This is a genomic window from Bacillus sp. ISL-39, assembly GCF_018613295.1.
In the GTDB taxonomy this organism is placed as follows: Bacteria; Bacillota; Bacilli; order Bacillales; family Cytobacillaceae; genus Mesobacillus.
This window is the reverse complement of the sequence record NZ_JAGGQM010000002.1, coordinates 514,327-571,997: the sequence shown is the minus strand read 5'-3', so window position 1 is coordinate 571,997 and position 57,671 is coordinate 514,327. Positions and strand designations below refer to the sequence as shown.

The following is a 57,671-nucleotide window of genomic DNA, read 5'->3' as shown; positions in this document are numbered from 1 at the left end:
CTGTTAAAAGCAGGCGTGGAAGACGGGAATATACAGGTTACCGATTATTGCACAAGCTGCCACAGTGAGCATTTCTATTCGCATAGACGGGATAACGGCAGTGCTGGGCGAATGTTGGCTTATATCGGCTGGAAGGAGGATAGCCATCCATAATGAATGTCAGAGAAAATCTGGAGGTTATCCAGAGTCAAATAGCAGATGCCTGTAAAAAAGGCGGGCGCAATCCAGAAGAGGTCAAGATCATTGCGGTTACTAAATATGTTTCACCAGAAAGGACCCAGGAAGCAATTGATGCAGGTGTCACCCATCTTGGTGAAAACCGGGATGAAGGACTGCTTCACAAAATTGGCCACTTAGAGGACAAGCCTGTATGGCATTTTATCGGGACACTGCAAACGAGAAAAGTGAAAAACATAATTGAACATGTTACATATATTCATTCATTGGACAGGCTTTCGCTTGCGAAGGAAATAAACAAGCGGTCCGATTCAAAAGTGAATTGTCTTATTCAGGTCAACGCATCCGGTGAAGAGAGCAAGCATGGGTTGGGACCGGATGAAGTCATTGGTTTTGTACAAGACCTGAAGCAGTTTGATAACATCCAGATCAGCGGATTGATGACGATGGCTCCCCTCACTGAGGACCAGCAAGTGATCAGGGATTGTTTCAGGACACTGAAGAGTCTCCAGGCTGAAATACAGTCGCTTCAACTTGAAAATGCACCATGTGATGAATTGTCAATGGGAATGTCAAATGATTTTCAAATAGCTGTTGAAGAGGGATCCACAATGGTGCGCATTGGCACTGCATTGGTAGGGAACGAATCGGAGGTGCAATAATATGAGCTTAAAATCAAAAATTAAGACATTTTTTTTCCTGGAAGATGAATATGACTATAATGATGAGGAAATGCTCGAGGAAGAAGCGGAGCCTTTCAAGCCCAATAAACAGCCTGTCCAGCAAAAGCAGAATGTGGTAAGCCTGCAAAGTGTGCAAAAATCCTCCAAGGTTATCCTCATGGAACCGAGGATGTACGCTGAAGCCCAGGAAATCGCTGACCATTTAAAAAATCGCCGGGCGGTCGTTGTGAACCTGCAGCGTATCGAACAGGATCAGGCAAGGCGCATAGTGGACTTCCTTAGCGGAACAGTTTATGCAATCAGCGGTGATATCCAGCGGATCGGCATGAATATATTTTTATGTACCCCGGATAATGTGGAAGTCACAGGAAATATTTCTGAGCTGATGCAGGAGCGGGATTACCAAGAGTCGAGGTGGTAGATTAAATGGATTTAGTAATAAGTATAATAGCTCAGTTAGTTAGTCTTTATCAGTGGGCCCTGATTATTTATATTTTCATGTCATGGTTCCCTAACGCAAGAGAAACGGCAATCGGACAATTTTTGGCGCGTATTTGCGAACCATTCCTGGAGCCTTTCCGCCGGATTGTTCCTTCAATTGGCATGATTGATATATCACCAATCGTCGCTTTCCTTGTATTGCGTTTTGCTGTCAGCGGCTTGTATCAGCTGGCTGCATGGTTTTAATAAGGATATTCTTGTCTTGCAGGGTCTGAATCAGGCCCTGCTTATTTTCTATCAAGGTAATAAAAGGAGTACATAAATGTCTATTTACCAGCATTTTCGTCCTGAGGAAAGGGAATTTATCGATCAGGTCATTAACTGGAAAGAATATGTTGAGCAAAATTATGCTCCGAAACTGACTGATTTTTTGGATCCAAGAGAGCAGCAGATACTTTCAACGGTCATAGGCAAGCATCCTGATGTAAAATGGGAGCTATTTGGCGGTGCTCCTGGGACTGAAAGAAAACGTGCATATCTATTTCCTGAGTACTTGGAAGCTAAAGAAGAGGATTTCCAGGTGAAGCTTTTCCGAATTGATTATGCAAAAAAGTTTGTGAATATCGAACACCGGCAAGTTTTGGGCAGCTTGATGTCCCTCGGCTTGAAGCGAGGGAAATTTGGAGATATCCTGATTGATGGAGATGACGTGCAATTTTTTGCGGCTGAGGAAATCGCCGATTACATCCGGCTGCAATTAGAATCGATTGGCAGGGCATCGATTGGGTTGTCAGAGCTTCCGCTTGAAAAGGCTGCGGCTATTGCTGAGGAATGGAATGAAATAAGCACGACCGTTTCATCATTGCGTCTGGACACCGTCATGTCGGCTTTATTCAATCTCTCTAGGCAGAAATCCCAGCTGCTTATCCAGCATGGACAAGCAAAGGTTAATTGGACAGGTATTGAAAATACAGCATTTGAATGCGGCGAGGGGGATGTTATATCTGCACGAGGATACGGGCGTGCGAAAATCATCACAATCGAAGGAAAAACAAAAAAAGATAAATATCGAGTTATTGCCGGAAGAAAAAAATAATTATATAGTTATAGAAGAAGGATTTTTAGTGTTTTTGTCGAATCATTGCTTTAAGTACATATAGGATCATAACTTTATGGGAGGTGGCGTAATGCCTTTAACGCCGTTAGATATACACAACAAAGAATTCAATAAGGGATTTCGCGGGTATGATGAAGATGAAGTGAATGAGTTCCTTGATCAAGTTATCAAGGACTACGAACTAATAATCCGAGAGAAAAAAGAGCTGGAAGAAAAATTGAATGAAATGAATTCAAGGCTTGGACACTTTACCAACATTGAAGAAACATTGAATAAATCAATCGTGATCGCCCAGGAAGCGGGAGAAGAAGTTCGCCGCAACGCACAAAAAGAAGCGAAGCTGATCATTAAGGAAGCTGAAAAGAACGCTGACAGAATCATCAACGAATCCTTATCCAAGGCACGTAAAATCGCTTTGGAAATCGAAGAGTTAAAAAAGCAGTCTAAAGTGTTCAGGACAAGATTCAAGATGCTGATCGAAGCGCAGCTTGATATGCTGAACACAGATGACTGGGATCACCTGCTCGAATATGAATTGGATTCAACAGAATTAAAGTCAACTGCGCGGGAAGAAGAAGATTCACTGGCTTGACGCGGGGGAGTTATTTCGCATATAATTTCATAACAAAGTGCAATTACATGACAGAAACGATGACAGGGACAGTATGGCGTTCCAGTTGCTTGCTTTTCAGCGAAATGGGGAAGGTGGGAGCCCATTGCAAGCGGATAGCCAGAAAATCACCCGATAGTTCCGAGCTGAACATCCTATTAGGACCAGTAAGCACAGGCGTGACATTCGCGTTAAGAATGCTAAGAGGACAGTATGATGAATACTTGTCTATTTAGGGTGGTACCGCGGGAATAAAACCTTCTCGTCCCTTTTCAGGGATGAGGGGTTTTTTTTATTTTCCAAAAATCGTTTTCTTTCATGATTGCAACGGAAAAATAGGAGGAACAATTAATGGAGTACAAAGATACTTTACTCATGCCGAAGACCGAGTTTCCAATGCGCGGAAACCTTCCGAACAGGGAACCAGAAATCCAGGCAAAATGGGAAGAAATGAATATCTATGAAAAGGTTCAAAAACACACCGAAGGGCGTCCGCTGTTTATCCTGCATGATGGACCTCCCTATGCCAATGGAGATATCCATATGGGGCACGCACTAAATAAGATCCTCAAGGATTTTATCGTCCGCTATAAATCAATGAGCGGTTTCAGCTCGCCTTATGTACCAGGCTGGGATACTCACGGCTTGCCAATCGAGCAGGCGCTGACGAATAAGGGCGTAAAACGCAAGGAAATGACGGTTGCCGAGTTCAGGAAGCTGTGTGAAGAATATGCTTACCAGCAGATTGAAAATCAGCGTGAACAGTTCAAACGTCTGGGAGTTAGAGGCGACTGGGAAAACCCTTATATCACTTTGAAGCCTGAATATGAAGCACAGCAAATTAAAGTATTCGGCGAAATGGCAAAAAAAGGTTACATCTACAAAGGCAAAAAGCCTGTCTACTGGTCACCGTCAAGTGAATCTGCACTTGCAGAAGCCGAGATTGAATACCAGGATAAGCGTTCTGCATCCATCTATGTTGGCTTCCGGGTAAAAGACGGCAAAGGCGTACTGGACCAGGATGTTGAAATCATCATCTGGACAACAACTCCATGGACGATCCCTGCTAACCTTGGAATTTCCGTACATCCTGATTTGACATACGTTGTGGTAAAAGCTGACGGCAGGAAATTCCTTGTAGCTGAAGATCTTCTTGAAGCAGTAACGAATGAAATTGGTTGGGAAGATGCTGCAACAGTTAAGAAGGTTGCTGGAAAAGAGCTTGAAGGCGTTCTTGCACAGCATCCATTATACGGCCGAGATTCACTTGTCATGCTAGGCGAGCACGTTACAACAGATGCCGGTACTGGATGTGTCCACACTGCACCTGGACACGGGGAGGATGACTTCCATGTTGGCCAGAAGTACGGCCTTGAAGTTTTATGCCCTGTAGATGATAAGGGTGTAATGACAGCTGAAGCAGAAGGCTTTGAAGGTCTATTCTATGATCAGGCAAACAAGCCAATCACAGAAAAACTTGAAGAAGCTGGTGCTTTGCTGAAGCTAAGCTTTATCACACACTCATACCCGCATGACTGGAGAACGAAAAAACCTGTTATCTTCCGTGCTACGGCACAGTGGTTTGCGTCCATCAAAGACTTCCGTGGTGAATTGCTAAAAGCTGTAGAAGAAACAAAATGGGTTCCGGCATGGGGCGAGACAAGATTATTCAATATGGTCCGTGACCGGGGTGACTGGTGTATTTCCCGTCAGCGTGCATGGGGCGTACCAATTCCGGTATTCTATGCAGAAAACGGCCAGGAAATCATCACGGATGAAACGATCGAACATGTTTCAAACCTGTTCCGTAAGCATGGTTCTAATATCTGGTTTGAAAAAGAAGCGAAGGAATTGCTCCCTGAGGGATTCAGCCACCCTGGCAGCCCTAATGGCCAATTTACAAAAGAAACGGACATCATGGATGTTTGGTTCGATTCAGGTTCATCCCATCAGGCAGTTCTTGTAGAGCGTGATGATCTCCAGCGCCCGGCGGATCTTTATTTGGAAGGATCTGATCAATACCGAGGCTGGTTCAACTCATCATTATCAACAGCAGTTGCCGTAACAGGAAAAGCACCTTACAAGGGTGTCCTAAGCCACGGTTTCGCCCTTGATGGTGAAGGCCGCAAGATGAGTAAATCTATTGGTAATGTAGTCGTGCCTGCGAAGGTTATGAACCAGTTGGGTGCCGATATCCTGCGTCTCTGGGTTGCATCCGTCGATTATCAATCCGACGTCCGTGTTTCTGACGCGATCCTGAAGCAGGTTGCTGAAGTGTACCGTAAAATCCGTAATACATTCAGATTCTTGCTTGGCAACCTTTCGGATTTCAACCCTGAAACAGATGCTGTGCCATTCGAGCAGCTGCGCGAGGTTGACCAGTTCATGCTCGTGAAGTTGAACAAATTGATCAAGTATGTGCGCAATGCATATGACAATTATGAATTTGCAGGCGTCTACCATGCGGTCAACAACTTCTGTACGCTTGATTTGAGTGCATTCTACCTTGATTTTGCCAAGGATGTTCTTTACATTGAAGCTTCAGGCAACGCTGAGCGCCGCGCAATCCAGACGGTGTTGCACGAGAGTCTGATTGCATTGGTTAAGCTTACTGCACCGATTCTTTCCCACACAGCAGATGAGGTATGGGGATTCATCCCAACAGCGAAGGCAGACAGCGTCCAGCTGACAGATATGCCGGAAGCGAAGGAAATCGCAGATGCGGAAGCGCTTGAAAAAAAATGGAATGCATTTATGAAACTTCGTGACGATGTTCTAAAGGCACTTGAAGAAGCAAGGAACTCAAAAGTGATCGGTAAATCGCTGACAGCAAAGGTTTCTTTATACGTAAACGACAGCACAAGAGAGCTTCTGGATTCAATCTCTGAAAACTTAAGCCAGCTGTTCATTGTTTCAGGATTCGAGGTACCCGGAAGCTACGATCAGGCGCCTGACAATGCGATCAAGCTAGAAAATGCAGCGATTGTGGTTACAAAGGCTGAAGGTGAAACTTGCGAAAGATGCTGGGTTGTCACACCAGATGTCGGCAAAGTCGAAGAACATCCAACACTATGTGAACGATGTGCAACGGTTGTAAAAGAAAATTACTAATTGATTTGTGGACTCCGGATATTTATCCGGAGTTTTTTTTTGCCAAATATCTTCCTGCTTGGGAAATCCTGCAGTACATGTAAAAAGTTAAGTTGAGTCAGCATGACGCCTGTGGAAATAATAGCTGTAAACAGGAACGGGGGCAGATACATGGAAGGTAATCTCGATTACATTTACAAAGAGCTCCGCGAAACGAGAACAGAATTGTTAGCGTACCTGAATGACGGCCAGAAAGACGAAAGGATTTTGCATTATATAAATGATGAACTTCACGATATCGAAGCAGCGCTGGAAAAAATGGAAAATGGCGAATATGGGAAATGTGAAGTATCTGGAGAATACCTGCCATACGAAGTTTTGCAGACCATTCCAACAGCTAAATCAGCTGTGGAGTTAGACCAAATTGAACAATACTACCGTAAGCCGATCTATTCGTGAGATTCATTCTTGATATGGCATTTAAAATGTGATTGAATTTTCGGAATGAGAAGAGTGGATTAAAAAATTAGTTGTCACTGGAAAAATCTTTAAAAAATTTCCAAGTCGCCAATAAAAATGGATTTTCGCCAATAACCAGTTCGTTATCGCCAATAAAATGAGTTTTTCGCCAATATAAATCGGAAATCGCCAATAAAAAGTTAAAATCGCCAATAAAACAAGACCAGTACAATCACTGTAAAAATACTAGCCAAAATCACCAGTTTAAATTTAAATTTCTCGGTTATAAGCTGATTTACCACTTTTTAAAAGTCAGGAACATAACTAAAACTTATAAAATCTGTCGTTTTTTAAAAAATAGAAGCATATTCATCAATTTGAGAACTGTCCAGCTCCAGCTCCTACCCCCTCGAGACGCTTCGAGGCCCTCCAGCGCTTGTCGGGGGTGACCAGGCGCTTGCGCTTTTCTTAATATGTGCTAAAATGCAAAGGTAATGAATTGCTGTGAATGTGGAGGTTACCTTTGTGTTTTATTACATAATTGCACTGTTTATTATTTTGCTTGACCAGGTTTCTAAATGGTTTATTGTCAAAAACATGGAGCTTGGGGAAAGCATAAAGGTCATAGAGAATTTCTTGTACATCACTTCACACCGCAACCGTGGTGCTGCATGGGGAATCCTGCAGGGGCAAATGTGGTTCTTTTATGTCATTACCATCATTGTGGTGATTGGCCTTGTCGTCTATATTCAAAAAGCAGCTAAAGGCAAACTTCTGCTGGGTGTTTCGCTTGGTTTTATGCTGGGCGGGGCAATTGGGAACTTTATCGACAGGGTATACCGAAAGGAAGTTGTTGATTTCATCAACACCTATATTTTTGGATACGATTTCCCTATCTTCAATATTGCTGATTCTGCGCTGGTGATCGGTGTAGGATTGTTGATGATTGACATGATCAGGGAAGAGAGAGAGGCGAAAAGAAAAGCTTATGGAGAAAATGGAACACATCATCAGTGAGGAACAGGCTGGTGACAGAATAGATAAAGTGGTATCTACACTTGATCCGGAATGGTCGAGGAGCCAGGTACAGCAATGGATCAAGGACGGGAACGTTCTTGTCAATGGAGCTCAAATCAAAACAAATTATAAATGCAGCTTGAATGATCAGCTGGAAATCAACATCCCGGAGCCTGAAGCGTTGGATGTAATCGCAGAGGAAATGGACCTTGAGATTTATTATGAGGATGCAGATGTCCTTGTTGTGAACAAGCCCAAAGGAATGGTCGTCCATCCAGCGCCTGGACATATGACTGGAACTCTTGTAAATGGGCTCATGGCGCACTGTAAGGATTTATCTGGTATCAATGGCGTGCTCCGACCGGGAATCGTCCACCGGATTGATAAGGATACCTCCGGACTTTTGATGGTGGCAAAAAATGATATGGCACACGAAAGCCTGGTGAACCAGCTGGTGGCCAAATCTGTTACTCGCAAATACAAGGCGCTCGTACATGGAACTATCCAGCATGATCATGGTACAATTGACGCTCCGCTTGGGCGCGATCAAAGGGACCGCCAGAGCATGACAGTTGTCGATAATGGCAAAAATGCGGTCACCCATTTTAATGTTCTCGAACGCTTCAAGGACTTTACTTATGTGGAATGCCAGCTTGAAACAGGCAGGACGCACCAGATTCGTGTCCATATGAAATACATCGGTTATCCGCTGGCCGGAGACCCTAAATACGGACCGAAAAAGACGCTTGATATTGGCGGACAGGCTTTGCATGCTGGCCTGCTTGGATTTGACCACCCAAGGACGGGGGAGTATCTGGAATTTGAAGCTCAGCTCCCTGAGTATTTCGTAAACCTCTTAATTGATTTAAGAGAAAATCGTTGACAAAGTTCAACATCTATTTTAAGATGACTATAGTTTAATAAGTCCTTTAAAGACAGTCCCGTGAGGCTGAGAAGGAAACGGATTTGCAATAGGCATATGATGTATGCTCTGCTGCATGCTAACACCACACGTTTACCCTCTTGCCGAAACAGGCAAGAGGGTTTTTTACTTGTCCGTTTTCAAACCATAGAAAGAGAAGGAGTGAAAACAAATGACTGAAAAAGCGGTTGTGCTCGATAACCAGGGAATCCGCAGGGCACTGACGAGGATTGCTCATGAAATCATCGAAAGAAACAAAGGAATCGAAGACAGCGTCATTGTCGGGATCCGTACCAGAGGAATTTATATCGCCAAAAGGCTGGCGGAAAGAATCCGTGAGATCGAAGGAGCAGATATCCCGGTGGGTGAGCTTGATATCACCCTGTATCGCGATGACTTGACGAAGAAGACGGATGATCAGGAGCCTGAGGTTAAAGGATCGGATATCCCAGTCGACATCTCGAATAAAAAAGTGATTCTGGTTGATGATGTTCTTTATACAGGCAGGACAGTCCGAGCGGCGATGGATGCATTGATTGACATTGGCCGGCCGGCGACCATTCAGCTTGCTGTGCTGGTCGACAGAGGACACAGGGAGCTGCCGATCAGGGCAGACTTTGTAGGCAAGAACATCCCGACCTCAAGTGCGGAAAGAATCGTCGTTGAGCTGCAGGAAGTAGATGAAGAAGAACGCGTAAGCATTTTTGAAAAATAAATAATGCCCTTTTAAATGCAGTCCAGAGAGGCTGAAAAGGGGGAACGCATGGCTGATGGCTTTGTGCGGGTTTTTTTAGACCCATACCCTCTTTGTATCTACTGGCAAAGAGGGTTTTTTTGTACAAAAGAGAGGAGATAAAAAAATGAATAAACCAATCTTAGACATTAAAGATGTACCATCACCATTTCAATGGTTCACACTTAGCCTTCAGCACTTATTCGCCATGTTTGGCGCGACAATTCTTGTACCTTACCTTGTCGGCTTAAGTCCGGCCATCGCCTTGATTTCAAGCGGCCTTGGAACGATCGCTTTCCTGATTATCACTAAATTCCAGGTTCCGGCTTACCTTGGATCATCCTTCGCGTTCATCGCTCCGGTCATCGCTGCTAAAGCAGGCGGAGGACCTGGTGCAGCGATGATTGGAACATTCCTTGCCGGTCTGGTATACGGAATCGTAGCCCTGATCATCAAGAAGGCAGGCTACCGCTGGATCATGCGTCTGCTGCCACCGGTCGTCGTGGGCCCAGTCATCATTGTCATTGGACTCTCACTGGCAGGAACAGCGGTCAGCATGGCAATGAATGTCCCTGGGACTACGGAGTACAGCTTGATTCATTTCTCTGCAGCTTTAGTAACTCTTGCAGCAACAATCGTCTTCTCAATTTACGGAAAGGGAATGCTCAGCATGGTCCCCATTCTTGCCGGAATCATAGTGGGGTATTTATACTCCATGGCAATAGGAATTGTGGATTTCAGCGGAGTTAAAGAAGCGGACTTTTTCGAGATGCCAGACTTTATCTTCCCATTCGTTCATTACAATGTAAGTATCAGCTGGGAGATCGTCATGCTGATGGTTCCAGTTGCAATCGTCACTTTGTCAGAGCATATCGGCCACCAGCTAGTACTGAGCAAGGTTGTCGGCAGAGACTATATCAAAGAACCAGGTCTTCACCGCTCCATTATGGGTGATGGTATGGCGACGATGATTTCCGGTTTGATCGGCGGACCGCCAAAGACGACTTACGGCGAAAACATCGGTGTCCTTGCGATTACTAGAGTGTACAGCGTATATGTCCTGCTTGGCGCAGCTATTATTGCGACAGTATTCGGATTCATCGGCAAAATTACGGCATTGATCAGCTCAATTCCAACACCGGTTATGGGCGGCGTCTCAATCCTGCTGTTCGGGATCATCGCTTCATCAGGTTTGAGAATGCTTGTGGACAGCAAAATAGACTTTGGCAACACAAGAAACCTGGTCGTCTCATCAGTCATCCTCGTAATCGGGATTGGCGGAGCATTCATTAAGCTGAATGAAAACTTCGAAATACATGGCATGGCTTTAGCGGCCCTGATTGGTGTCATCCTTAACCTGGTCCTGCCTGGACGCCCGGAACTAGAAGAAGATATGTTTGATATGGAAACTGAAAAAAAAACTGAGGAAAAGAACGATGTAGCATAGTTCCACCTTTTAAAGAAGTCCAGAGAGGCTTAGAAGGGTGTTATGAGCGAACCGGCTTATTCAAGATGCACGCAAACCCGAAAATTCGGGGTTTATGCCGGCAAGCTCATAGTCAAGCACCCTGTTGAACAGAAAACAGGGTGTTTTTTTCTTGCAAAAAAAGAAGGGGGGATCAGCGGTGAAATGGGATTTACTGACGACATCACAGCTTAGTGAACAAGAAATACAGGAAATTATTCTGTCTGCGGGTGAATTTGCCAGCGGGAAGACATGGCAGCCAAAAGAAAAACTGTACATCAGCAATTTATTCTACGAGCCAAGCACAAGGACAAAGTCCAGCTTTGAAATGGCTGAACGCAAGCTTGGACTCGAGGTGATTCCGTTTGAGGTCCAGACATCCAGTGTACTAAAAGGCGAAACTTTGTATGACACCGTTAAAACACTAGAAGCGATTGGCACCGACGCACTTGTAATCAGGCATAGTGCAGATAATTATTTTTCTGAACTCGAAAATGGGATATCGATTCCGATCATCAATGCCGGTGACGGAAAAGGGCATCATCCTACACAGTCATTGCTGGACCTAATGACCATCCAGCAAGAGTTCGGCAGTTTTAAGGACCTTACAGTTACAATCATCGGTGATATTCTCCATAGCCGTGTAGCGAGGTCAAATGCAGACGCACTAGTCAGACTTGGAGCAAAAGTTATTTTTTCGGGTCCTGAAGATTGGGTGGATCAAAACAACCTTCCCGCAGGCTGCTGCTATATGTCAGTAGAAGAGGCCATTAAGTGGGCAGATGTGGTGATGCTCCTTCGTGTCCAGCATGAACGGCATGATGGCAAACTTCTGTTTGATAAGAATGAGTACCACCGAAACTATGGTTTAACGATTGAGAGAGAAAGGCTTATGAAAAAGGGAAGCATCATCCTCCATCCTGCACCAATCAATCGGGGCGTCGAAATCGCAGATGAATTGGTTGAAAGTCCAAAGTCACGGATTTTTAAGCAAATGGAAAATGGCGTGTACATCAGAATGGCAGTGTTAAAGAGAGCACTTGAGAATAGGAATGGGGGAATGAAAAATGACAATGTTGATCAAAAATGGCAGATTGCTTACTGAAACAGGAACTGAGTTAACAGATATTTTGATAGAGGACGGAAAAATTGCTGCAATCGGATCTGGAATCTCTACGGATGCTGAGCAAATTATTGATGCTAAAGGAAAGCTGGTTGCACCAGGATTTGTAGACCTGCATGTGCATCTGCGCGAACCGGGAGGGGAGAAAAAAGAAACGATTGCTACGGGTACACTGGCTGCTGCAAAAGGTGGATTTACCACTGTTGCTGCAATGCCGAACACTAGGCCGGTGCCCGATTCAAAAGAGCGGATGGAGTGGCTTCAGAAGAGAATCCAGGAAACAGCTTCCGTAAGAGTCTTGCCATATGCGTCCATTACTGTGCGCGAGCTTGGCCAGGAACTGACCGATTTTGAAGGTTTAAAAGAAGCAGGTGCATTCGCATTAACGGATGATGGCGTTGGTGTCCAGTCAGCAGGAATGATGCTTGAAGCAATGAGAAGAGCTGCAAAGCTTGATATGGCAATAGTCGCACATTGCGAAGACAATACTTTGATCAATAAGGGTTCTCTCCATGAGGGCAGGAAAGCCGCTGAGCTGGGAATCAACGGAATCCCGTCAGTATGTGAATCTGTACATATAGCAAGAGACATTCTGCTCGCGGAAGAGGCAGGATGCCATTACCATGTTTGCCACATCAGCACGAAAGAATCAGTCAGAGCAGTCCGGGACGCGAAGCGATATGGCATAAAGGTTACAGCAGAGGTAACGCCGCACCATTTGCTTTTGAATGAAGATGATATAACCGGAAATGATGCCAACTATAAAATGAATCCACCGCTAAGAAGCCAGGCAGACCACGAGGCATTGGTCGCAGGACTGCTGGACGGGACGATCGATTTTATCGCGACTGACCATGCACCGCATACAAGTGAGGAAAAAGCAGAGGGAATTGAAATGGCGCCATTTGGGATTGTCGGCCTTGAGACAGCATTCCCACTCTTATATACACATATGGTCAAAACAAACATTATTAGCTTAAAGCAGTTGATAGAGTTTTTGACTGTCAAACCTGCAAATACATTCGGACTGCCTTATGGAGAACTGAAGGCTGGTGCACCAGCAGATGTTGTATTGATTGATCTTGATGAAGAAAAAGAAATCAATCCAGAAGAATTTTTATCCAAAGGCATAAATACACCATTCGCAGGCTGGAAGTGCAAGGGATGGCCAGTACTGACGATTGCTGAAGGAAAAATTGTCTGGGAAAAGGGAGTTGTGAGGGTATGAAAAAGCAATTGATCTTGGAAGATGGCACGGTATTTGTTGGTGAAGGCTTTGGCAGTGAAACGGAGACGATGGGTGAGGTTGTTTTCAATACAGGTATGACCGGCTATCAGGAAATCCTGTCCGATCCATCATACTGCGGACAAATTGTGACGCTGACATACCCGCTAATCGGTAATTATGGAATCAATCGGGATGATTTCGAATCAATCAACCCAGCTGTCCAAGGTCTTGTCGTGAAGGAGAATGCTGAATTTCCTTCCAACTGGCGCTCTGAACTGTCTTTGGACGCTTATCTAAAAATGAAAAACATACCTGGCATAGCCGGAATCGATACAAGGAAGCTGACAAAAATCATTCGTCAGCATGGAACATTAAAAGGATCAATCTGCGGGATGGAAGAAAATCCGGATGAAGTCATTGCGGCATTAAAAGGCAGAATCCTGCCGAACGACCAGGTCAAGCAAGTTTCAACAAAAACACCTTATCCTAGCCCAGGACGCGGCCATAGAGTCGTGCTGGTTGACTTCGGCTTAAAGCACGGAATCCTACGGGAACTGAATGACCGAAACTGTGATGTAATCGTAGTACCTTACAATACAACTGCCGAAGAAATTCTCAGCTTGAGTCCGGATGGCATCATGCTTTCAAATGGACCTGGGGATCCAAAGGATGTTCCGGAGGCAATCGAAATGATTAAGGGTCTGCTAGGCAAGGTACCGCTATTTGGGATATGTCTTGGCCACCAGTTGTTTGCGCTTGCCTGCGGTGCAAATACGGAAAAAATGAAATTCGGTCATCGGGGGTCCAATCATCCTGTGAAGGATTTACGGACTGGGAAAGTAGCGCTGACCTCGCAAAACCATGGGTATACAGTTACTGAAGATTCTGTCACAGGGACAGAGCTTGAGGTTACACATATAGCATTAAATGATGGAACGGTTGAGGGTCTGGCCCATAGAAATGCCGCAGCATTCACTGTCCAATATCACCCTGAAGCTTCACCAGGACCGGAGGATGCGAACGGATTATTCAACCAATTCATCGAGTTAGTAGAAGCAGAAAAAAAGGAGGCAGTCACAAATGCCAAAGCGTAAAGATGTTAACAGTATATTAGTCATTGGGTCAGGCCCAATCATCATCGGCCAGGCAGCGGAATTCGATTATGCAGGCACACAGGCATGCATCGCACTCCGTGAAGAAGGCTATAAGGTCATCCTCGTCAATTCGAATCCTGCAACCATCATGACTGACACGGAAATTGCGGACGTCGTATACATAGAGCCGCTTACTCTTGAGTTTGTGGCAAGGATCATCCGAAAGGAGCGTCCGGATGCCATCCTGCCGACACTCGGGGGGCAGACAGGACTTAACCTCGCAGTTGAGCTGGCTAAATCAGGTGTTTTGGATGAATGTGGCGTGAAGATCCTCGGAACAAAGCTAGAAGCGATCAACCAGGCGGAGGACAGGGAGTTATTCAGGGACTTGATGAACGAGCTCGGACAACCGGTCCCTGACAGCGACATCATTCACAATCTAGAAGAGGCTTATACCTTTGTGGAGAGAGTCGGGTATCCAGTGATTGTCCGCCCTGCTTTTACAATGGGAGGCACTGGGGGCGGCATCTGCAGCAACGAAAAAGAATTGATTGAGATCGTGACGAGCGGCATAAAAAACAGTCCTGTAGGACAATGCTTGCTTGAAAAGAGCATAGCCGGGTTCAAGGAAATTGAATATGAAGTGATGCGTGACAGCAATGATAATGCCATAGTTGTCTGCAACATGGAAAACTTTGATCCTGTAGGAGTCCATACAGGGGATTCCATCGTCGTGGCGCCAAGCCAGACTTTGAGTGACCGTGAATACCAGCTGCTGAGGAATGCCAGCCTGAAAATCATCAGGGCCCTGAAGATCGAAGGCGGTTGCAATGTCCAGCTCGCACTTGACCCTGATAGCTTTAACTACTATGTAATCGAAGTGAATCCGCGAGTCAGCCGATCCTCTGCCCTGGCATCAAAAGCGACGGGCTATCCAATTGCCAAGCTTGCAGCGAAAATCGCTGTTGGTTTGACACTCGATGAAATGCTGAATCCGGTTACGGGAAAAACATATGCCTGCTTTGAACCTGCGCTTGATTATGTTGTAACAAAAATCCCGCGCTGGCCATTCGATAAGTTCGAATCAGCGAACCGGACACTTGGAACCCAAATGAAAGCAACTGGTGAAGTCATGGCAATCGGCCGTACTTTCGAAGAGTCGCTGCTTAAAGCGATTCGTTCTCTTGAAGCTGATGTAATTCACCTTTCTTTGAATAATCAAAGCGAAATCAACGATGAATTGCTTGAGAAGAGAATTCGCAAGGCCGGTGACGAGAGATTATTTTACCTTGCAGAGGCTATCAGAAGAGGCATTTCAATTGAAACTTTACACAGCTGGAGCAAGATCGATTTATTCTTCCTTCATAAATTAGAGAGATTAATAGCTTTTGAGCAAGAGCTTGCAAAAAAGAAGTTTGACCCGGAAACAGCCAGATCAGCAAAACGCAAAGGCTTTTCAGATAAGGTAATTGCTGAACTGTGGAACGTGGAAGAACAGGAAGTATACCAGTGGCGGATTGAGAACAGCCTGACCCCTGTATTTAAAACGGTCGATACTTGTGCCGCTGAGTTCGAATCAGAAACTCCATACTTCTATAGCACATATGAGGAAGAAAATGAATCAGTGGTGACAGAAAGGGAAAGCGTCATTGTACTGGGGTCCGGGCCGATCAGGATCGGACAGGGAATCGAATTCGATTACGCGACTGTCCATTCCGTTAAGGCCATCAAAGAAGCTGGGTACGAGGCCATCATCGTCAATAACAATCCAGAAACGGTCTCTACGGATTTTAGCATCTCGGATAAATTGTACTTCGAACCTTTGACCATTGAGGATGTCATGAACATTATCACTCTTGAAAAACCAATTGGAGCAGTCGTCCAATTTGGCGGGCAAACTGCAATCAACCTGGCCTCAAAGCTTGTAGACAGGGGAGTGAAGATTCTCGGAACAAGCCTTGAGGATCTGGATCGAGCTGAGGACCGTGACAAGTTTGAACAGGCACTATCCGGCATGCAAATCCCGCTTCCAAAGGGAAGTACAGCAAAATCAGTAAAAGAAGCAGCGTTGATTGCATCAGAAATCGGCTACCCAGTTCTTGTGCGTCCATCGTATGTACTCGGCGGCAGGGCAATGGAGATTGTCTATAAGGAAGAAGAACTTCTTCATTATATGAAAAACGCGGTAAAGATCAACCCGGAATATCCGGTGCTGATCGATCGTTATCTGACTGGGAAAGAAGTAGAGGTTGACGCGATTTCCGATGGAGAAAACGTATTGATACCAGGCATTATGGAACATATCGAAAGAGCCGGTGTCCATTCGGGAGATTCGATCGGTGTCTATCCGCCTCAAAGCCTTAGTAAGGATGTAAAACAAAAGCTGGTAAACTATACGATTGATCTTGCAAGAGGGTTGAACATTGTCGGTCTGCTGAATATTCAATATGTCATTGCTAATGAAGAAGTCTATGTGCTCGAAGTGAACCCTCGCTCCAGCCGTACAGTACCATTCCTGAGCAAAATCACGAATGTTCCAATGGCAAAAATCGCAACTAAGGTTATCCTTGGCCAGAGCCTGCGTGCGCAAGGATATGAAACCGGTCTTGTACCTGAGCAAGAAGGAGTTTTTGTTAAGGTACCGGTGTTCTCGTTAGAAAAATTGCGTAGGGTAGACATTACACTAGGGCCGGAAATGAAGTCTACCGGAGAAGTCATGGGCAAGGATACAACCCTGGAAAAAGCTTTGTATAAGGGCATGATTGCTGCCGGCATGAAAATCAAAGAGTTTGGTACAGTCCTGCTAACTGTGGCAGATAAGGATAAAGAAGAAACATTGGCACTGGCAAAAAGATTCTCGAATATTGGCTATCAGTTGATGGCTACAGAGGGGACAGCCAAATATTTGGAGACTGCCGGCATTAAAGTGAAAACAGTCGGAAAAATCGGTGCTGAAGGACCGAACCTGATCGATGTGATCCGTAAGGGAGAAGCACAGATGGTCATCAACACGCTGACAAAAGGCAAGCAGCCAGAACGTGATGGATTCAGGATCCGCCGAGAATCCGTAGAAAATGGTGTGCCATGCCTGACTTCGCTTGATACAGCAAAAGCGATATTACGAGTCATTGAATCTATGACATTTTCAGCAGATGCACTAAAGCCGATGGAGCAAGCCAAAGAAGGTGCTTTTTCATGATCGTGCAGGAAAACTGCAAAGTAGTGAGCAACAGACAGATTGCAGAAAATATTTTTGAGCTCGTTCTAAGCGGTGAACTTTCTGCGGCTATGTCTCAGCCAGGCCAATTCGTCCATGTTAAAGTTGGGGAAGGTTTCGACCCGCTTTTGCGCCGGCCAATCAGCATTGCTTCGATCAATGATGGCACATTCACGATTATCTACAGGAGGCAGGGAAGGGGAACCGCCCTGCTAGCCGAAAAAACCCCAGGGATGTCAGTCGATGTCCTGGGACCGCTGGGTAATGGCTTTCCGGCAGGAGAAGCCAAACAGGGGCAAACGGCAATCCTTGTTGGCGGTGGAGTTGGAGTCCCGCCTATGTATGAACTGGCTAAGCAGCTTGCCCGAAATGGAGTTAAAGTCATAAGCATAATTGGATTCCAAACAGCCAGTGCAGTTTTTTACGAAAAAGAGCTGTCCGACTTTGGTGAAGTGTATGTTACAACTGTTGATGGCACATATGGCCGAAAAGGTTTCGTTACTGATGTTCTTAGCGGTTTGGAAGCGGATATTATTTTTGCATGCGGTCCGACACCCATGCTGAGAGCCGTTGAAAATGGTAATTATGCATCTAAAACCTACCTTTCACTAGAAGAACGGATGGGGTGCGGAATCGGTGCTTGCTTTGCATGTGTTTGCCATACGAAGGATGATCCACAGGGCTTCACGTATAAAAAGGTCTGCAGCGATGGACCAGTTTTTCAAGCAGGGGAGGTTGTCATATGAGTTCGCTATCAATCCAGCTGCCAGGGTTAAATCTGAAAAATCCAGTTATGCCTGCTTCAGGCTGCTTCGGCTTTGGCAGGGAGTTCAGCCAGCTGTACGACTTGAGTCTTCTAGGGGCAATCATGATAAAGGCTACGACACCAGAACCGCGCTTTGGAAACCCGACGCCGAGGGTTGCCGAGACGCCAGGCGGAATGCTCAATGCCATCGGCCTCCAGAACCCCGGCTTAGAGAAAGTGTTTAATGAAGAACTTCCATGGCTTGAGCAGTTTGATGTGCCGATCATTGCGAATATCGCTGGTTCAACGGAGGATGACTATGTAAAAGTAGCAGAACAATTGTCCAAGGCTCCGAATGTCCATGCCCTTGAACTAAATATATCATGTCCAAATGTAAAAACAGGCGGGATCGCATTCGGCACGGATCCGGATATGGCTAAGGCCCTGACCCGGAAGGTAAAAGATGTGTCTGAAGTGCCTGTTTATGTAAAGCTTTCTCCTAATGTATCTGACATTGTCAAGATCGCCAGGGCAGTTGAGGATGGAGGAGCGGATGGGATAACAATGATCAACACTTTGCTTGGCATGAGAATTGACCTGATGACAGGGCAGCCGATCCTTGCGAATAAAACCGGCGGCTTGTCCGGCCCTTCCGTTAAGCCGGTAGCGATCAGGATGATCTATGAAGTCAGTCAGCACGTATCCATCCCGATCATCGGAATGGGGGGGATCCAATCGGCTGAGGACGTGGTCGAGTTTTTCCTGGCCGGTGCAAGTGCGGCAGCGGTAGGAACCCAGAATTTCGTGGACCCTTTTGTATGCCCGAAAATCATCGAGGAATTGCCGGAATGGCTGGCTAAGCTCGGGGCAGACCATATTTCTGAATTAACGGGGAGGAGCTGGAAAAAGAATGAGAGACTCGCTTATTATCGCCCTTGATTTCCCGAACAAGGGACACGTGCTTGAGTTCCTTGAACCATTTGAAAATGAACAGCTTTTTGTAAAAGTTGGAATGGAGCTTTTTTATGCCGAAGGGCCGTCGATTATTGAGGAGTTGAAGAAGCGGAATCATAAAATCTTCCTTGACCTGAAGCTCCATGACATTCCTAATACAGTAAAGAGTGCGATGAAGGTGCTCGCTGGAATGGGGTGTAACCTTGTGAATGTCCATGCTGCTGGAGGTTCGGACATGATGGCAGCAGCGATCGAAGGCCTTGATGCAGGCACTCCGGCGGGCCTTAAGCGTCCTGATTGCATTGCGGTCACACAATTGACAAGTACATCTGAAATCCAGGTCAATTCTGAACAGCTGATTGGGGTATCGTTACATGAGTCCGTACTAAATTATGCGGCACTGGCTCAAAAGTCAGGGCTTGATGGTGTGGTCTGTTCCCCTCATGAAGCCAGTTTCATTCATGGCCAATTGGGTCAGGAATTCTTGAGCGTAACACCGGGGATCCGCCCAGCTGAAAGTGCGCTTCAGGACCAGAAACGCACGGCTACTCCTGAATTTGCGAGGAAACAAGGTGTATCCGCAATCGTGGTCGGAAGGCCAATTACACGAGCAACTAATCCCCTGGAGAGCTATCTGGCAATTAATAATGAATGGAAGGGTGTAAATCAATGAAAAGAGAAATAGCAGAAGCATTGCTTGAAATCGAAGCTGTCAGCTTGCAGCCTGACAATCCATTTACATGGTCTTCGGGACTGAAATCACCGATTTACTGCGATAACCGGCTGACTCTGTCTTTCCCTTCCATCCGCAGAAGAGTGGCTGAAGGATTGAAGAGTTTGATTGTTGAGTATTTTCCCGATGCTGAGATGATCTCGGGAACGGCCACGGCAGGAATTCCGCATGCCGCCTGGGTCAGTGAACTGCTTGAATTGCCGATGAGCTATGTTCGCTCGAAAGCAAAGGGACATGGAAAAGGGAATCAGATTGAGGGGAAGGTGTATGAGGGCCAGAAGGTCGTCGTTGTCGAGGATTTAATCTCCACAGGAGGAAGCGTTATTGAAGCAGTCGAGGCGTTGCGAGAAGCAGGCTGCGAAGTTCTAGGGGTTGTCTCGATTTTTACATATGAATTGGAAAAAGGTGCTCAGCAGCTTAAATCCGCGAATATCCAAGCGTACTCTCTGACTGACTTTTCAACTCTTGCGAACGTAGCGGAGAAAAAAGGTTTGATCAGCAAAGAGAGCCTGGAAAGTCTGGCCGAATGGCGGAGGGACCCTGCAGAATGGGGAGCAGCTAAGAATAAATAAAGGACATGCAGCCAGCAAAAGGCTGCATGTTTTCATACAATCCTATTTAGTAGTCAATAGCAACAAAGTTTGAGAAAAGAGACTAAATGATATACGGCTTGGCTTATTGTAATGATCGTTCAAATCCTATTTGCTATTGGATAACTCGTCTTTATCATCTGCCATCGGTGGTCTCTCAAGCCAGCCGTTTTTTATTAAAAGCTGGGCCCCATCTTCTGCATATAACCCGATTTCTGTAACAAGGCCTGTGTACTCCAAAGCAAGATCCCGCCTTTGTGATACTGACAAACCTGCGGAATAAAACCCAATAGCGGCAGAAATTAATGTTTCGATGTGGAATAGCATCAGTTTGTCTGAAAAGGGTGGTACAGTTGAATTAGTAACTTCTGATATCCATAAATTTGGAGAGGATAAATTGTCTTTAATCAAAAAGGACCTGAAAGTCTCGAAATGTTTCTTACAGATATCCCTTCCTTTGTTAAAATATTTCTGAAGTTCTTTAGATTTGCACACTTGTGCAAATCCAATTTCTAACACAATTTTCACTGCAGTCTTTTGCATATTGAAACTTAGTCCGCTGATTTCCATCGCATTTAATGGTCGCTTTTTTCCAAACCAGCCAGTTAGATAGCTTTTATCATGTACGAAGTCTGCTTTTCCTGGACTATTGATATGTGGTGTTCTGCTGTATAAGCCTTTTTTAAGCATTAAGTGTACAGTTCTTTCGTATAATTCCATTGCTTCTTTATTGCATTCAATAAAATAGGTGATTTGGTCAGCGCGGACAGAAGTACCCACTGCTCCAGCATAACCTGTCATTCCATGCAATGTCATGATATGCATATATACCAACATAAAGGTATCTGAAAATAAAGGAGGAGCATTCAGGTTAATATCCTGATCTATTGTGAAACCTTTTGGGCACGGGTAATTTTCTTGCTTTAGAAACTCTTTGACTTTTACAATGTGATGTTCAGCAAGGCTAAGGGCAAATTGAAGGATTTCCTTAATGTCTTCATCTTGAACCGTATTAATGGAATGGTTTAGTATGCAAATAGATAACGAATCATTCATATACTGATTCCAAAGATTTGCTAATTCTCCTGATGACAGGCTAACTTTATGGTTAATATCTTCCACGAAAAATACCTCCAACTTTAAATCCACAATCACTTGTTCGTATGTATTTTTATGATTACAAATTTGACGTCATTATATTATTCGGAGATAAATACCTTTTTATCCAATAACATTTTTCTGCTCGTAAAGAGAAACTGTAAATCGAATTTAAGAATTTCCTAGAATTCAAAAGTAACAATCAATGCGAAAACAGATTTTAATGTTCTGCAAATGAAAATAAGCTGGCCTTCAGTTTGGCAATATGCCTTAAGAATATGTTTCAATAGTAATATAACCCAATAGTATTCACCGGGGATCTAGTAGAGGGGATGGACGAATGGATCAAATCCTTCAATTGATGAAAAACATTGATAGTAGTCTCCACTACTATATTGACGAGTATGGTGCAGCCATTTATATACTATTGTTTTTGATTGTTTATTTTAAAACGGCTTTTGTTATTCTGACCTTTTTGCCAGGGGATTCAATGGTTTTCGCGAGCGGTAATCTGGCGGCTACCGGAGATTTAGATGTAGAAAGCTTGTTTTTCCTCTTTGCAGCCGCAACTGTTTTGGGTGACAGCCAGAATTTTTTTATTGGAAAGCAGCTTGGGAAATTGAACTCCGAAAACCAATTTCTATACCGTCTAACATCAGATAAATCGATTGGAAAGGCCAAAAGCTTTTTAGCGAATTATGGGAGGGTTGCCATCACCTCCTCAAGGTTTGTCCCGCTCATGAGAACCTCTGTCCCATTTGTTTCAGGATACACAGGATATGAATTTAGAACCTTCTTAAGCTACAATTTAATTGGCGGAATGACCTGGACTGCGTTCTGGTTATCAGCAGGTTTTATACTGGGGAATATTGCCTGGGTAGAGAATAACTTATTCCTCACCCTGCTGATGGTATCTTCTACTGCCTTCATTCCTGCAATCATTGGTTTCATAAAACAATATAGAAAAAAGAAAGAAGCAGTAGCCTGATGGCCTGACATATATCAGTGCAGCGATTGTAATAATCAAAACCCGCCTGTTGAAAACAAGGCGGGTTCTTGATATTACTGTTTCAATTTTAGAATCATATCTTCATCTGGTGTGACGTAAACGGTCTGCTGCTGTTCATAAATCACGAACCCAGGCTTTGCGCCGGCTGGCTTCTTCACATGGCGCACTTTGGTGAAGTCGACAGGAACAGAGCTGGAATTCCGTGCTTTGCTGAAGTAGGCCGCAATTTGCGCTGCTTCGAGAATGGTTTCTTCAGCTGGCTCTTTGCTGCGGATGACCACGTGAGACCCCGGGATATCCTTTGTGTGAAGCCATATTTCATCCCTGGCTGCCACCTTATTCGTTAAGTAATCATTTTGCTTATTATTTTTTCCGACCAGTATTTCTGTATCATCTGAAGATCGGTATTTTTCAAGCTGCGGCTTGAGGTTTTGCTTATTTTTATTACCTTTTTTTTGCCGGGCCCTGATGTATCCGCCCTCTATCAATTCTTCCCTGATTTCCTCTATATCCTTTGGTGAAGCCGCTTCAACCTGCTGCAGGAGAGAATCGAAGTAGAAAACCTCTGCTTTTGCTATTTCTATTTGTTCTTTTACAATATTGACGGAGTTCTTGGCCTTTTGATACTTGGTGAAGTATCTCTGGGCGTTTTCAGAAGGTGTTTTTCGCGGCTCAAGCGGAATCGTGATTGAAGAGCCGTTCTCGTCATAATAATTAACAACGGTCATTTCCTTCATGCCTTTTTTGGCCATAAAGATGTTAGCGGTCAGTAGCTCTCCATATAATTGATATTGCTCAGCCTTTTTCGCATCTTCAAGAGTCATCTCCAGCTTTTTGATCTTCTTCTCATTTTTCTCCTTTTCATTTGCGATCAGCCGCTCAAGATCATTTCCCTGCTGTTTGACCCGGTCACGTTCCGCCTTGCCAAAATAAAAACGGTCGAGAAGGCTGCTCAGCGAATCAAATGTTTTTGCATCACCGTTCAAATGCTCCAGCGGCATCAGGTAAAAGGCTTCTTTAGTACTGCCAATCGTAATGGAAGGATTGTAATTATGTTTCCCTAGTTCACTCATCACAGAGATGAAGGCCTTAGGAATCGTGGTTCGGTTTGCAAGGCCTGCTTTAAAGACTATTTCCCTGGCCAGCACCGGTGACACACCCGCAAAATTGGAAACTAGCTGCTTATCGATTTTCCCAGCGTTAAAATCAATAAGCCTTAAGACATCTTCTTCCTGTGCCTCAAACGGGTTCATTTTTTTCTGCTGCGGAGGCATTACGTACTCTTGCCCGGGCATGATCGCCCTGTGTGTATTCACAGCGAATGAAACATGCTTGATGCTATCTAGAATCATGTTTCTTTGTTTATCGACGATGATGATATTGCTGTGGCGTCCCATGATTTCGACAATCAACTGTTTGTAGGAGATATCGCCGATTTCGTTTCTCCCTTTTACTTCAAAAATAATCATACGGTCCAGGCCGGCCTGTTTGATGTCTTCAATAATGGAGCCTTCAAGGTGTTTACGCAGAAGCATACAGAACATTGGCGGCTCATTAGGGTTATCATATTGCTCGTTTGTGATTTGGACTCTTGCGTAGCTTGGATGAGCAGACAAAAGGAGTTTATGGTTAATTCCGTTTGCCCTCACAGCCAGGATTATTTCATTTTTATAAGGCTGGTGAATTTTATTGATTCGTCCCCCTTTAAGAAGGGTAGAAAGTTCGTTTGTAATGGCTCTTGTAAACAATCCGTCAAATGACATGTGAAATACATCCTTTTCTATTTATCTGAAGCCTTGCCGGGGCTGAACAAGGCGCTTCCGCTTTTATATTGTCCAGCTGCGGCTCCTAACTCCTTGAGACGTTTCGGTCCTGCCAATGAAGTCAAAGAACGACTTCACTGTCAGGCCCTCCGTGGCACACGATGTGCTAGACCCGCCAGCCACAGGACGTGGCGTTAAAGGCGGGCAGCGCTTGTCGGAGTTGGGCAGTCGCCTTCGCTTTTCTATTCTATAAACATCTTATCATTTTTTTGGACAGGGCTGAATAAGCTTTCTTTAGAGTAGGACAAACAAGGAGGAAGTGTGATGGCCCCATGAAGTTCCATGAGATGAATGAAAATGAAATAGCTAGTGCCTTAAGAACAGATTTTACAGAAGGATTGGAAGAAAAGGAAGTAAAACGCAGACGTGATCAGCATGGATATAACGCATTGGCCGAGGGGGAGAAGCAATCGGCCCTGTTATTATTCTTCAGCCAGTTTAAGGATTTCATGGTACTGGTGCTCCTTGTAGCTACGTTGATATCAGGACTTCTCGGAGAAATGGTCGATGCGATCGCTATCATTGCCATTGTTCTTGTAAATGGTGTTTTAGGGTTTTTCCAGGAAAGAAAGGCGGAAAAATCACTTGATGCCTTGAAAGAGCTTTCCGCTCCGCAAGTCCATGCTTTGCGTGATGGCGAGTGGACCAAGATTCCGTCAAAGGAAGTCGTACCTGGAGATATCCTTAAATTTATAAGCGGGGACAGGATTGGGGCGGATATCCGCTTGATTGAATCCAGAAGTTTGGAAATTGAAGAATCAGCCCTGACGGGGGAGTCTGTCCCCGTACAGAAAAATACAAGTCCGCTGAGGATTCCTAATCCGGGACTGGGTGATATGGAAAATATGGCGTTCATGGGCACGATGGTCACAAGGGGAACTGGAACCGGTGTTGTCGTTGCTACAGGCATGAAAACTGCAATGGGCCAGATTGCTGACTTGCTGCAAACAGCTGAAGCACAGGAAACACCACTTCAGCGCAGGCTTGAACAACTAGGTAAAATCCTGATTACGGCAGCTCTTTTCTTAACCTTATTGGTAGTAGGAATTGGAGTGCTCCAGGGGCATGACCTATATACAATGTTCCTGGCAGGGGTCAGTTTGGCGGTTGCCGCCATCCCGGAAGGTCTGCCGGCAATTGTTACTGTTGCACTGTCACTGGGTGTCCAGAGAATGATCAGAAAGAATGCGATCGTCAGAAAGCTTCCGGCAGTGGAGACACTGGGCTGCGCATCCGTTATTTGTTCTGACAAAACGGGAACGATGACTCAAAACAAAATGACCGTTACTCATCTGTGGAGCGGCAATAAAACCTGGACTGTGGATGGAGTGGGATACTCACCAACTGGATTATTCTTTTATAAAGACAAAAGCGTGGATCCGCATAGTGAAAAGTCATTGCAGCAACTGCTGACATTTGGAATGCTTTGCAATCACGCTGAAATGATTGATAAAGATGGCGAGTACACAATTGATGGTGACCCTACTGAAGGTGCTCTGCTGGTAGCAGCAATGAAAGCGGGTTACAGAAGGGAAAGCCTGCTGGACCAGTTTGAAATTGTTAACGAGTTCCCTTTCGATTCCAAACGGAAAATGATGAGTATGATCGTGAAGGATAAAACTGGACGGAAATTTGCTGTTGTTAAAGGTGCACCGGATGTCCTGATTGGGTTAAGTGATTCAATTCTATGGGATGAAAGGCAGCAGCGCCTGACAAAAGATTTGACTGCTAAAGTCCAGGGGGCGATTGACGAGCTGGCTGGAAACGCATTAAGAACAATTGCCATTGCCTTCAAACCTATTCCGCAAAACACTGTCGTCCTTCATGAAAATGAAGCCGAGAAAGACCTTGTTTTCATAGGATTGCAGGGTATGATCGACCCGCCGCGTCCTGAGGTGAAAACAGCTGTAAAAGAATGCAGCGACGCAGGTATTAAAACCGTAATGATTACTGGTGACCATGTCATTACAGCGAAGGCGATTGCTAGTCAGTTAGGAATATTAACCAAAGGCAGCAAAGTTTTGGATGGCAAGGCATTATCCGAGTTGTCTGTTACAGAGCTAGAGGATATCGTCGAAGATGTTTCGGTTTTTGCGAGAGTTTCGCCTGAACACAAACTTAAGATTGTAAAAGCTTTGCAAAATAGAGGACATATTGTTGCGATGACTGGTGATGGCGTAAATGATGCGCCAGCGATTAAAGCTGCGGATATAGGGGTGGCTATGGGGATAACAGGTACAGATGTAGCAAAAGAAGCATCTTCCCTCGTACTCCTGGATGATAACTTCGCCACAATTAAAGCAGCCATTAAGGAAGGCCGGAACATCTATGAAAATATCAGGAAGTTCATCAGATACCTCCTGGCTTCCAATGTTGGGGAGATTTTAGTCATGCTGTTCGCGATGATCCTTGGTTTGCCTCTTCCACTCGTGCCGATCCAGATCCTCTGGGTGAATCTAGTGACAGATGGCCTCCCTGCGATGGCATTAGGACTTGACCAGCCTGAGGATAATGTGATGAAAAGGGAGCCTCGCCATCCTAAGGAAGGGGTATTTGCCCGGGGGTTAGGCTGGAAAGTCGTGTCAAGAGGTTTCCTGATTGGATTGATGACTCTGATTGCCTTCATGATAGTCTATAATAGAAATCCGGACGACTTGGTATATGCACAGACCATTGCGTTTACTACACTCGTGATGGCACAGTTGATTCACGTATTCGACTGCAGGAGTGAAAAATCAATCTTCGCCCGCAACCCTTTTGAGAACAAATATTTAGTTTGGGCCGTTATTTCTTCCTTGGTCATGGTCCTTGTTGTGATCTATTCGCCAGTGCTGCAGCCAATATTCCACACTGTTCCAATAATGGCGATGGATTGGTTATTGATCCTTGGTTTATCGGCAATTCCTACATTTTTGCTTGCGGGAACATTTTTTGCAAGAAAAACAAAGAGAAATATGATATAATCCGTTAGGTAATAGAGAAGGCTCTATTGCCTTTCTTTTTTTTACTAATACTTTCGTAATCTTTCCTGCATTTACAGCTAACAATCTTAAGCTTGGAAGTTCCTTTCGAGGGAAGGAGCGGAGTTGAAAAACATAAATTAGATTTTACATAAATGAATAAGCCTGTTCCACGGGGTCTACAGGAAACTCGACTTTTTAGAAAGAATGGATGTGTCTGAAATGGTCGTCAGTATGACTGGGTTTGGAAGGAGCAGGACTGAATCTGACAGGTTCAGTGTCACAGTCGAGGTCAAAACGGTCAATCACCGTTTTTGTGAATTCCATATTCGCATGCCCCGGCAGCTCCTGAAAACGGAAGAAAAAATAAAAAAGAAACTCGGCGCACATATAAAAAGAGGGAGAGTCGAAGTATTTGTAACTTTGGAGGGCGAAGGCATAGTTAGCCGAAGTGTACATATTGACTGGGAAGCCCTGGACGAATTAGTCCATCACATAACTGAAATCAAGAACAGGTACAGCATTGCGGGGGATATTGAGCTCCGTGATATTGTCAGCAGGCAAGAAATCATCCATATTGAGGAAATAGAAGCTGAAAATGAAGAACTTGAACTTCTTCTCCTTTCAGCCGTTGAGGATGCAGGGGGCCAACTGGTCCAAATGCGTATGCTGGAAGGATCAGCACTTGAAAAGGATGTATTGCAGCATATCCAGCAGTTAAAAGAAAACATCACGAGTGTGAAAAAGCTGGCGCCGAGTGTTGTAGAGCAGTACCGTGAAAGGCTTCAGAAGAAAATGGCTGAATTGACGGATAGCCAGGCAGGTGAAGACAGAATCCTTACCGAGGTTGCCTTCTTTGCGGATAAAGCTGATATCAGTGAAGAAATTGCCAGGCTTGAAAGCCATGTAAGTCAATTCAAAGAAATATTGAAGGCGAATGAGCCTCTTGGCAGGAAACTCGATTTTCTGCTTCAGGAAATGAATCGCGAGGTCAACACGATCGGTTCCAAGGCGAATGATTCAAGAGTTGCCAGGGAAGTAGTCGAGATGAAAAGCCTCTTGGAAAAGGTTAAGGAACAAGTGCAAAATATAGAGTAGCGTTTAGAAAGGGTCTAAAAAGGCCAAAATAAATAACTGATGATTGGGGGACCATCATGGCAATAAAGCTTATAAATATAGGCTTCGGCAATATTGTTTCAGCTAACAGGATCATCTCGATCGTAAGTCCTGAATCAGCTCCAATAAAACGGATCATCCAGGACGCACGCGACCGTGGGTCATTAATAGACGCAACATATGGAAGAAGGACGAGGGCTGTTATAGTCATGGACAGCGACCATGTCATCCTCTCTGCGGTACAGCCGGAAACAGTAGCACACCGCCTGAATGACCGTGATGATATTATTGATGAAGGGTAGGACTATTTAATGCAGGAAAAAGGATTGTTGATTGTTCTTTCAGGGCCATCAGGTGTTGGCAAAGGAACGGTCCGGAAAGAATTATTTTCCCAGCACGATACAGCTTTTGAGTATTCCGTGTCCGCGACAACGAGGCTGCCGCGTGAAGGAGAGCAAAATGGAGTAGATTATTTCTTCAAAACCAGGGAAGAATTTGAAGAAATGATCAAACAGGACCAATTGCTAGAGTATGCAGAGTTTGTTGGCAATTATTATGGGACCCCAGTTGAGTACGTCCGCGAAACGCTCGATGCGGGAAGGGATGTTTTCCTTGAAATTGAAGTTCAGGGAGCAAGCCAGGTAAGGAGGAAATTCCCTGAGGGACTTTTCATTTTCCTAGCGCCGCCCAGCCTTTCAGAACTTGAAAACCGGATCGTGACAAGAGGCACAGAAACAGAAGATATCATCAAAGGCAGGATGAAAGCTGCTAGAGAAGAACTCGAAATGATGGAATTATACGATTATGTTGTTGAAAACGACCATGTTGAAAACGCGGCACAGCGAGTTAAATCAATCGTTGTTGCGGAACACTGCCGCAGGGAACGAGTTCAACATCGTTATAAAAAAATGCTGGAGGTAGAATAAATGCTTAACCCTTCTATTGACTCTTTAATGACAAAAATTGATTCAAAATACTCATTGGTATCGGTTGCGGCAAAACGCGCACGCAGCATGCAGGTCCATATGGATGCTAAGTTAGATAAGTATGTTTCCCACAAATTCGTCGGCAAGGCACTCGAAGAGATCAACGCAGAAAAGCTTCATTTCAAGACAGCAGGAAGCCATGAAGAGTTAAATATCAACGAATAACACCGCGATAACAACCTATTTATTGGGTTGTTATTTTTTTGTTTAGACGTTACTGGCAAATAGAATGGTTCTATAAGCCCGAAACGGGAACTTTGCTTGAAAAAAGGTCACATAGATACAATCTATAAACCCAATAAAAATGGGCATAGTCCAGGTAGGTCATAACGTAAGGCTCTATACATGTCACAGCGAGTACATTAAAGCAGCTGTCTTGCCTATTTCATGCTTAATCTGTGAAAAAATGTTATAGTTCAATCATAATGATAGTTTGTTGTAAAATGGGGGTTCTCTGACATGCTGAACGGTAAAAAAATTCTATTGTGCGTGACCGGTGGGATCGCTGTATATAAGGGTGCTGCGCTGACGAGCAAGTTGACACAGGCCGGCGCTGAAGTGAAAGTGATCCTTAGTGATTCTGCAGCTAAATTCGTTACTCCGCTCACTTTTCAGGCATTGTCCAGAAGTGAAGTTTATACATATACATTCGATGAGAAAAATCCGGAAAATATCGCCCATATCCATTTAGCTGATTGGGCTGATTTGATCATAATAGCCCCGGCAACTGCCAATATCATCGGCAAGCTTGCAAATGGGATTGCTGATAATATGATATCTACTACACTTCTCGCCGCGACAGCACCTGTGTGGGTGGCGCCAGCGATGAATGTTCATATGTACCAGCATCCTGCTGTCATGAAAAACATGGAAATTTTAAGAAGCTTCGGTTATGAATTTATCGAACCCGGAGAAGGGTATCTGGCATGTGGTTACACAGGCAAGGGCCGTCTTGAGGAACCTGAGACAATCGTGGACCTTGCTGGCCAGTTTTTTGCTAATAAGGGCGGCGATCTATCAGGTCAAACTGTCTTGGTTACTGCGGGCCCTACAAGAGAAAAAATCGATCCTGTCCGCTTTCTGACCAACCATTCAACTGGCAAGATGGGCTATGCAATCGCAGGGGAAGCTGTGAAAATGGGGGCAAGGGTTATCCTTGTTTCGGGGCCGGTCAACCTCGAGCCTCCAACCGGAACCGAATTGATTAAAGTGGAAAGTGCAGAGGATATGTACCAGGCTGCCCTGGCGCATTTTGATAAAGCAGATGTCATGATTGGTACCGCAGCCGTCGCGGATTACCGGCCGAAATATATCTATGAAGAGAAAATGAAGAAAAAAGAAGGCGACCAGGCTCTTGAGCTTGAAAGGACGAAGGATATACTGTTTGAACTCGGACAAAGGAAAACGAGCCAGGTGATTGTAGGGTTCGCAGCTGAAACCAATGATGTCGAAAACCATGCGAAGGGCAAGCTTGCCAGAAAAAATGCAGACATGATTGTGGCGAATAACGTCAAACAGGAAGGCGCGGGCTTTGGTGCTGACACCAATATTGTCACCATTTACAAAAAGGATGGTACGTCCGTCGAGCTGCCTTTGATGTCAAAATCAGATGTAGCCCGAAAGATCCTTGCCGAAGTCATTCACTGTTTTAAAAAGGATGAAAGCTTATGAATATAGCAAGCGTTATTGTCGATGTGCCTGCAAAGCAAACTGACAAAACCTTTGACTATAAAATACCTGAAAAATTCAAAGATGTAATCAAGCCTGGGACAAGGGTCATCGTACCGTTTGGTCCAAGAAAAATCCAGGGATTTGTCAGGGACCTTAAGAAAGAGTCCAGCTTCTCTAAGCTGCGCTCAATCATCGAACCACTTGATTTGACACCCGTACTGAATGTAGAACTTCTCGAACTGGGGGACTGGCTGACTGAACATACACTAAGCTATAAAATCTCCTCTTACCAGGCAATGCTTCCAGCAGCGTTGAAGGCAAAATACGAAAAGAAAATTGTGCTTGCAAAAGGGACAGATATAACTGATCTGCCTGGAAATTTAATAGAGTTGTTCAGGGAAAATAATGAAATTAGCTGGGAGGATGCCGTTACCAAGGGTCTTGTACAGCAGCTGCAAAAGGAGGCGTCGTCTGGCAGGGTAGAGGTAGTTTACCAGGTGAAGGACAGAGTGCGCAAAAAGCTGCTCAAACATGTTTCACCTTCAGTTGAGCCTGTTCAGCTCAGGGAGGCAAGGGACAAACTTTCACCACAGGCGTCAGGACAGCGATCTGTACTTGATTTCTTTCTGGAACATCCAGAACCTGTGGAACAGAGACTGCTGCTCTCCAGTCTTGGAATCTCCCAGGCGTCAATACAGTCACTAGCTAAGAAAGGTATGCTGAAAGTAGAAGAGCTGGAGGTATACAGGGACCCATATTCAGAACGGGAATTTGAACGGAAAATGGCTCTCGAACTGACAGTTGAACAAGAAAAAGCGATTGGCCCCATCCTTTCTGCAATTGAAAAGGACTTGCATGAAGTCTTTCTTTTATATGGCGTAACAGGCAGCGGTAAAACTGAAATTTATTTGCAGTCCATACAGGAGGTATTGAGTAAAGGCAAGGAAGCGATTGTGCTTGTGCCGGAAATCTCATTGACGCCGCAAATGGTTACGCGCTTCAAGGAGCGATTTGGTGATCTGGTGGCTGTCATGCATAGCGGTCTGTCTGCGGGTGAGAAGTATGATGAATGGCGGAAAATCCAGCGCAAGGAAGTAAAAGTGGTGGTAGGAGCCAGGTCGGCGATTTTTGCCCCATTCGAGAATATCGGAATCATTATCATCGATGAAGAGCACGAAACGAGCTATAAGCAAGAAGAGAACCCAAGATACCATGCAAGGGACGTAGCGATCCAGAGGGCTAAGACAAATGCTTGTCCAGTCGTCCTCGGCAGTGCGACTCCCTCACTTGAATCATTTGCCCGTGCACAAAAAGGAAGGTATACTTTGCTCTCTCTCCCCAAGCGGATGAATAATCAGGCGCTGCCAACCGTTGAAATCGTCGATATGCGAGAGGAATTACGAACAGGAAACCGATCGATGTTTTCGGTAAAGCTTTTTGAAAAGATAAAAGACAGGCTTGAGAAAAAAGAGCAGACCGTCCTGTTTTTAAATAAACGCGGGCATTCGTCGTTTGTGATGTGCCGTGATTGCGGATATGTCATGAACTGTCCGCATTGCGATATCACACTGACATACCACCGATATAATGAGCAGATGAAATGCCATTATTGCGGTTACGAAGACAGGGTGCCGACTATTTGTCCTGAATGCAATAGTGAGCATATCCGCTATTTCGGGACCGGGACACAAAAGGTTGAGGAAGAACTGTTGAAATTGATCCCTGAGGCGAGGATCATCAGGATGGATGTCGATACAACTGGCAGGAAAGGTTCACATGAAAAGCTGCTCACGGCATTTCAGGAGGGTCAGGCGGATATTTTACTCGGTACGCAAATGATCGCAAAAGGGTTGGATTTTCCAAACATTACATTAGTAGGTGTCCTTTCAGCAGACACTATGTTGAACCTGCCCGATTTCCGGTCTTCGGAAAAGACCTTCCAGCTATTAACACAAGTAAGCGGGAGGGCTGGAAGACACAAGCTTCCCGGAGAGGTAGTCATCCAGACTTATACACCCGAGCATTACAGTGTTGAGCTTGCCGGGACACAGGACTATGACAGGTTTTACCAGCAAGAGATGCTGATGCGGAAGGTTCACCAGTACCCGCCGTTTTACTATCTTTCACTTGTGACAGTCAGCCATCAAGAATTGATGAAAGTAGTGTCAGTTACGGAAAAAATTGCGAAGTTCATCTCTTCCAGGCTGTCGAATGAAGCAGTTGTACTGGGACCTGTAGCATCGCCAATACCACGGATCAACGATAGATATCGCTATCAATGTCTGATAAAATACAAAAAGGAACCAGAACTGAAGAACGCCCTAAAAACCATACTTGACCATTACCAGCAGGAAACAGGGACAGGGGGTTTGCAGATTTCTGTCGACCTAAACCCCTATATTTTGATGTAATGATTCCTTTTTAAGCAGTTTTTTTTCGAGTGAAAATCTTTTTTATACAACAAGCCGGCCCGGACCCAGTTGTCGAGGAAACTACGCATTGTGAGGCCATATGAAGCAGCAAAGTTTACGAAACAAGTTTTCAGTAAAGTTTATGAAAAAAGTTGAATGAACAAGCTAATACTAATATTTAAATGGATTTATTGGAGGATTTATTTTGGCAGTAAGAAAAATAGTAACTTATCCAGCGGACATTTTGGAGCAGGAATGCGAAAAGGTCACAGTTTTCGATAAAAAACTGGCAAAGCTGCTGGATGACATGTATGATACAATGATTGAATTTGATGGCGTCGGCCTGGCCGCTCCTCAAATAGATATAAAGAAACAAATTGCGATTGTCGATATCGATGATGAGCACGGTACGATTGAATTGATCAACCCTGTTATCATGGAATCTCGCGGTGAGCAAACTGGACCTGAAGGGTGCTTGAGTTTCCCGGGATTATACGGGGAGGTCTCACGTCCGCATTATGTGAAGGTAAAGGCCCAGAATCGCAAAGGGAAAAGCTATGAACTAGTAGCAGAGGAGTTTTTAGCAAGAGCAATCCTCCATGAGATTGACCATTTACACGGAGTGCTATTCACCACCAAGGTGTCTAGATATATTGAAGAAGCTGAGTTAGAGGAGTTGAACCAGGAATGACAAGAATCGTATTTATGGGGACTCCGGATTTTTCTGTCCCGGTTTTGAAGAGATTGGTCGATGAAGGCTATGACGTAGTCGGAGTTGTTACCCAGCCTGACCGCCCAGTTGGAAGAAAACGGGTCATGACTCCGCCTCCGGTAAAAGCAGAAGCGCTGAAACATGGCATTACTGTTTATCAGCCGGAGAAAATACGCCAGGAGGAGGAACTCGATAAAATTCTGGCCCTTGAACCAGAATTAATTGTCACTGCTGCGTTTGGACAAATCTTGCCAAACAAACTCCTTGAGGCACCAAAGTTTGGCTGCATAAATGTCCATGCATCCCTTTTGCCAGAGCTGCGAGGCGGTGCTCCAATTCACTACGCCATCATCCGCGGCAAAGAAAAAACAGGTATAACGATTATGTATATGGTAGAAAAGCTGGACGCTGGCGATATCCTGACACAGGTTGAAGTACCAATTACCGATACAGATACAGTTGGATCTTTGCATGATAAAATGAGCTCAGCTGGTGCTGATCTCTTGTCAGAGACAATTCCCAAGCTGTTAAAAGGGGAGATCACTCCGATTCACCAAAACGATGAAGATGCTACCTTCGCATGGAATATCAAGCGCGAACAGGAAAAAATTGATTGGAACCGAGCTGGCGCCGAAATTTATAACCATATCCGCGGCATGAATCCGTGGCCCGTTGCCTATACGACTATGGATGGATCGGTGATGAAGATATGGACCGCCGAAAAGGTAAGTTATACAGGAAACGACCAGCCTGGTACGATTGTCAAAGTTGAAGAGGATGGTTTTGTTGTTTCGACTGGTGATGAAACCGCAATAAAAATCACAGAACTTCAGCCAGCCGGCAAGAAAAAGATGGATGCGATGCAATTCTTGCTGGGGGCAGGGGCAAACTTACAGCCAGGCGTTAAGTTAGGAGACATCCATGAGTAAAAAGAAAAATGTCAGGGATACAGCATTGCAGCTACTTGAAACAATAGAGAAGAACCTGGCCTACAGCAATCTGCTCTTGAACAATGCGATTGAAAAAAATGAAATCAGCCCGATTGACGTAGGCTTGCTGACAGAATTGGTATATGGCACGCTTCAGCGGAAAATGACCATCGATTTTTACCTTAAGCCATTTATCGAAAAAAATAAAAAGCTTCAAAGCTGGGTCATCAATCTGCTTCGTATGACACTGTACCAGATGGTCTACTTGGATAAAATTCCGGAAAGAGCGGCTATATATGAAGCAGTGGAAATTGCAAAACGCAGGGGACATAAAGGTATTGCCAGTCTAGTGAATGGTGTGTTGAGAAGCATCCAGAGAAATGGACTGCCTTCACTTGATGCCATCACAGATCCTGCTGAAAGAATTTCCATCGAGACTAGCCATCCATTGTGGCTCGTAAGAAGGTGGGTCAACCAATTCGGTGTCGAAAAGACACAGGAAATGTGTGAAGTGAATTTAACTGCTCCGCTCCAGACAGGCAGGGTCAATTTGACGAGAATCTCCCGGGATGAGTGTCTTGACCTTCTTGAGGAAGAAGGATTTGATGTAGAACCAAGTCCGATTCTCCCAGAAGCAATCAAGTGTCTCCGGGGCAATCTGGCTTCATCCAAAGCATTCAAGTATGGCTTGTTAACCATCCAGGATGAGAGCTCAATGCTGGTTGCCCATGCTCTGGGCATCAAAGAAGAAGAAGTGATTCTTGATGCATGTGCAGCACCGGGCGGGAAAACTACTCATATCGCCGAGAAGCTGGGAAATAGCGGGAAGGTGATTTCTCTTGACCTGCATGAGCACAAAGTGAAGCTAATCTCCGAGAATGCGGAGCGCTTGGGTCTCGAAAATATTGATGCTCAAAAAATGGACAGCCGCGAGGCCGCCGACCAATTTGAAAAAGAATCTATCGACCGGGTTTTGCTTGATGCACCATGCTCTGGGCTGGGAGTGATGAGACGAAAGCCGGATATGAAGTATACTAAGAAGGAACAGGATTTATCACAGCTGCAAACCATACAGCTAAGCCTGCTCGAATCAGTGGGCCCTCTTTTAAAATCTGGAGGGACACTTGTATATAGTACATGCACGGTTGACCGTGAAGAAAACCAGGAAGTAATTGAAAAATTTTTAAGCGAGCATCCTGAATTCGAAGGAGATACAACATTTGCAGAAAGAATGCCTGAGACAATCAAACCAGTGATCAATGGATTTGATGTGCAGATTCTTCCGCAGGACTTTGGCTCTGATGGGTTTTATATTGCTTGTTTAAGAAAGAAGGTGGAATAACATGGAACAAGAAAAAACAACAAGAAATGCAGCAACCGAGGATACAGCGAAAAAGTCCATTTATTCACTTCAGCTTGATGAACTGAAGGACTGGCTGAAGGAACAAGGAGAAAAACCATTTAGGGCAGAACAAATCTTTGACTGGCTCTACAAAAAAAGAGCCACCTCTTTTGAGGATATGTCCAATTTGGCAAAGCCTTTGCGGGACAAGCTGGACGAACATTTTGTCCTGACAACATTGAGTACAATCATCCAGCAGACATCATCTGACGGAACAATTAAATTTTTATTTGAACTGCAGGACGGTGTATCCATTGAAACAGTCCTCATGCGGCATGAGTATGGAAACTCTGTCTGTGTAACTACACAGGTTGGCTGCAGGATCGGCTGTACTTTTTGCGCATCTACACTTGGCGGCTTAAAAAGGAATCTGGAAGCAGGAGAAATCGTGGCCCAGGTCGTAAAAGTACAACAGGCACTTGATGAGACGGATGAGAGAGTAAGTTCAATTGTCATCATGGGTATCGGAGAACCGTTTGATAACTATGACAATATGCTTTCATTCCTGAAAATTATGAACCATGAAAAGGGTATGAACATTGGTGCACGCCATATTACCGTATCTACAAGCGGGATTATCCCTAAGATCTATCAATTTGCGGATGAAAATATGCAAATAAATTTTGCGATTTCTCTGCACGCGCCAAACACTGAATTGCGCAGCAGGCTGATGCCAATCAACAGGGCTTACAAGCTTCCTGATCTGATGGACTCCGTTCGTTATTATGTGAACAAAACTGGCCGGAGAATCAGCTTTGAATATGGGCTGTTTGGGGGCGTAAATGATCAGGTTGAGCACGCTGAAGAGCTCGCAGAACTTGTTAAAGGTTTGAAGTGCCATATCAATTTAATTCCGGTCAACTATGTACCTGAGCGTGATTACGTAAGGACACCAAAGAGCCAGATCTTCAAATTCGAACGGACACTTCGAGACCGTGGAGTGAATGTGACAATCAGAAGAGAACAAGGGCATGACATTGAAGCAGCTTGCGGACAACTTCGGGCAAAAGAAAGAAAAGAAGAGACGAGGTGACAAAATGAAGGCTGTTTTCATGACAGACAGGGGAAAGGTCCGCCTGCATAATGAAGACAATGGCGGCATTTTTGTTAACTCTCACGGTCAGCGCCTTGCCATCGTAGCAGATGGCATGGGCGGCCACCGTGCGGGTGATGTTGCCAGTGAAATGACGATCAAGCATCTGAAGGATCTTTGGGAAAGTTCAACCGAGATACATACAGCAGAAGAAGCAGAAAAATGGATGGAAGAAGCGGTTTTACAGGCCAATAAAGATATTTTCGAGCATTCCATGAAAAACACAGAATGTGAAGGTATGGGAACAACGATCGTGGCGGCCATTTGTACGAACCTGTTCGCGACCATCGTTAACATAGGTGACAGCCGTTGTTACTTATTGAACGAGTCGGGATTCAAGCAATTGACGGAGGATCATTCTCTTGTCAACGAACTCGTTCGTTCGGGACAAATCTCTAAGGAAGACGCAGAACACCATCCGCGGAAAAATGTCCTTCTAAGGGCACTTGGGACTGAAGAGTCGGTCGATATGGATGTGAAAACGATCATCTTTGAAGAGGAAGATGCTCTGCTCCTTTGTTCCGACGGCCTTTCCAATAAGGTAAGCCAGGAAGAAATGGAAAGCATCGTTAGAAACAAAGAAATGTCCCTTGAAGATAAGGCGGCAGAATTTATCAAAAGGGCAAACGAGTACGGCGGCGAAGATAATATAACTCTTGCTATCGTCGAATACCAGGAATTCAACGAGGGCAGGTGAAGAATATGATTATCGGAAAAAGAATCAGCGGGCGTTATAAAATCAAGGGCATGATCGGCGGCGGAGGCATGGCGAATGTCTACCTTGCCCATGACATGATTCTTGACAGGGATGTAGCGGTCAAAATGCTTCGTCTCGATTTTGCCAATGATGATGAATTCATCCGCAGGTTCCATAGAGAAGCGCAATCCGCAACCAGTCTTGCCCACCCCAATATCGTCAGTATATATGATGTGGGTGAAGAGGACGGGCTATACTATATTGTGATGGAATATGTCGATGGTCAGACATTGAAGCAGTACATACAGCAGCACGCGCCTGTTCCGGTAGAAGAAGCCCTGGACATTATGAAGCAGCTTACTTCCGCGATTTCACATGCCCATCATAATCATATTGTCCACCGGGATATCAAGCCGCACAACATCCTGATCGACAGCAGCGGTACAGTGAAAATTACCGATTTCGGAATAGCGATGGCTTTAAGCGCAACCAGTATCACGCAAACGAATTCAGTGCTGGGGTCTGTTCATTATCTTTCTCCTGAACAAGCAAGAGGAGGCATGGCGAACAAAAAATCGGATATTTATTCGATTGGGATTGTCATGTTTGAATTGCTTACAGGAAGACTGCCGTTCTCAGGTGAATCTGCTGTTTCCATAGCACTGAAACATTTACAGTCCGAGACACCATCCCTAAAAAGGTGGAATCCGCAAATCCCTCAGAGCGTAGAGAATGTCGTTCTCAAGGCGACTGCGAAGGATCCTTTCCATCGCTATGATACAGTCGATGAAATGGAAGAGGACCTGGGTACGGCACTTGATGCCAATCGTTTGAATGAAGGGAAGTTCGCCATACCAGAAGACGATGAAGCGACAAAAGCAATACCAATTATAACGAATGACCGGCCTTATCATAATCTTGACGAAACAATCGTACGGAAAGACGCTCCTGCTTCACAGGAACAAGCTCCTAAGGCAAAGCCTGAAAAAAAGAAGAAAAAGAAATGGCCGATCATACTGACGGTTATGTTTTTATTGATCTTGACTGCGGGAATAGTAATGGTAACGATGGGACCTGACTTATTCGGGCCAAAGGAAAAAGAAGTGCCTGATGTAAGCGGCATGGAAGTTGAGGAAGCAGTCGCTAAACTCATGTCAGCTGGCTTTGTTACCGGGGATATAAATGAAATCAGTGATGAGGAAGTCGAAGAAGGAAATGTCATCCGAACTAATCCGAAAGCTGGAAAAATGATTAAAGAAGGCAATGAAATCGACTTGTATATCAGTACCGGCAAAGAAACAGTGGAATTATCGGATTATAGGGGCAGGAATTACGAGGATGTCGTCAGCCTGCTTGAGGAAAAAGGCTTCAAGGTCAACAAAACCGAAGAGCATGACGATAATGATCCAGGTACCATTCTTGAACAGAATCCATCTGGTGGTGAATCCGTCATCCCAGAAGAAACAACAGTAGAGTTTAAGGTAAGCAAGGGGCCTGAATTGGTAACTCTGCAGGATTTAACAGGATACAACCAAAGAAATCTGGAGGTGTATGCTGACACCAGCGGCCTCAACATTGATAGCACGGAAGAAGCGTATCATGATACGATAACCGGCGGATCGGTCATTTCCCAAAAACCTGAAGCAGGAACTGAGCTGCCACCAGGCAGTAAGGTAAGGGTTGTCATTTCAAAAGGACCTGAGCCAGTACCTAAAGAAAAAACACTTGAAATTACCGTGCCATATCAGCCTAAAGAAGAAGGGCTACCGCAAGAACTCACAATATATATGAATGACGTAAACCATACAGACGGAACTCCATACGACATCATTGAAATTACAGAGGACACAATTGTAAGTCTCGAATTTTTAATTGCGCCTGGAAAAAAGGCTCATTATAGAATTATGCGGGATGGAGAAGTCTTTGCTAGTGGCAGCGTTGATTATCCAGAAGACTAACAGACAGGGAGTGTTGCTATGCCTGAGGGCAAAATTATTAAGGCGCTGAGCGGTTTTTATTATGTTGCGAATGGCGAGGGAGTTGTCCAGTGCCGCGGCCGCGGTGTTTTTCGCAAAAACAAGGTTACGCCGCTCGTAGGTGACGAGGTCGTTTTCCAGGCTGAGAATGATAAGGAAGGCTATATCCTGGAAGTCAAAAGCCGGAAGAATGAGTTGGTCCGCCCGCCAATCGCGAATGTAGACCAGGCCATCCTTGTATTTTCAGCTGTAGAACCTGACTTCAGTACTGCTTTGCTCGACAGGTTTTTGGTACTTGTTGAATATAACCAAATCGAGCCACTCATCTGCATTACGAAAATGGATCTAACCAATGAAGAACAAAAGTCCCGGCTCGAGGAATTCGCGGAGGACTATCGGAAAGCAGGCTATGAGGTGATTTTTACTTCATCCGAAACTTCAGAAGGTCTGGAAAAATTAAAACCTCATATTGAGGGCAAGATATCTGTTTTTGCCGGTCAATCCGGAGTTGGAAAATCTTCTCTGCTGAATGCAATCCGACCAGATCTGGAGTTGAAGACCGATGACATATCCTCCCATCTGGGCAGGGGTAAGCATACAACAAGGCATGTTGAGCTGATTACCATCAATAATGGTCTGGTTGCTGACACTCCTGGTTTCAGTTCGCTGGAATTTACAGAGATTGAGGCTGAAGAGTTGAACTCATGCTTCCCGGACATAGCTGAGATCAGTGAGGATTGCAAATTCCGCGGCTGCCTTCATATGGCTGAGCCCAAGTGTGCCGTCAAAGCGGCAGTCGAGTCAGAAGCTTTGCCTGAATACAGATACTCGCATTATAAGGACTTTTTGTTAGAAATCAAAGATAGAAAGCCGAGGTACTGAAACATGGTGAAAATTGCACCTTCCATTTTATCAGCAGACTTTGCCCGCCTGGGGGAAGAAATCAAAGATGTCGAGCGGGGTGGAGCTGATTATATTCATGTGGATGTAATGGATGGACATTTTGTCCCTAATATTACAATTGGGCCATTGATTGTCGAAGCAATCAGGCCGGTAACGAATCTTCCGCTTGATGTTCACTTGATGATCGAAAATCCTGATCAATATATTGAAGCTTTCGCAAAGGCCGGAGCGGATTACATTACGGTCCATGTGGAAGCGAGCAGGCATCTTCACAGGACGATTCAGCTAATTAAATCTACCGGTGTAAAAGCAGGGGTTGTCCTGAATCCTGCAACTCCTGTGGATAGCCTGAAGCATATAATTGAGGATGTCGACATGGTGCTGCTTATGTCTGTCAATCCGGGCTTCGGCGGCCAGAAATTCATCTCCTCAGTACTGCCAAAGATTAGGGAGGTTAAAGAACTAGCTGATGCATTGAATCCCGAACTTGAAATCGAAGTCGATGGCGGAGTGAACGAAGAGACAGCCAGACTTTGTATTGAAGCAGGGGCTAACGTGCTTGTGGCCGGTTCAGCCGTCTTTAATAAGGAAGACAGAGGAGCAGCTATCTCAAGCCTGAGACCGTAAATAAAGCCAGCCGTTACATGCGGCTGGCTTTATTTAGCTTATTGTATTTTTACAAATCCATTCTTTAAACGTTCAAAAGGAGATAGTTTTTATGATAATAAATTTAGTAGCAGGAGGACCGCCCGACCTGATACCAGATTTCCATTTATATGATGATAGGAATGTTATCTGGATTGGGATTGATAGAGGTGTATTTTATTTATTGAAGGCTGGTATCAAGCCATCAGCAGCCTTCGGGGATTTTGACTCCGTTTCAGAATCAGAGTTGGCAGAGATTGAAGAAGCTGTTTCCGACATGAATAAATTCAAGCCTGAAAAAGATGAGACAGATATGGAACTAGCTTTAAACTGGGCACTTGAGCAGGAACCAGAATCCATAAAAGTATTTGGCGCAACTGGTGGAAGGCTGGACCATCTAATGGCAAATATCCAGCTGCTGGTCAAGCCCCTTCAGGACGGATCTTCCATCCATATCGAAATAATTGATAAAAAAAATATCTTGTATATTAAAGGACCAGGCGCTTACACAGTCAGCAAGCTCGATGATTTTAAGTATGTTTCCTTCCTCCCTGTAACACCAGCAGTCTCTGGCATGACGCTAGAAAATTTTAAATACCCATTAAATGACTGTCATATTCCTATGGGATCGACACTATGTATTAGTAATGAACTTATTAGAGGTCATGGTACTTTTTCATTTTCTGAAGGCATATTATTAGTTGTAAGAAGCAAGGATTGAAAAGTCTTCCCTGGAGCTCTATTCATGTAATTGAATTCAAGGATTCACATGAAAGGAGCAATTTTTGCATACCAGCGAATATACTGTACGGATGCAGAAAGAAGACTGGTTTTCGAGAGATGGTGAGGAGGGACGGTATGAGATTCTATACAATCAAACTGCCTAAATTTTTAGGGGGCCTCGTACGGGCGATGTTAGGTGCATTCAAAAAGGAATAGAACCAATAAAAGTGAAGTGAAGAGAGAGTATGGAAGCTCCATTGGCACCCTGGAAACGGGGTGCTATTATTTTGCCGTCAATTGGGAAGAATGGTCTTGAGGATGCTTTTGTAAGTCAAAGGTTAAAGAAAAATAAAAAAGGCACCCTCTTGGATGCCGTGCAGTTTCCTGCCGGCTGCTGGAGCCAGGCAGAATATCTGCGACTTTTTTAATTATACGCGTTCAACTTTACCTGATCTTAGAGCTCTTGCAGATACCCAAACACGCTTAGGCTTACCGTCTACAAGAATACGTACTTTTTGAAGGTTAGCACCCCATGTACGCTTGTTAGCGTTCATTGCGTGAGAGCGTGCGTTACCAGAACGAGTTGATTTACCAGTTACTACACATTTACGTGGCATATGATTTCCCTCCTAACTGACAAAAGCTGATACTATTTTTTGCTGCAATTATTTGCATATCGTCAGAACTGCGAATTAAACAGGATAACCTCTTCTCTGACATACTTTAATAATTTATCATAGAAATTTCGCATTTGCAATACTTCTGACGAAAGCTATAAAGAAAAAAACCTTGACATATAGTTGAGATTCTTGCTGAATAATAAAGGGTAGGGCAGAATAACTTTAAAAATTGCTTGGCTTATAGTAAAATAACTGTAGCATAATGCTATTTTTCCAAAGGGGGAACGAATCATGTCCATCGAGCTAAAAACGAAGTACGGACAAATTGATATATCAAATGATGTCATTGCAACGATTGCGGGCGGCGCAGCGGTTGATTGTTATGGTATTGTCGGGATGGCTTCAAAGAACCAGATCAAGGACGGATTGACAGATATTTTGCGCAGGGAGAATTTCACTCGCGGAGTAATCGTTCGCCAGGAAAACGAGGAAGTACATATTGATATGTATATTATTGTGAGCTATGGGACGAAAATTTCCGAGGTTGCCCACAATGTCCAGTCAAAGGTAAAATACACTCTTGATAAAACTGTAGGGCTGGCAGTTGACTCGGTGAATATTTACGTTCAGGGAGTTCGTGTAACGAACCCGTAAGAGGAGGAAAGATTTGTGTCTATTAATGTTCTAGACGGAAAACGTTTTGCGGAGATGGTGATTCAGGGTGCCAACCATTTGGCGGCGAATGCCAAGTATGTCGACGCACTGAACGTCTTCCCTGTTCCTGATGGTGATACGGGAACGAATATGAATTTATCCATGACTTCCGGTGCCAAGGAAGTTAAGAACAATGTACAGGAACATATCGGGAAGGTTGGTTCTGCGCTTGCCAAAGGCTTGCTTATGGGAGCGAGAGGTAACTCTGGGGTTATCCTTTCCCAGTTATTCCGCGGTTTTGCAAAAGCAATCGAAACTAAGCCAACTGTGAACTCTGTAGAGTTTGCCGCTGCGTTGAATGCAGGTGTTGAAACAGCTTATAAAGCTGTCATGAAACCTGTGGAAGGCACGATTTTAACAGTAGCAAAGGATGCTGCAAGGCATGCTGTAGCTGTTGCCAAGAACCATGAAAGCCTTATTGGCTTGATGGAAGAAGTGCTGAAAGAAGCGAAGGCATCATTAAACCGCACACCTGATTTACTTCCCGTCCTAAAGGAAGTAGGAGTAGTAGATAGTGGCGGACAGGGTCTTGTGTTCGTTTATGAAGGCTTCCTTGCAGAATTGAAGGGTGAAAAGCTTCCTGATTCCCCATCTGCAATGCCGAATATGAATGAGCTTGTCAGCGCTGAGCATCATAAGAGCGTCCAGAGCCACATGAACACTGAAGATATCGAATTCGGCTATTGTACTGAATTCATGGTTAGGCTTGAAGGAAAAGAAGCATTTTCTGAGGAAAACTTCCGCCAGGACTTGAGTAATTATGGAGATTCACTTCTGGTAATTTCCGATGACGAAGTTGTAAAGGTACATATCCACTCAGAACAGCCCGGCGAGGTATTGACGTATGGACAAAGATACGGAAACCTCATCAATATGAAAATTGAAAATATGCGCCAGCAGCACACTGATATTGTCGGCGAATCATCTACCCCACTTCGAACTCAGGCTGCTGAGTCAAAGAAGGAAAGACGGGAGTACGGAATCGTCGCAGTCTCAATGGGTTCCGGAATCGCTGAGCTTTTCCGCAGCATTGGTGCCAACGCGGTGATCGAAGGCGGCCAGACAATGAATCCGAGTACAGAGGATATCATTAAGGCGATCAAAGAAGTGAATGCGCGCAAGGTCATCATCCTGCCGAACAATAAAAACATCATCATGGCCGCTGAGCAGGCTGCAGAGGTAGCGGAGGAAGAGGTGGTCGTCATCCCTTCTAAAACTGTGCCTCAGGGTATGACAGCATTGCTTTCATTTAACCCATCAGCTGAACCTGGTGACAACAAAGAAGCAATGACTGAGGCAATGCAGCATGTGAAAACGGGCCAGCTGACATATGCTGTCCGTGATACGAGTATAGACGGCCTTGAAATTTCAACAGGAGATTTCATGGGCCTTGCCGATGGAAAGATCGTCCTGAAGGATCCGGACAAAGTCAAGGCAGCCAAGGAACTATTGGATCAGATGCTTGACGAAGACTCAGAAATCCTGACAATCTTAAAGGGCGAAGATGCTTCCGATGAAGATGTCGATTCAATCCTCGAGTTTGTTGAAAGCAATTACGGCGATGTAGAAGTAGAAGTCCACAATGGTGAACAGCCATTATACGCCTTCATCTTCGCGATTGAATAAATTCATCCAGCATTGGAGAATCTTCCGCTGGACAAATAAAATTGTAATATGGTACTAAGAAATAGAAGGGGACACCCCTTCTATTTCGTTTTGTATATAAAGAGGTTTAATCGTTGATTGCATTATTTTATGTGAAAAGATAAACGTAACAGCCGCTGCATTGCCTGAAAAGTAGCAGCGCAATCGAAAACGGTAAAAGCAGAACTCCAGAAACAGCGTGAGGAGGGGGGAGCGGCAGCACCGATTGGCCGGGAGCTGGAGGTCAGAATTTTCGGTATACCGCTTGATAATCTTGAATGAACAATTAAAACAACCAGTAACAGCAGTTAAAGGAATCGGCAATGAAATGGCGGAGACTCTGGCAGATATGCAAATCAGGACTGTCGGTGACTTGCTTGAATACTTCCCGTATCGTTACGAGGATTATCGCTTGAAGGACCTGGCGGAAGTCAAGCATGACGAGAGAGTCACGGTGGAAGGGACAGTTCACAGTGAGCCTTCTGTTGTATATTATGGCCGCAAAAAGAACCGGCTGACAGTAAGGCTGCTTGTTGGCCGTTATTTAATCATCGCTACATTCTTTAACCAGCCATATCTTAAGCAAAAAATAACTGTCGGGGAAACCATCTCTGTTACCGGGAAATGGGATCAGCACAGGCAGACAATCACCGCAACTCAAATGTCGTTGGGCGAGCATGGAAAGAGCCAGGATTTTGAACCTGTTTATGCTGTAAAAGGAAAAATGACCGTGAAAACGATCAGAAGGCTGATCAAGCAGGCATTTTCTCAGTTCGGTCATGAAATCGGAGAAATTTTGCCAGCAGAACTTCTGCAGAAATACAAACTGCTTAATCGCAGGGATGCTCTGAGGGTCATGCATCTCCCGTCAGATTCAGAGGAGATGAAGCAGGCGAGAAGGAGATTTGTATACGAGGAATTTCTTTTGTTCCAGCTAAAGATGCAGTCATTGAGAAAACTTGAACGGGAACAGAGTCCTGGAATTGCGATTTCATATGAATTGGACAAGCTGAAGACTTTCATCGCGGGATTGCCTTTCCCGCTTACGGGAGCACAGAAACGAGTGGTAAATGAAATCCTTGGGGACATGAAGTCGCCTTACCGCATGAATCGTCTCCTTCAGGGGGATGTTGGCTCGGGTAAAACAGTTGTTGCGGCGATCGCCCTTTATTCGGCAAAGACCGCCGGTTATCAAGGGGCATTGATGGTGCCGACCGAAATACTGGCCGAACAGCACTCGCAATCATTGACACAGTTGCTTGAGCCATTCGGGATAACAGTGGCTCTGTTGACAAGCTCTGTCAAAGGGAAGCGCAGAAGAGAGATGCTTGAACAGCTTAAGCTTGGTGAAATTGACGTGCTGATTGGAACACATGCTTTGATCCAGGATGAAGTGGATTTTCACAACCTGGGACTGGTGATCACGGATGAACAGCACCGTTTTGGCGTGGAACAAAGACGGGTGCTTAGGGAAAAAGGGGAAAATCCTGATGTGCTGTTCATGACCGCGACTCCAATACCAAGAACTCTTGCCATTACTGTATTTGGTGAAATGGATGTCTCTGTCATTGATGAGATGCCAGCTGGTCGTAAAACGATCGAAACCTATTGGGCCAAACATGAAATGCTTGAGCGAGTGCTTGCCTTCATGGAGAAAGAGCTTTCGAAAGGAAGACAAGCCTATGTGATTTGTCCTCTTATCGAGGAGTCTGATAAGCTGGACGTCCAGAACGCCATCGATGTGCACAGCACATTAAGCTTCTATTTTAAAGACCGTTACAAGGTTGGACTTATGCATGGACGCCTCCATTCCGATGAGAAAGACCAGGTCATGAAAGCATTCAGTGAAAACGAGGTGCAAGTTCTCGTTTCGACCACTGTGGTAGAGGTTGGGGTCAATGTCCCGAATGCGACAGTCATGCTGATTTATGACGCTGAGCGATTTGGCCTGGCACAGCTTCACCAATTAAGAGGCAGGGTTGGCCGCGGCAGTGACCAATCGTACTGCATTTTGCTTGCAGACCCGAAAAGTGAAGTCGGCAAAGAGCGAATGAAAATAATGTCCGAAACGAATGACGGGTTTGTTCTCAGTGAAAAAGATTTAGAGTTGAGGGGCCCAGGTGACTTCTTTGGAAAAAAACAAAGCGGCCTGCCGGAATTCAAGGTAGCAGATATGGTCCATGATTATCGTGCGTTAGAAACGGCAAGAAATGACGCAGCCTTGCTAGTCCAATCAGAAACTTTCTGGCAAAGCGGGAAATATAGATTATTACGGCAGTATCTAGCGGAAACAGGTGCTCTTGCCAATGAGAAACTGGATTGACCTGATTGAATCTATTAACGATTAAAAGATTCATAGTATGGACGAAAGCAGATTCAGTTGTGAGTCTGCTTTTGTTATGCACTGGGCTACAGCCATGTAAGTCACAAGGTTTATCTATACCTTGACGCCGATACTTGGGGCTGATTCAGTCCCCGGCGCATTTCGATTTTTCTTCTTGCAATCTTTTTTTATTATATATATACTACTATTAGTACCTAGTCTTAATAGCTCGGGCGGTGTTTAGTAAATGAAACGCAACAAAAGAGAACGTCAGTCTATGTTGACTGAGACGATTAAAGAAAATCCTTTCATAACGGATGAGGAACTGGCCGAAAAATTTTCCGTCAGCATCCAGACAATAAGACTGGACAGACTGGAATTATCAATTCCTGAACTAAGGGAAAGAATTAAGAACGTGGCCGAAAAACGATTCGAAGATGAGGTCCGTTCCTTGCCGCTGGAAGAAGTAATTGGTGAAATCATTGATATTGAACTTGACCATAGTGCCATATCTATTCTGGATATAAAGAGAGAACATGTATTTAAACGAAATAAAATCGCCAGGGGGCACCATTTGTTTGCCCAGGCTAACTCACTGGCCGTTGCCGTTATAAATGATGAGCTTGCATTGACAGCTAAAGCAAATATCCATTTCACAAGATCGGTAAAAGAAGGTGAACGGGTTATCGCTAAAGCGAGAGTCAAAAAAATCGATAACGAAAATGGACGGACACTTGTAGAAGTGATCAGTTTTGTGAACAGTGAAAGTGTTTTTAAAGGCGAGTTTGAAATGTACAGGTCAAAAAATGAAAAGTAAGGGATGAAAAGCGATGAGGCTAGCAGTAGATGCGATGGGCGGAGACAATGCACCAAGAGAAATCGTCCTCGGAGCAATGAAAGCAATTCAAAAATATAGTGACATACATATCGTGCTAGTTGGCGACGAGAAAAGAATAAGGGAGCACCTCACAAATGAAGAGAGGATTGAAATCCTGCATACAGAAGAAGTGATCCTTAGTACAGATGAACCTGTCAGGGCAGTGCGCCGCAAAAAAACAGCTTCAATGGTTCTTGCAGCCCAGCAAGTTGCTGACGGAAATGCGGATGCCTGTATTTCTGCCGGCAATACAGGAGCTTTGATGGCTGCTGGATTGTTTGTGGTAGGAAGAATAGACGGTATTGAAAGGCCGGCCCTGGCGCCGACTCTCCCTACAATTGGCGGAGAAGGCTTCCTGCTTCTGGATGTCGGAGCCAATGCTGATGCAAAACCTGAACACCTTGTCCAATATGCCATCATGGGCTCGATATACAGCGAGAAGGCAAGAGGAATCACAAATCCCCGTGTGGGCTTGTTGAATATTGGGACAGAGGAGAAGAAAGGCAACGAGCTTGTAAGAAACACATATGAATTATTGAAGGAAGCAGATATCAACTTCATCGGCAACGTTGAATCAAGGGACTTGCTTGAGGGAGCCGCGGATGTTGTAGTCGCAGATGGTTTTACCGGAAATATGGTTCTGAAAACCATTGAAGGTACAGCAATGTCGGTTTTTAAAATGCTGAAAACTGCTTTGACTTCCAGCTTTAAAAGCAAGATGGCTGCAGCTGTTCTAAAGCCGGACCTCACCGTACTCAAAAATAAGATGGATTACACGGAATATGGCGGTGCTGGTCTCTTCGGCCTTAAAGCTCCAGTAATCAAAGCTCATGGTTCGTCTGACGCGAATGCTGTTTTTAATTCCATCCGCCAGGCGAGGGAAATGGTAGAGAAGGATGTTTCCGGAACTATCAAAACTGCCATAGAAAAGTGAACAACGAACAAAAAATACGAGTTAAAGGGGAATCTTTCATGGGAAAAATCGCGTTTTTGTTCCCGGGACAGGGGTCGCAGACAGTAGGGATGGGACAGGCCCTCGCAAATTCAGAGCAATCAGTCTCAGAAACTTTCAAAAAAGCGGACGAGGTCCTGGGTGAAAGCTTAAGCACACTGATTTTTGAAGGACCGCAAGAGAGGCTTACGCTTACGACAAATGCCCAGCCTGCGCTTTTGACAACCAGTATTGCGATTTTGAATTATTTCAGCCAGTTCGGGATCAAGCCAGATTTTACTGCCGGCCATAGTCTGGGTGAATATTCTGCCTTGGTTGCTTCAGAAGCCATTTCGTTTGAAGACGCTGTGTATGCAGTCCGCAAGCGTGGAGAGCTCATGGAAGAGGCTGTACCTAATGGAGAAGGAACAATGGCCGCAGTTCTCGGCATGGACCGTGAAAAGCTCATGGATGTGACTGAAACTGTATCAGCTGGCGGTAATCCTGTTCAGCTGGCCAACTTGAATTGTCCTGGACAAATCGTAATCTCTGGTTCTAGAGCTGGTGTGGAAGAAGCCTCTGTGAAAGCAAAGGAAGCTGGTGCCAAACGGGTTATTCCGCTCGATGTCAGCGGTCCGTTCCATTCCTCGCTGATGAAGCCGGCTGCTGGAAGATTTGAAGCCGTACTGGAGAACATCGCTATTAAGGATGCGGCAGTACCGGTGATCGGAAATGTAACTGCCGAACCGATGACAGAAGCTTCGGAATTCAAAAGAAGACTAGTTGAACAGCTGTATTCTCCAGTATTATGGGAGGATACGGTCTCAAAAATGCTGGAACTCGGTGTCGATACTTTTATAGAAATTGGACCGGGTAAGGTTTTGTCAGGACTCGTTAAGAAAGTGGACCGCTCAGCGAGGACGTTCGCCATTTATGATGCAGAAACTTGTGCAGCTGCTGTAGCTGCTCTGAAGGAGGAGAAGGAATGAGACTGGAAGGTAAGGTAGCGCTGGTAACTGGAGCCTCACGTGGGATTGGGCGAGAAATCGCTTTAGAACTTGCCAGGGAAGGTGCGTCAGTGGCTGTCAATTATGCAGGCAGCGAAGCAAAAGCGCTGGAAGTGGTTGATGAAATCAAGGCGATGGGACAGGGTGCTTTTGCCATCCAGGCAGATGTATCCAACTCCGAATCGGTAAATGATATGGCCAAAGAAACGATCGAGCGTTTCGGCAAGCTTGACATACTTGTTAACAATGCGGGAATAACGAAAGATAACCTGTTGATGAGGATGAAAGAATCTGAATGGGATGATGTAATCAACATCAACCTAAAAGGCGTTTTCCTGTGTACAAAAGCAGTTGCTCGACAAATGATGAAGCAGAGAAGCGGAAGAATCATCAATATTTCCTCTATTGTAGGCGTAAGCGGAAATCCTGGGCAGGCTAACTATGTTGCTGCAAAATCCGGAGTGATCGGGCTGACCAAAACAACGGCGAAGGAGCTATCATCCAGAGGCATCACAGTGAACGCTGTGGCACCGGGCTTTATCACGACAGACATGACGGATAAGCTGAACGAGGATGTGAAAACAGAAATGCTCAAGCAGATACCGCTGGCACGTTTCGGTGAGCCAAAAGATATTGCAAGAACCGTCGTCTTCCTCGCATCCGAAGACAGCGCTTATATGACAGGGCAAACCCTGCACATAGACGGCGGTATGGTGATGTAGGATTAAGCTTTCAGGGAATTCCAATCCAATAGGATTCTACAATTTTGCCCTGAAAAACAGGCTCTGTTATAATCAAGTCCAATATAAGAGGGTCTAAGATTAAAAAATGATTACAGCCATTTATTAATTAATTAAAATCAACTATAATAGCTTGAGGGGAGGTGAACAAGCATGGCAGACGTTTTAGAACGCGTAACAAAAATTATTGTTGACCGTTTGGGAGTAGATGAATCTCAAGTAACTTTAGAAGCATCTTTTAAAGATGATCTTGGTGCTGATTCCCTTGATGTTGTTGAATTGGTAATGGAATTAGAAGATGAGTTCGACATGGAAATTTCTGATGATGATGCTGAAAAAATCGGTACAGTTGGTGACGCTGTTAACTACATAAATAGCCAAAAGTAATTGTTCGATTTACTGAGAAGCTCCGTTTTTATAAACGGGGCTTTCTTCTGTAAAAAAGGTCTTGTTCAATTTATACCGGTGTAAATTAGGCTCTTGAAAAGTTATTTAAGCTTTAGGATAGTAATCCTAAAAAGTAATCTGCTGGAATTGGCCAAGTTTTTTTGCTTTATTGGCGTTATTTTTTGTAAACTGTTAGTAGTCTGTATTGATTTGCAAACGGCACGAGCAATAATGCCTGCGAATCATTTAATAACAGCTTTAAATTATGAGCAAGGTGGAATAAATCATGCGCAACAATGGAAGAGAAAGAGACAAAAAGAATATCCGCGCAAAGGAGCAGAAGTTCAAAGAATTCCAGGACAAAATTGGGATTCAATTTGATAGTGATAAACTGTTAAAACAGGCATTTACACATTCATCCTATGTGAATGAGCATCGCAGAAAGCCTCATGAAGATAATGAGAGGCTGGAGTTTCTTGGTGACGCTGTTTTGGAACTGACTGTATCCCAATTCTTATATAAGAAGTATCCGATGATGAGCGAGGGAGAGCTTACTAAGCTGCGAGCGGCTGTAGTTTGTGAGCCATCGCTTGTGGCCTTTGCGAATGAGCTATCCTTTGGTGAACTTGTTTTGCTTGGCAAGGGAGAAGAAATGACAGGCGGAAGAACAAGGCCTGCCCTTTTGGCAGATGTATTCGAGGCTTTCATCGGTGCCTTATATCTTGATAAAGGAATTGAAACAGTCACGACATTCCTAGAAGAAATTGTGTTTCCAAAAATCAATACCGGTGCTTTTTCTCATGTGATGGATTTTAAAAGCCAGCTTCAGGAACTCGTACAGCGGGACGGTGTCGGCTCGCTTGAATACCGGATTATGAAAGAGATTGGTCCTGCGCACAGCCGGGAATTCGAATCACGTGTCTACCTTAATGGGCAAGAATTAGGGACAGGAACAGGACGCTCTAAGAAGGAAGCAGAGCAGCATGCTGCCCAGATGGCACTGGAAAAATTGAAGTCCCATATGGAAGCCAATTTGGAAACGGACGATAAAAAGGAAGATAAGTAGAACGTTTTTTTATAGAAGATACGTCCAATAATCCAAAACTGTCTAGCTCCAGCGCCTAGCCCCTCGAGCGCTTCGGTCCGCCCAATGAAGTCAAAGAACGACTTCTATGGTCGGCCCTCCAGCGCTTGTCGGGGCTGGACAAGGCGCTTACGCTTTTCGAATGTCATCTTAGAGAAATAGTTTAACTGGAAAGGGAGAGCCATATTGTTTTTAAAACGATTAGATGTGGTCGGATTTAAATCGTTTGCCGAGAGGATTTCAGTAGAATTCGTTCCAGGTGTGACTGCTGTGGTAGGGCCCAATGGAAGTGGGAAAAGCAATATTACTGATTCCATCCGCTGGGTTCTGGGGGAACAATCAGCCAAGTCGCTCCGCGGGGCAAAAATGGAAGATATCATCTTTGCCGGAAGTGATTCGCGGAAGCCGCTGAATTTTGCAGAAGTAACATTAACTCTCGATAACGAAGATCAATCCTTGCCGCTGGATTACAATGAAGTGAGCGTAACCCGTCGTGTCTACCGTTCAGGTGACAGTGAATATTTAATCAACAAACAGAATTGCCGACTTAAGGATATTGTTGATTTGTTCATGGATTCCGGCCTTGGCCGTGAAGCTTTCTCCATTATCAGCCAGGGCAGGGTTGAGGAAATCCTCAACAGCAAGCCTGAGGACCGCAGGACGATATTTGAGGAAGCTGCGGGTGTTCTTAAATATAAATCCCGCAAGAAGAAAGCGGAAAGCAAGCTTTTTGAAACGCAGGAGAATTTAAATCGGGTAACGGACATCATCCATGAACTAGAAGGTCAGGTAGAGCCGCTGAAAATCCAGGCTTCGATTGCAAAGGATTATCTACAGCAAAAAGAAGAGCTAGAACAGATAGAAGTAGCGCTGACTGCTTTTGAGATTGAAGACCTCCATGGCCGATGGGAGCAGCTGTCCAGGCAGCTTGAACAGCATAAAGAAGATGAAATCAAACAATCTGCCGTCCTGCAGAAAAAAGAAGCGGAAATAGAAAAAATGAGGGACCAGCTTGCCGCGCTGGATGAATCGGTCAGCGATTTGCAGAACGTGCTCCTGCATGCCAGCGAGGAGCTTGAAAAGCTGGAAGGCAGAAGAGAGGTTCTCAAGGAACGAAAAAAGAATGCATCGCAAAACAAAGGGCAGCTCGAAAAGAATATTGAGGAGCTGACCTCTTCTGTTGCACTGCTGGAAAACCAGAAGGCCGAGTATGAAGAATCTGTTTCTGTATTAGCGGAAGAAGCTTCTGCTCTCCAGAAAGAGCTTCAACAGAAGCAGGAGCAGTTAAAGCTTTACAGCGAAGATGTCGAGCATAAAATCGATTCAATAAAAAGTGACTACATCGAGGTGCTGAACGAACAGGCCGGCGCCAAAAATGAGAAGATTTATATTGAGCAACAGCTGCAGCAGCAAGCAGCCAAAGGTTCGAGGCTGGACAATGACAATGATCGCTTTGTCTCAATTCGAGATGAAATCAATGAGAGAAAAGCGGAAATAGAGAAAAAGGTCGCGTCTTCACAGCAGGAGTTGGAGGAGCAGGCTAGAATCTTTTTTGAAGAACAGAAGAAGCTTGAATCCTTAAGGAATAACTACGAGAAGCAAGAGAAAACACTGTATCAGGCATATCAGTACTTGCAGCAAGCTAAATCAAAAAAAGAAATGCTTGAAGAAATGGAAGAGGATTATTCGGGCTTTTTCCAAGGCGTAAAGGAAGTGCTGAAGGCCAGGGATACCCGTCTTCATGGTATAGAAGGTGCGATTGCTGAATTAATCCATGTTCCTAAACAATATGAAACGGCGATTGAAACAGCTCTTGGCGGGGCGATGCAGCATATTGTTGTCCAGAATGAAGAGAATGCGAGAGCTGCAATCCAGTTCCTGAAGCAAAAATCATTCGGCAGGGCTACATTCCTCCCGCTAAGCATCATCAAAGGGAAATATCTGGCTTCTTCACAGCTCGCACTTCTTGCGGATAACAGTGCATATATTGGCACTGCTGCCGATCTGATTCAATATGATCAAAAGTATGCTGAAGTCGTAAAAAGCTTGCTTGGCAATGTAGTGATTGCCAGGGATTTAAAAGGCGCAAATGAAATTGCCAAACTGCTTCAATACCGCAGCCGAATCGTCACACTTGATGGAGATGTGGTGAACACCGGTGGGTCGATGACTGGGGGAGCAGTAAAACAGAAATCGAGTTCATTGCTCAGCCGTAAGGGCGAATTAGAGGATTTAACAAATAAGCTAGCCGAAATGGAAGAAAAGACAAGCCTGCTTGAATCGAAAGTGAAATCATTGAAGGCTGAAACACAAAACAGTGAAATAAGGCTGGAGGCACTGCGGAAAGCAGGGGAAGAGCTTCGCTTTAAGCAGCAGAGCTTGAAGGGTGACCTGCGGGAAGTGGAGCTGGAGCAGAAAAATATCAATGAACGTTTATCGGTATACGATTCTGAAAAGACCCAGCTCGACTCAGACAAGGAAAAGCTAGAATCCAGATTGGTTGAACTCGATGGTTTATTGGCTAAGTTCCATCAGGATCTTGTTCAATTCGATAAAGAAATAGAACGCCTGACGAAGCTGAAGAACTCTAACTCAACTTCCAAGGATACGCTGATTTCTGAAATCAGTGATCTGAAAATCAACCTGGCATCCAAGAAAGAACAGCTCTCCCATGTAAAGGAAAAGCTGGGTTCTGCAGTTTTACAGTCAGATGACCAATCCAGAAAATTGGATATCCTGAAAGAAGATCTATCTCTTCTTTCCTCCGAAATGACCGATAGTTCATCCGGGGAAACCCAACTGGAAGAAGCGGCAAAAAGAAAGCTGCAGGACAAAAATGAAACGCTTAAGCTGATTTCTTCACGCAGGAATGAGCGCCTTGAGCTTCAAAATAAGCTAGAGGACCAGGAGTTGGAGTCAAAGGAGCTAAGGAGACTTCTCAAGGGCATTAACGAAGTGCTTAAGGATGAGGAGGTAAAACTGAACAGGCTTGATGTCGAACTGGATAATAAGCTTGCTCATCTAAGAGAGGAATATCTGCTTTCATATGAAGCGGCGAAGGAACAATATCCGCTGACAATCCCGGCCGATGAGGCAAGGAGAAAAGTAAAGCTGATCAAAATGGCGATTGAGGAACTGGGAACGGTGAACCTTGGCGCAATTGAAGAATACGACCGTGTCTCAGAGCGTTATGAATTCCTTCTGGAGCAGAAGAATGATCTCCAGGAAGCAAAGGACACATTATTCCTTGTCATCGGGGAAATGGACCATGAAATGAAAAAGCGCTTTGAACAGACTTTCACTGCGATCCGCTCACACTTCGAGTCTGTGTTCCAGGCTTTATTCGGGGGCGGCCGAGCGGACCTGCGGCTGACACAGCCAGATGACCTGCTGAACACCGGGGTTGAAATAGTTGCCCAGCCACCTGGAAAGAAGCTGCAAAACCTTGGATTATTATCTGGCGGTGAGCGGGCGTTGACTGCGATTGCCCTGCTGTTCTCCATTTTGAAGGTTCGTCCTGTACCATTCTGTATCCTGGATGAGGTGGAAGCTGCATTGGATGAAGCCAATGTATACCGTTTCGCTCAATACCTGAAGAAATACCGTGAAGAAACTCAATTTATCGTCATTACTCACCGTAAAGGTACCATGGAGGAAGCGGATGTCCTTTATGGTGTAACCATGCAGGAGTCAGGAGTCTCCAAGCTGGTATCCGTAAGGCTTGAAGATTCGAAAGAACTAGTGAAAAGTTAAAAATTGCAAGCACCTTGTTCCGGGCTCGAGGAGGTAGAGGCTGCATCTGGTAAATTCTCGTAGCGGAGCAGGGTTTTAATTGAAATAAAGCAGGAAGGCGATGGAACCATGAGTTTTTTTAAGAAATTAAAAGAAAAGTTCACGACACAGACTGAGACTGTCACAGAGAAATTTAAAGATGGCTTGACCAAAACAAGGGATAACTTCTCCAATAAAGTAAATGACCTTGTTTCGCGCTATCGTAAAGTAGATGAGGAATTTTTCGAAGAGCTTGAAGAAATTTTGATTCAGGCAGACGTTGGCTTTGAAACAGTAATGGAATTAATCGAGGAGCTGAAAAAAGAGGTCAAGCGCCGAAACATCCAGGACACAAAAGAAGTCCAGGGGGTTATCTCCGAGAAGCTCGTTGAGATCTATGAGAACGGGTCTGATGATGACTCTTTCCAGCTCAACATTCAGGAAGACGAGTTGACAGTCATTTTGTTCGTAGGTGTCAATGGTGTCGGCAAAACTACAACCATCGGCAAATTAGCCCATAAATTCAAGAATGAAGGGAAGAATGTCCTGCTTGCTGCAGGAGATACATTCCGTGCAGGTGCAATCGAGCAGCTTGAAGTCTGGGGTGAGCGCGTTGGTGTCGATGTCATCAAGCAGGCTGAAGGGTCTGATCCGGCAGCTGTCATGTATGATGCCGTCCAGTCTGCGAAGTCAAGAAAGGCTGATATCCTGATCTGTGATACAGCCGGCAGATTGCAAAACAAGGTAAACCTAATGAAAGAGCTTGAAAAGGTAAAGCGTGTCATAGAACGTGAGGTGCCGGGAGCTCCTCATGAAGTACTTCTAGTGCTTGATGCCACTACTGGACAGAACGCGTTGATCCAGGCTAAAACATTCAAAGAAGCAACTGACGTAAGCGGTATTGTCCTTACAAAACTTGATGGAACGGCTAAGGGCGGAATTGTACTTGCAATCCGCAATGAGCTGAACATTCCGGTAAAATTTGTAGGGCTGGGAGAAAAAATGGATGACCTTCAGGAAT

Annotated in this window: 53 protein-coding genes and 1 other annotated feature (2 of these 54 only partly in view); of the genes, 50 read left to right on the top strand and 3 right to left on the bottom strand. The window is 44.8% G+C overall.

Annotation, left to right across the window (positions count from 1 at the left end):
• The 21 genes from pgeF to pyrE form a co-directional block, all read left to right on the top strand.
• Positions 1–153 carry the final stretch of a peptidoglycan editing factor PgeF gene (gene pgeF / locus J7E37_RS04650; protein ID WP_214777305.1) on the top strand. 678 nt of this gene lie to the left of the window's left edge, so the window shows 153 of its 831 coding nt (coding positions 679–831); its start codon lies beyond the left edge, outside the window; its stop codon occupies positions 151–153.
• Complete coding sequence (locus J7E37_RS04645; protein ID WP_215022734.1) at positions 153–839, top strand: YggS family pyridoxal phosphate-dependent enzyme; 687 nt, start codon at positions 153–155, stop codon at positions 837–839. The genes pgeF and J7E37_RS04645 overlap by 1 nt, the downstream gene beginning before the upstream one ends.
• 1 nt (position 840) lies before the next feature.
• Complete coding sequence (locus tag J7E37_RS04640; protein ID WP_102262124.1) at positions 841–1,281, top strand: cell division protein SepF; 441 nt, start codon at positions 841–843, stop codon at positions 1,279–1,281.
• A 5-nt stretch (positions 1,282–1,286) separates the two neighbouring features.
• Positions 1,287–1,547, top strand: coding sequence for a YggT family protein (locus J7E37_RS04635; protein ID WP_214777302.1), 261 nt, complete (start codon positions 1,287–1,289; stop codon positions 1,545–1,547).
• Between the two features lie 76 nt (positions 1,548–1,623).
• The gene (locus tag J7E37_RS04630; RefSeq protein ID WP_214777300.1) at positions 1,624–2,397 is read left to right on the top strand and encodes a YlmH family RNA-binding protein; all 774 of its coding nucleotides are present in this window, start codon (positions 1,624–1,626) and stop codon (positions 2,395–2,397) included.
• 91 nt (positions 2,398–2,488) lie between these two features.
• Positions 2,489–3,010, top strand: coding sequence for a DivIVA domain-containing protein (locus tag J7E37_RS04625; protein ID WP_214777298.1), 522 nt, complete (start codon positions 2,489–2,491; stop codon positions 3,008–3,010).
• Positions 3,011–3,060: 50 nt separating this feature from the next.
• Positions 3,061–3,301: a binding site (T-box leader), on the top strand.
• A gap of 78 nt (positions 3,302–3,379) precedes the next feature.
• Positions 3,380–6,139, top strand: coding sequence for an isoleucine--tRNA ligase (ileS, locus tag J7E37_RS04620; protein WP_215022732.1), 2,760 nt, complete (start codon positions 3,380–3,382; stop codon positions 6,137–6,139).
• A 150-nt stretch (positions 6,140–6,289) separates the two neighbouring features.
• Positions 6,290–6,577, top strand: a complete 288-nt coding sequence (locus tag J7E37_RS04615) for a TraR/DksA C4-type zinc finger protein (RefSeq protein ID WP_215022729.1) — start codon at positions 6,290–6,292, stop codon at positions 6,575–6,577.
• Between the two features lie 525 nt (positions 6,578–7,102).
• Positions 7,103–7,594 (top strand): signal peptidase II, encoded by a 492-nt coding sequence (lspA, locus tag J7E37_RS04610; RefSeq protein WP_215022727.1) that lies wholly within the window; start codon positions 7,103–7,105, stop codon positions 7,592–7,594.
• Complete coding sequence (locus J7E37_RS04605) at positions 7,566–8,477, top strand: RluA family pseudouridine synthase (RefSeq protein WP_215022725.1); 912 nt, start codon at positions 7,566–7,568, stop codon at positions 8,475–8,477. The genes lspA and J7E37_RS04605 overlap by 29 nt, the downstream gene beginning before the upstream one ends.
• A gap of 211 nt (positions 8,478–8,688) precedes the next feature.
• Positions 8,689–9,231 carry a bifunctional pyr operon transcriptional regulator/uracil phosphoribosyltransferase PyrR gene (gene pyrR, locus J7E37_RS04600; RefSeq protein WP_214777287.1) on the top strand — a complete coding sequence of 181 codons (543 nt, stop codon included), beginning with the start codon at positions 8,689–8,691 and terminating at the stop codon, positions 9,229–9,231.
• A gap of 145 nt (positions 9,232–9,376) precedes the next feature.
• The gene (locus J7E37_RS04595; protein ID WP_214777285.1) at positions 9,377–10,696 is read left to right on the top strand and encodes a solute carrier family 23 protein; all 1,320 of its coding nucleotides are present in this window, start codon (positions 9,377–9,379) and stop codon (positions 10,694–10,696) included.
• Positions 10,697–10,738: 42 nt separating this feature from the next.
• Positions 10,739–10,909, top strand: a complete 171-nt coding sequence (locus J7E37_RS04590; RefSeq protein WP_215022724.1) for a hypothetical protein — start codon at positions 10,739–10,741, stop codon at positions 10,907–10,909.
• Positions 10,875–11,819, top strand: coding sequence for an aspartate carbamoyltransferase catalytic subunit (locus J7E37_RS04585; RefSeq protein ID WP_215022722.1), 945 nt, complete (start codon positions 10,875–10,877; stop codon positions 11,817–11,819). Before J7E37_RS04590 ends, J7E37_RS04585 begins: the two co-directional genes overlap by 35 nt.
• A complete protein-coding gene (locus J7E37_RS04580; protein WP_215022720.1) occupies positions 11,782–13,065 on the top strand; it encodes a dihydroorotase in 1,284 nt (427 codons plus the stop codon). The genes J7E37_RS04585 and J7E37_RS04580 overlap by 38 nt, the downstream gene beginning before the upstream one ends.
• On the top strand, positions 13,062–14,159 hold the full coding sequence (locus tag J7E37_RS04575; RefSeq protein WP_215022718.1) for a carbamoyl phosphate synthase small subunit: 1,098 nt from the start codon (positions 13,062–13,064) through the stop codon (positions 14,157–14,159). The genes J7E37_RS04580 and J7E37_RS04575 overlap by 4 nt, the downstream gene beginning before the upstream one ends.
• Positions 14,146–17,358 (top strand): carbamoyl-phosphate synthase large subunit, encoded by a 3,213-nt coding sequence (carB, locus tag J7E37_RS04570; RefSeq protein ID WP_215022716.1) that lies wholly within the window; start codon positions 14,146–14,148, stop codon positions 17,356–17,358. The genes J7E37_RS04575 and carB overlap by 14 nt, the downstream gene beginning before the upstream one ends.
• Entirely contained in the window at positions 17,355–18,122 is a 768-nt protein-coding gene (locus J7E37_RS04565; RefSeq protein ID WP_215022713.1) for a dihydroorotate dehydrogenase electron transfer subunit, read from the top strand. Before carB ends, J7E37_RS04565 begins: the two co-directional genes overlap by 4 nt.
• Complete coding sequence (locus J7E37_RS04560) at positions 18,119–19,060, top strand: dihydroorotate dehydrogenase (RefSeq protein WP_215022711.1); 942 nt, start codon at positions 18,119–18,121, stop codon at positions 19,058–19,060. The genes J7E37_RS04565 and J7E37_RS04560 overlap by 4 nt, the downstream gene beginning before the upstream one ends.
• Positions 19,032–19,748, top strand: a complete 717-nt coding sequence (gene pyrF / locus J7E37_RS04555) for an orotidine-5'-phosphate decarboxylase (RefSeq protein ID WP_215022709.1) — start codon at positions 19,032–19,034, stop codon at positions 19,746–19,748. The genes J7E37_RS04560 and pyrF overlap by 29 nt, the downstream gene beginning before the upstream one ends.
• Positions 19,745–20,380: an orotate phosphoribosyltransferase gene (pyrE, locus tag J7E37_RS04550; protein WP_215022706.1), complete on the top strand. Its 636-nt coding sequence runs from the start codon at positions 19,745–19,747 to the stop codon at positions 20,378–20,380. The genes pyrF and pyrE overlap by 4 nt, the downstream gene beginning before the upstream one ends.
• A gap of 126 nt (positions 20,381–20,506) precedes the next feature.
• On the opposite strand, the gene J7E37_RS04545 is transcribed toward pyrE, so the two are convergent.
• Positions 20,507–21,520 (bottom strand): DUF3231 family protein, encoded by a 1,014-nt coding sequence (locus J7E37_RS04545; RefSeq protein ID WP_215022704.1) that lies wholly within the window; start codon positions 21,518–21,520, stop codon positions 20,507–20,509.
• 316 nt (positions 21,521–21,836) lie between these two features.
• Here J7E37_RS04545 and J7E37_RS04540 point away from each other — a divergent pair, with 316 nt between their 5' ends.
• Positions 21,837–22,484 carry a VTT domain-containing protein gene (locus tag J7E37_RS04540; RefSeq protein WP_215022702.1) on the top strand — a complete coding sequence of 216 codons (648 nt, stop codon included), beginning with the start codon at positions 21,837–21,839 and terminating at the stop codon, positions 22,482–22,484.
• A 74-nt stretch (positions 22,485–22,558) separates the two neighbouring features.
• Here J7E37_RS04540 and J7E37_RS04535 read toward each other — a convergent pair whose 3' ends face one another.
• The gene (locus J7E37_RS04535) at positions 22,559–24,268 is read right to left on the bottom strand and encodes an Rqc2 family fibronectin-binding protein (protein ID WP_215022700.1); all 1,710 of its coding nucleotides are present in this window, start codon (positions 24,266–24,268) and stop codon (positions 22,559–22,561) included.
• A gap of 332 nt (positions 24,269–24,600) precedes the next feature.
• On the opposite strand from J7E37_RS04535, the gene J7E37_RS04530 reads away from it, so the two are divergent.
• The 17 genes from J7E37_RS04530 (at position 24,601) to spoVM (ending at position 42,768) form a co-directional block, all read left to right on the top strand.
• On the top strand, positions 24,601–27,291 hold the full coding sequence (locus J7E37_RS04530; protein WP_215022699.1) for a calcium-translocating P-type ATPase, SERCA-type: 2,691 nt from the start codon (positions 24,601–24,603) through the stop codon (positions 27,289–27,291).
• Positions 27,292–27,510: 219 nt separating this feature from the next.
• The gene (locus J7E37_RS04525; protein WP_214777724.1) at positions 27,511–28,386 is read left to right on the top strand and encodes a YicC/YloC family endoribonuclease; all 876 of its coding nucleotides are present in this window, start codon (positions 27,511–27,513) and stop codon (positions 28,384–28,386) included.
• Between the two features lie 56 nt (positions 28,387–28,442).
• Complete coding sequence (gene remA, locus J7E37_RS04520; protein WP_023614949.1) at positions 28,443–28,706, top strand: extracellular matrix/biofilm regulator RemA; 264 nt, start codon at positions 28,443–28,445, stop codon at positions 28,704–28,706.
• Between the two features lie 9 nt (positions 28,707–28,715).
• Positions 28,716–29,330 carry a guanylate kinase gene (gene gmk, locus J7E37_RS04515; protein WP_192470294.1) on the top strand — a complete coding sequence of 205 codons (615 nt, stop codon included), beginning with the start codon at positions 28,716–28,718 and terminating at the stop codon, positions 29,328–29,330.
• Positions 29,331–29,555, top strand: a complete 225-nt coding sequence (gene rpoZ, locus J7E37_RS04510) for a DNA-directed RNA polymerase subunit omega (RefSeq protein ID WP_041965989.1) — start codon at positions 29,331–29,333, stop codon at positions 29,553–29,555.
• A gap of 294 nt (positions 29,556–29,849) precedes the next feature.
• Entirely contained in the window at positions 29,850–31,061 is a 1,212-nt protein-coding gene (coaBC, locus tag J7E37_RS04505) for a bifunctional phosphopantothenoylcysteine decarboxylase/phosphopantothenate--cysteine ligase CoaBC (RefSeq protein ID WP_215022696.1), read from the top strand.
• Positions 31,058–33,472, top strand: coding sequence for a primosomal protein N' (gene priA / locus J7E37_RS04500; RefSeq protein ID WP_215022694.1), 2,415 nt, complete (start codon positions 31,058–31,060; stop codon positions 33,470–33,472). The genes coaBC and priA overlap by 4 nt, the downstream gene beginning before the upstream one ends.
• A 205-nt stretch (positions 33,473–33,677) precedes the next feature.
• Complete coding sequence (gene def / locus J7E37_RS04495) at positions 33,678–34,163, top strand: peptide deformylase (protein WP_214777246.1); 486 nt, start codon at positions 33,678–33,680, stop codon at positions 34,161–34,163.
• Entirely contained in the window at positions 34,160–35,113 is a 954-nt protein-coding gene (gene fmt / locus J7E37_RS04490) for a methionyl-tRNA formyltransferase (protein WP_215022692.1), read from the top strand. Before def ends, fmt begins: the two co-directional genes overlap by 4 nt.
• Positions 35,106–36,455, top strand: a complete 1,350-nt coding sequence (rsmB, locus tag J7E37_RS04485; protein ID WP_215022690.1) for a 16S rRNA (cytosine(967)-C(5))-methyltransferase RsmB — start codon at positions 35,106–35,108, stop codon at positions 36,453–36,455. The genes fmt and rsmB overlap by 8 nt, the downstream gene beginning before the upstream one ends.
• 1 nt (position 36,456) lies before the next feature.
• The gene (gene rlmN, locus J7E37_RS04480; RefSeq protein ID WP_214777240.1) at positions 36,457–37,548 is read left to right on the top strand and encodes a dual-specificity RNA methyltransferase RlmN; all 1,092 of its coding nucleotides are present in this window, start codon (positions 36,457–36,459) and stop codon (positions 37,546–37,548) included.
• 4 nt (positions 37,549–37,552) lie between these two features.
• Entirely contained in the window at positions 37,553–38,305 is a 753-nt protein-coding gene (locus tag J7E37_RS04475) for a Stp1/IreP family PP2C-type Ser/Thr phosphatase (RefSeq protein ID WP_215022919.1), read from the top strand.
• Positions 38,306–38,310: 5 nt separating this feature from the next.
• On the top strand, positions 38,311–40,263 hold the full coding sequence (gene pknB / locus J7E37_RS04470; RefSeq protein ID WP_215022689.1) for a Stk1 family PASTA domain-containing Ser/Thr kinase: 1,953 nt from the start codon (positions 38,311–38,313) through the stop codon (positions 40,261–40,263).
• 18 nt (positions 40,264–40,281) lie between these two features.
• Positions 40,282–41,163 carry a ribosome small subunit-dependent GTPase A gene (gene rsgA / locus J7E37_RS04465; RefSeq protein ID WP_214777236.1) on the top strand — a complete coding sequence of 294 codons (882 nt, stop codon included), beginning with the start codon at positions 40,282–40,284 and terminating at the stop codon, positions 41,161–41,163.
• A gap of 3 nt (positions 41,164–41,166) precedes the next feature.
• Positions 41,167–41,811 carry a ribulose-phosphate 3-epimerase gene (rpe, locus tag J7E37_RS04460; protein WP_214777234.1) on the top strand — a complete coding sequence of 215 codons (645 nt, stop codon included), beginning with the start codon at positions 41,167–41,169 and terminating at the stop codon, positions 41,809–41,811.
• A 91-nt stretch (positions 41,812–41,902) separates the two neighbouring features.
• Positions 41,903–42,550 carry a thiamine diphosphokinase gene (locus tag J7E37_RS04455; protein ID WP_215022686.1) on the top strand — a complete coding sequence of 216 codons (648 nt, stop codon included), beginning with the start codon at positions 41,903–41,905 and terminating at the stop codon, positions 42,548–42,550.
• A gap of 137 nt (positions 42,551–42,687) precedes the next feature.
• Entirely contained in the window at positions 42,688–42,768 is an 81-nt protein-coding gene (gene spoVM, locus J7E37_RS04450; RefSeq protein ID WP_167831967.1) for a stage V sporulation protein SpoVM, read from the top strand.
• Between the two features lie 212 nt (positions 42,769–42,980).
• Here spoVM and rpmB read toward each other — a convergent pair whose 3' ends face one another.
• A complete protein-coding gene (gene rpmB, locus J7E37_RS04445; RefSeq protein ID WP_023614934.1) occupies positions 42,981–43,169 on the bottom strand; it encodes a 50S ribosomal protein L28 in 189 nt (62 codons plus the stop codon).
• A 294-nt stretch (positions 43,170–43,463) separates the two neighbouring features.
• Between rpmB and J7E37_RS04440 the strand changes: the two genes are divergently transcribed.
• From J7E37_RS04440 to ftsY, 11 genes are all read left to right on the top strand, one after another.
• On the top strand, positions 43,464–43,826 hold the full coding sequence (locus tag J7E37_RS04440) for an Asp23/Gls24 family envelope stress response protein (protein WP_041965977.1): 363 nt from the start codon (positions 43,464–43,466) through the stop codon (positions 43,824–43,826).
• 15 nt (positions 43,827–43,841) lie between these two features.
• Positions 43,842–45,512, top strand: coding sequence for a DAK2 domain-containing protein (locus J7E37_RS04435; protein WP_215022685.1), 1,671 nt, complete (start codon positions 43,842–43,844; stop codon positions 45,510–45,512).
• A 292-nt stretch (positions 45,513–45,804) separates the two neighbouring features.
• The gene (recG, locus tag J7E37_RS04430) at positions 45,805–47,853 is read left to right on the top strand and encodes an ATP-dependent DNA helicase RecG (protein WP_214777227.1); all 2,049 of its coding nucleotides are present in this window, start codon (positions 45,805–45,807) and stop codon (positions 47,851–47,853) included.
• 247 nt (positions 47,854–48,100) lie between these two features.
• Positions 48,101–48,670, top strand: a complete 570-nt coding sequence (gene fapR, locus J7E37_RS04425) for a transcription factor FapR (protein ID WP_214777225.1) — start codon at positions 48,101–48,103, stop codon at positions 48,668–48,670.
• A gap of 13 nt (positions 48,671–48,683) precedes the next feature.
• Positions 48,684–49,664, top strand: a complete 981-nt coding sequence (gene plsX / locus J7E37_RS04420; RefSeq protein ID WP_215022683.1) for a phosphate acyltransferase PlsX — start codon at positions 48,684–48,686, stop codon at positions 49,662–49,664.
• A 38-nt stretch (positions 49,665–49,702) separates the two neighbouring features.
• On the top strand, positions 49,703–50,650 hold the full coding sequence (fabD, locus tag J7E37_RS04415) for an ACP S-malonyltransferase (RefSeq protein ID WP_215022682.1): 948 nt from the start codon (positions 49,703–49,705) through the stop codon (positions 50,648–50,650).
• Positions 50,647–51,390, top strand: coding sequence for a 3-oxoacyl-[acyl-carrier-protein] reductase (fabG, locus tag J7E37_RS04410; protein WP_215022681.1), 744 nt, complete (start codon positions 50,647–50,649; stop codon positions 51,388–51,390). The genes fabD and fabG overlap by 4 nt, the downstream gene beginning before the upstream one ends.
• 171 nt (positions 51,391–51,561) lie before the next feature.
• Positions 51,562–51,795, top strand: coding sequence for an acyl carrier protein (locus tag J7E37_RS04405; RefSeq protein ID WP_167831778.1), 234 nt, complete (start codon positions 51,562–51,564; stop codon positions 51,793–51,795).
• A 286-nt stretch (positions 51,796–52,081) separates the two neighbouring features.
• On the top strand, positions 52,082–52,861 hold the full coding sequence (rnc, locus tag J7E37_RS04400) for a ribonuclease III (RefSeq protein WP_215022680.1): 780 nt from the start codon (positions 52,082–52,084) through the stop codon (positions 52,859–52,861).
• Positions 52,862–53,065: 204 nt separating this feature from the next.
• Positions 53,066–56,632 carry a chromosome segregation protein SMC gene (gene smc, locus J7E37_RS04395; protein WP_215022679.1) on the top strand — a complete coding sequence of 1,189 codons (3,567 nt, stop codon included), beginning with the start codon at positions 53,066–53,068 and terminating at the stop codon, positions 56,630–56,632.
• A gap of 108 nt (positions 56,633–56,740) precedes the next feature.
• Positions 56,741–57,671 carry the 5' portion of a signal recognition particle-docking protein FtsY gene (ftsY, locus tag J7E37_RS04390; protein ID WP_214777212.1) on the top strand. The gene runs 74 nt beyond the window's last position, so the window shows 931 of its 1,005 coding nt (coding positions 1–931); the start codon lies at positions 56,741–56,743; its stop codon lies beyond the right edge, outside the window.

Excerpts from the sequence above, each read along its gene's own strand:
- J7E37_RS04645 (WP_215022734.1), top strand. The coding sequence starts at position 153 with ATGAATGTCAGAGAAAATCTGGAGGTTATCCAGAGTCAAATAGCAGAT.
- J7E37_RS04640 (WP_102262124.1), top strand. The coding sequence starts at position 841 with ATGAGCTTAAAATCAAAAATTAAGACATTTTTTTTCCTGGAAGATGAA.
- J7E37_RS04635 (WP_214777302.1), top strand. The coding sequence starts at position 1,287 with ATGGATTTAGTAATAAGTATAATAGCTCAGTTAGTTAGTCTTTATCAG.
- J7E37_RS04630 (WP_214777300.1), top strand. The coding sequence starts at position 1,624 with ATGTCTATTTACCAGCATTTTCGTCCTGAGGAAAGGGAATTTATCGAT.
- J7E37_RS04625 (WP_214777298.1), top strand. The coding sequence starts at position 2,489 with ATGCCTTTAACGCCGTTAGATATACACAACAAAGAATTCAATAAGGGA.
- ileS (WP_215022732.1), top strand. The coding sequence starts at position 3,380 with ATGGAGTACAAAGATACTTTACTCATGCCGAAGACCGAGTTTCCAATG.
- J7E37_RS04615 (WP_215022729.1), top strand. The coding sequence starts at position 6,290 with ATGGAAGGTAATCTCGATTACATTTACAAAGAGCTCCGCGAAACGAGA.
- J7E37_RS04605 (WP_215022725.1), top strand. The coding sequence starts at position 7,566 with ATGGAGAAAATGGAACACATCATCAGTGAGGAACAGGCTGGTGACAGA.
- pyrR (WP_214777287.1), top strand. The coding sequence starts at position 8,689 with ATGACTGAAAAAGCGGTTGTGCTCGATAACCAGGGAATCCGCAGGGCA.
- J7E37_RS04595 (WP_214777285.1), top strand. The coding sequence starts at position 9,377 with ATGAATAAACCAATCTTAGACATTAAAGATGTACCATCACCATTTCAA.
- J7E37_RS04590 (WP_215022724.1), top strand. The coding sequence starts at position 10,739 with ATGAGCGAACCGGCTTATTCAAGATGCACGCAAACCCGAAAATTCGGG.
- J7E37_RS04580 (WP_215022720.1), top strand. The coding sequence starts at position 11,782 with ATGACAATGTTGATCAAAAATGGCAGATTGCTTACTGAAACAGGAACT.
- J7E37_RS04575 (WP_215022718.1), top strand. The coding sequence starts at position 13,062 with ATGAAAAAGCAATTGATCTTGGAAGATGGCACGGTATTTGTTGGTGAA.
- carB (WP_215022716.1), top strand. The coding sequence starts at position 14,146 with ATGCCAAAGCGTAAAGATGTTAACAGTATATTAGTCATTGGGTCAGGC.
- J7E37_RS04565 (WP_215022713.1), top strand. The coding sequence starts at position 17,355 with ATGATCGTGCAGGAAAACTGCAAAGTAGTGAGCAACAGACAGATTGCA.
- J7E37_RS04560 (WP_215022711.1), top strand. The coding sequence starts at position 18,119 with ATGAGTTCGCTATCAATCCAGCTGCCAGGGTTAAATCTGAAAAATCCA.
- pyrF (WP_215022709.1), top strand. The coding sequence starts at position 19,032 with ATGAGAGACTCGCTTATTATCGCCCTTGATTTCCCGAACAAGGGACAC.
- pyrE (WP_215022706.1), top strand. The coding sequence starts at position 19,745 with ATGAAAAGAGAAATAGCAGAAGCATTGCTTGAAATCGAAGCTGTCAGC.
- J7E37_RS04540 (WP_215022702.1), top strand. The coding sequence starts at position 21,837 with ATGGATCAAATCCTTCAATTGATGAAAAACATTGATAGTAGTCTCCAC.
- J7E37_RS04535 (WP_215022700.1), bottom strand. The coding sequence starts at position 24,268 with ATGTCATTTGACGGATTGTTTACAAGAGCCATTACAAACGAACTTTCT.
- J7E37_RS04530 (WP_215022699.1), top strand. The coding sequence starts at position 24,601 with ATGAAGTTCCATGAGATGAATGAAAATGAAATAGCTAGTGCCTTAAGA.
- J7E37_RS04525 (WP_214777724.1), top strand. The coding sequence starts at position 27,511 with ATGGTCGTCAGTATGACTGGGTTTGGAAGGAGCAGGACTGAATCTGAC.
- remA (WP_023614949.1), top strand. The coding sequence starts at position 28,443 with ATGGCAATAAAGCTTATAAATATAGGCTTCGGCAATATTGTTTCAGCT.
- gmk (WP_192470294.1), top strand. The coding sequence starts at position 28,716 with ATGCAGGAAAAAGGATTGTTGATTGTTCTTTCAGGGCCATCAGGTGTT.
- rpoZ (WP_041965989.1), top strand. The coding sequence starts at position 29,331 with ATGCTTAACCCTTCTATTGACTCTTTAATGACAAAAATTGATTCAAAA.
- coaBC (WP_215022696.1), top strand. The coding sequence starts at position 29,850 with ATGCTGAACGGTAAAAAAATTCTATTGTGCGTGACCGGTGGGATCGCT.
- priA (WP_215022694.1), top strand. The coding sequence starts at position 31,058 with ATGAATATAGCAAGCGTTATTGTCGATGTGCCTGCAAAGCAAACTGAC.
- fmt (WP_215022692.1), top strand. The coding sequence starts at position 34,160 with ATGACAAGAATCGTATTTATGGGGACTCCGGATTTTTCTGTCCCGGTT.
- rsmB (WP_215022690.1), top strand. The coding sequence starts at position 35,106 with ATGAGTAAAAAGAAAAATGTCAGGGATACAGCATTGCAGCTACTTGAA.
- rlmN (WP_214777240.1), top strand. The coding sequence starts at position 36,457 with ATGGAACAAGAAAAAACAACAAGAAATGCAGCAACCGAGGATACAGCG.
- J7E37_RS04475 (WP_215022919.1), top strand. The coding sequence starts at position 37,553 with ATGAAGGCTGTTTTCATGACAGACAGGGGAAAGGTCCGCCTGCATAAT.
- pknB (WP_215022689.1), top strand. The coding sequence starts at position 38,311 with ATGATTATCGGAAAAAGAATCAGCGGGCGTTATAAAATCAAGGGCATG.
- rsgA (WP_214777236.1), top strand. The coding sequence starts at position 40,282 with ATGCCTGAGGGCAAAATTATTAAGGCGCTGAGCGGTTTTTATTATGTT.
- rpe (WP_214777234.1), top strand. The coding sequence starts at position 41,167 with ATGGTGAAAATTGCACCTTCCATTTTATCAGCAGACTTTGCCCGCCTG.
- J7E37_RS04455 (WP_215022686.1), top strand. The coding sequence starts at position 41,903 with ATGATAATAAATTTAGTAGCAGGAGGACCGCCCGACCTGATACCAGAT.
- spoVM (WP_167831967.1), top strand. The coding sequence starts at position 42,688 with ATGAGATTCTATACAATCAAACTGCCTAAATTTTTAGGGGGCCTCGTA.
- rpmB (WP_023614934.1), bottom strand. The coding sequence starts at position 43,169 with ATGCCACGTAAATGTGTAGTAACTGGTAAATCAACTCGTTCTGGTAAC.
- J7E37_RS04440 (WP_041965977.1), top strand. The coding sequence starts at position 43,464 with ATGTCCATCGAGCTAAAAACGAAGTACGGACAAATTGATATATCAAAT.
- fapR (WP_214777225.1), top strand. The coding sequence starts at position 48,101 with ATGAAACGCAACAAAAGAGAACGTCAGTCTATGTTGACTGAGACGATT.
- plsX (WP_215022683.1), top strand. The coding sequence starts at position 48,684 with ATGAGGCTAGCAGTAGATGCGATGGGCGGAGACAATGCACCAAGAGAA.
- fabD (WP_215022682.1), top strand. The coding sequence starts at position 49,703 with ATGGGAAAAATCGCGTTTTTGTTCCCGGGACAGGGGTCGCAGACAGTA.
- fabG (WP_215022681.1), top strand. The coding sequence starts at position 50,647 with ATGAGACTGGAAGGTAAGGTAGCGCTGGTAACTGGAGCCTCACGTGGG.
- J7E37_RS04405 (WP_167831778.1), top strand. The coding sequence starts at position 51,562 with ATGGCAGACGTTTTAGAACGCGTAACAAAAATTATTGTTGACCGTTTG.
- rnc (WP_215022680.1), top strand. The coding sequence starts at position 52,082 with ATGCGCAACAATGGAAGAGAAAGAGACAAAAAGAATATCCGCGCAAAG.